The following is a 57,047-nucleotide window of genomic DNA, read 5'->3' as shown; positions in this document are numbered from 1 at the left end:
CCTGCGTTTCGTCGTCGGCAGTATGAACGCCACCCCGCAGCAGTTCCTGAGCGCGTCGGTCGAGGGCTGGGAGTGCGGCGACAGCTACAAGAACGCCGACTTCCCCGCCTCCTGTCCCACCGGCACCCAGCTCAACGTCCGCTATCAGGCGCCGAGTTGCTGGGACGGCAGCCACCTCGACGTGCCCGACCACAAGAGCCACATGGCCTACCCGGTCATCAAGGCGGGCACCAACGACTCGATCTGCCCGGCGGACCACCCGGTGGCCCTGCCGATGCTCGAGTTCAAGATGGCATTCCCGGTGGACGGCGACATGTCGACCGTCGCCCTGTCCAGCGGGCGTGGCTACTCCTTCCACTACGACTTCTTCAACGCCTGGGACGACGCCACGCAGGCTGCCCTGGTCACCCACTGCATCAACGGCGGCCTGCAATGCGACGCCCGTGGCTACGACCAGTCCCAGCCGGCGGCGGGTGCCGCGCTCAACGAGAACTACGAACTGCCGTAGGCGGCAGCGTCGGATGGGCTCGAACGGAGCCCATCCGGCGGCAAGGCGGCAAGGCGTCAGGGCGGCAGGGCGTCAAGGCGGCAAGGCGGGACTGCGGCAAGGGCCCGCGTCATCCGTCAGTTGTCGTCGTGCAGGAATTCCAGGACTCTCCGGCACTGGTCGGCCGTGCCGGCCGAGGCGTCGACCGCCAGATGCGGAACCGCCGGTGGGTCGAGGTCGATGAGTGCGAGGTACCGCTCCTCGTCGTTGAGCTTTCCACGGTCGCGGTCCGCCGAGCGCTCCCGTAGCCGTGCGAGCAGGCCGGCCGGCGCCAGGTACAGCCAGACCATGACCGGCGTCCCGCCCGCCGCGCGGAGCCGGCCGGCCGGCCGCTGCCAGGCCGCCGGGTCGCGGCGTTCCGTCGTGTAGGGGGCGACGAGGACGACCGGGCGGCCGCCCCGGAGGTTGTCCTCGGCCGCCGCGTGCAGGGTCTCGTAGCGCGCGGTCCTGGTGGCGCCGCCGAGGGCGGGACTGTCCAGGTCGTCGGTGCCGAGCAGCCCGGCGACCACCGCGGTGAGCGGGCCGGTGACGACGTCCTGGTCGAGCAGCACCGCCCCGAGAGCGCGTGCCAGGGCTGCGCCGAGGGTCGACTTCCCGGTCGCGGGCGGCCCGCACACGACGACGGCGGGCAGGCCGGTCCCGGCCGTGTGTTCGGTGCCGCCGGTGCTCACTGCGGCACCGTAACCCAGACGTGGGAAATGTTCCTGAAATCTGTCCTCTCCCTTGACGACACAACTACCCCGGCGCATAGTCCCCTTCCAGAGCGCGCCGTGACATCGATTACCCACTGGTCGTCACGCCAGGCAGAACGCCGCCAGTCATACGCCACCCACCTGCGGTAACAGTGATTTTCCGGGTCTGTGACAGGAGCCACCGTTGCTGATCGCCACGCCGAACCTGTGTCTGGACCGGACCCAGTTCCTCGCCCGGGTGGTGCCGGGTGCCGTCATGCGGGCGGCCGAGGTCGAGGTCACCGCGGGCGGCAAGGGAGTCAACATCGCCCGCGTGGTCCGGGCGTTCGGAGGGCGGGCCCTGCTCGCCGGGCTGGTGGCCGAGGAGGACCGGGGGCAGCTTCTCGGCCTGCTGGCCGCCGAGGGCGCGGAGGTCCTGGAGGTGCCCTCGCCCGGGCGGGTCCGGATGGCGATGATCATGATCGAGCGGGAGCTCGGCCGGATCACCGTGGTCAACGAACCTGGCGCGACGCTGGCACCCGGGGTCTGGGAGCGGTACGCCGCCGCGATCGGCACGCACCTGCCGGGCCGCGACGTGCTGGTCTGCTCGGGCAGCCTGCCGCCCGGGGCACCCGCCGACGGGTACGGCCGGCTGATCGAGGCGGCCCATCGCGAAGGAGTCCTCGCCCTGGTGGACACCGCCCCCGCCGCGCTGCGGGCCACGTTGGCCGCCGGGCCGGACCTCGTCGCGCCCAACCTCCAGGAGGCCGAGTCGGCGATCTCCGGTACGTCCGGAGCGGTGCTGGCCGATGCGCAGGTCAACGTCCCCGAACGGGCCGCCGAGGCGGCGCGGTCCTTGTGCCGGCTGGGCGCCCGCGCCGCGGCCGTCACCGCCGGGGCTGCCGGGATCGCCCTCGCCCACGCCGATTCCGGCGCCGTCCAGTGGATCCGTACGGTCCCGGTCGACGTCGTCAGCGCGGTGGGCGCCGGGGACTCCTTCCTGGCCGGGGTCGCGCTCAGCCTGCGGTCCGCCTCGGGTGCCGGGTCCGCCGTCGACTGGCGTGCGGCGGTGATGCGCGGGGCCGCCACCGCCACGGCGTCGTGCGAGCGACTGCGGGCCGGTGGCGTCGACCCCGCCCGGGCCGAGGCGCTGCTCGCGCGGATCGAGGCCCAGGGTCCGGCACGGGTCGTCGCCGGAGGCGGATCATGATCATGCCCCGGATCAAACTGAGCGAGGTCGCCCGGCTCGCGCGGACCAGCACCAAGACCGCGTCGCGGGTCATCAACGGCGACCCCCGGGTCTCCGCGGCGACCCGCGAGCGCGTGCAACAGGCCGTCACCGAACTCCACTACCGCCCCGACCCGCTCGCCCGCTCGCTGCGGCGCGGCACCGACGACACGATCGCCGTGGTCGTCGACGAGGTCTCCGACCCCTTCTTCACCCGGGTGATCGGCGAGATCGAACGGATGGCCCTGGACCGGGACATCACGGTCATCGTCGCCAGCACCCGCCGGCTGGCGGAGCGCGAACGGACCTTACTGGACGGCCTGGCACACCGCAGGATCGCCGGGCTGATCGTCGCGTCGGTCACCGACGACCACTCCTACCTCCGGTCGGCCCACTATCCGATCGTCTTCATCGACCGCGAGGCGATCGGCCTGGAGGCCGACGCCGTGCTGGTGGACGACCGGGCCGGTGCGCGGATGGCCGTCGAGCACCTCCTGGCGCACGGTCACCGCCGGATCGCGTACGTCGGCGACCAGCTGGACATCGCCACGGTCCGCCACCGCCTCGAAGGCTTCCAGGACGCGATGTCCGCGGCCGGAATCACGACGCCCGAGGACTACGTGGTCCACATGGAACCCCAGCTGACCCAAGGCCGCGACGCGGTGGAGAGGTTGCTGGCACTCGACGAGCAGCCCACCGCGATCTTCAGCGCGAACACCCGCTGCTCGCTGCTCACCCTGCCCACCCTGCACCGGATCGGACGCACCGACATCGCCTTCGTCTCCTTCGGCGACTTCGCGATGGCCGACGCCCTGACCCCGGCGGTCTCGGTGGTCAACCACTCGCCCGAGCTGATCGGCCGGCTGGCCGCGGACCGGCTGCTGCGCAGGCTCGCCGGTGAGGAACTCGCCACCGAGACGATCACCGCGCCGCTCGAGGTCCTGGCGCGCGGCAGCGGGGAGTTGGCGCCATGACCCTGCCTTACGCCGTGGTCGTGGGCGTCGACATCGGGACGACCGACACCAAGGCCCTGGTGAGCACCCCCGAAGGACGGCGGATCTCCCTCGCCCGCCGCCCCACCACCTGGACGACCACCGCCGACGGCCGCGTCGAGACCTCGGGCGCGGCGCTCCTGGATGACGTACTGGCCACCGTGGCGGACGCCCTGTCCGAAGCGGGCTCCGGCGTACGGGTGTTGGGCATCGGCCTGGCCGGACTCGGCGAGAGCGGCGTGGTCGTCGGCCCCCGGGGCGAGGAACTGTCGCCGGTCATCGCCTGGTTCGACGACCGTGGCGGACGCGAACTCCAGCAGCTGGACGCCGCACTGCTCGCCGACTTCCCCGCCCGTACGGGCCTTGCCCCCATCGCCCAGTGGACGCTGCCCAAGCTGCTCCACCTCCGCCGGACCGGCCGGGCCCCGCGCCCCGGCTCGCGCTGGCTGAACGTGCCGGAGTTCATCGCGTACGCCCTCTGCGGCGAGCAGATCAGCGAGCCGTCCCTGGCCTCCCGCACCGCGCTGCTCGACCAGGCGACCGGCGAGCCGTGGGACGACGCCCTGACGGCGCTGGGACTACGGCGGGACTTCCTGCCGCCGCTGCTGGCGGCCGGGGAGCCCGCCGGGCGGGTCACCTCGTGCGGGGTGCCGGAGTTGGCCGGTGCCGCCGTCACGGTGGCGGGGCACGACCACCCGGTCGCCGCGGTCGGGGCGGGCGCGGTGGGGCGGTCGGATCTGTTCGACTCCTGCGGGACCGCCGAGGTGTTGCTCCGCTCGGTGCCCGGCACCCTTGGCGACGGTGACCGGGCGCGCCTGGTGGGCCTCGGCATCGACGTCGGCCGCCACGCGCTGCCGGGCCACTCCGCGCTCATGGGCGGGATGCGGTCGGGGCTGCTGGTGCGGCGGATCCTCGACCTGGTGGGCGCCCACGATCCCGCCCGCCGGGACGCGCTCGACCGGCGCTGGGCACCGGACGCCGACCCGGCGGGCCACCTCTCGGTCCAGGGCGGCGCGGTCGAGGACAACGATGTCATCCTGCGGCTGCGGGACGGCGCGACGCCGGACGCGGCCTGGGCGGCGGCCCTCGCCCACATCGCCGACCGGACCTCCGCCCTGCTGGCGGACATGGAGAGCGTCGTGGGCGAGCACGGCCGGGCCGTCGCGGCCGGCGGCTGGACCCGGCTGCGGAGCGTCCGTACGAGCAAGGCCTCGGTCATCACACGGCTCGACTTCTGCCCCGTCGACCAGCCCGGCGCGCTCGGTGCGGCGCTGTTCGCCGCCTGCGCCGCGCTGGAGGGGGCCACCGTCGAGGCGCTGTCGCCGCTGTTCACCGTGGCGGACCCGCACCACCGATCCCGGAAGGAACAGACCACAGCATGAACCACGCGACCGATTCCCGTACTTCCCGTTCCGGACTCGCCGGCATCGCGGACGCCGCCGGTGTCTTCTGCATCGTGGCCATGGACCAGCGCAACACCCTCAAGCGGATGTTCGCCGCCGCCGACCACCCGGCCGAGACCTCCGACCTGCGGGCCGTGAAGGTGGATGTCGCGGCCGCGCTGACCCCGCTCGCCAGCGGGATCCTGCTGGACCCGGCCTATGGCGTGCCCGCCGTCACCGAAGCCCGTGCCCTGGCCGGGAGTTGCGGGCTGCTCGTCGCCGCGGAGCCCGCCGACCGTGGCGACTACCACGGCGAGCCGCGCACTCACCGCAATCCCGCCCTGGACGCCGCCTGGGTACGAGCCATGGGAGGCCACGCAGTGAAGTTCCTGGTCCAACTACGCCCCGGACGTCCACCCGGCGGGCCGGACATCGCAGCCGAGGTGCTCGACGTGGTGCGGGCCGTCGTCGCCGACTGCGCGGCCGAGGGCATCCCGTCGGTGATCGAGAACCTCATCTATCCGCTGCCCGGCGAGGAGTTGACGGACCGTCAACGCGAGGACCTGATCGTCGAGGCCGCCGCGCTGATCGCCGGGACCGGCGCCGACCTGGTCAAGCTGGAGTACCCGGGGTCGGTACGGGGCTGCCGGCGGATCGCGGAGGCGGTCCGGCAGCCGTGGGCGGTACTGTCCGCCGGAGTCGGGTTCGAGGAGTTCCAGCGGGTGCTGTGCGAGGCCTGCGAGGAGGGCGGCGCCTCGGGGTTCATCGCCGGACGCTCCATCTGGAAGGAGGCGGTGGGCCTGGACGGCCCGGCCCGCGCCGAGTTCCTCGACACGGTGGCCCGCCCCCGTCTGGAGACCTGCCTCACCGCCGTCGCCGGCCGCGCCCGTCCGTGGGCCGAGGCGGTGAGCGGACGATGACCGCTCTGCTGGAGGCCCGTGGGCTGCGCAAGGAGTACGGGCAGGTCCAGGCTCTCGCGGGCGCCGACTTCGAGGTCCGGGCCGGCGAGGTGGTCGCCCTGATCGGCGACAACGGCGCCGGCAAGAGCACGCTCGTACGCGCCCTGTCCGGCAGCGAGCCCCCGGACAGCGGGGCCATCCGCTTCAACGGCGAACCCGTCGAGATCAGCAACCCGACGGTCGCCCAGGCGCTCGGCATCGAGACGGTCTTCCAGGACCTGGCGCTCGCCCCGCATCTCGACCCCGTGCAGAACATGTTCCTGGGCCGGGAGGTGATGCGCCCGGGGGTGCTGGGCCGGCTCGGCTTCATGGACGTGGCCCGGATGCGCGAGCGCAGCCGAAAGGCGTTTGACGACCTGGGCGCGACCGTGGGCGACCTGGGCGGGCCGGTGGGTTCGATGTCCGGCGGGCAGCGCCAGGGCATCGCGGTCGCGCGTGCGGCGGCCTGGGCCAGCAAGGTCATCTTCCTGGACGAGCCGACCGCCGCACTGGGCGTCGTCCAGACCGCGCATGTCCTGGACCTCATCCGGCGGGTGAGCGCGGGCGGCATCGGGGTGGTCTTCATCAGCCACTCCATGCCCCATGTGATGGAGGTGTCGGACCGCATCCAGGTCATGCGCCGGGGCCGCCGGGTCGCGACCTTCCGTACGTCGGAAACCACCATGGAAGAACTGGTCGGGGCCATGACCGGCGCCTTCCAGCAGGAACAGGAACTGGAACAGGAACTGGAACTGGAACTGGAACAGGGACAGGGACAGGGACAGGAAAAGGAACAGGGAGAGGCGTGATCGTGGCAACGACGACCGGCGGCGGGACGAACACCGTCATCACCGACGCCTCACGCGGCCAGCGGCTGCGGCGGCTGCAGGCGCTGCAGATCCTGGTGCTCCTCGCCGTCACGATGGCGGTCTTCAGCGTCGCCCGGCCCGACACCTTTCTGACCGTCTTCAACATCCGCGGCATCGTGCAGAACACCTCCATCTACGCGGTGCTCGGGGTCGGCATGACCTTCGTCATCATCACCGGCGGCATCGACCTGTCGATCGGCAGCGTGCTGGTGTTCAGCGGTGTCGTCGCCGCCAAGACGATGGACGCGATGGGCGGCCAGGGCTGGGGCACCGCGCTGGCCGGCGCCGCGGTCGCGTGCGGCTGCGGCCTGGGCTGGGGCCTCTTCAACGGTTTCATGATCGCGAAGGCCAAGGTGCCGGCGCTGGTCGTCACCCTGGGGACGCTCAGCGCGGCGCTCGGCTTCGCGCAGATCATCACCAAGGGCCTGGACCTGCGGTCGGCACCCCAAGTGCTGGTCAGCAAGGTCGGATTCGGGAATGTGGTGTGGCAGATCCCGACGCTGTCCGTGATCGCCGCCGTCGTGGTGGTCATCGGCATCGTCCTACTCCACCGGACGCGCTTCGGCCTGTACACGTACGCGGCCGGCTCCAACGCCGAGGCCGGCCGCCGCGTCGGTCTCGATGTCGACCTGCACCTGATCAAGGTGTACGCACTGGCCGGACTTCTCGCCGGGTTCGCCGGAATCCTGAACCTGGCCTTCTTCCAGTCGACCACGATCGGTGGCCAGTCCAACACGCCGCTCAATGTGATCGCCGGTGTCGCGATCGGCGGTACCAGCCTGTTCGGCGGGGTGGGCTCGGTCTTCGGGACCGTCGTCGGGCTCTTCATCCCGATCGTGCTCCAGAACGGCTTCGTGCAGACCAACGTCCAGCCGTTCTGGCAGCAGGTGGTGGTCGGTGCCGTGCTCATCGCTGTGGTCTACGTCGATCAGAAGCGCCGCACCTCGGCACAGCGTGGGAAGTCCCCACGCTTCTCTTTCCTGAAAGGACGCACACGATGAACCGTAAGATCGTGTTCCGCGCGGCGGTCGCCTCGCTTCTGCTCACCGTGACGGCGGCATGCGGCTCGGGCTCGTCCGGCTCTTCCTCCTCCGCCTCGGGCAAGGCCTACAAGATCGCCTTCATTCAGGGGGTCTCGGGCGACGCGTTCTACATCACCATGCAGTGCGGCGTGCAGGCGGAGGCCAAGGCCGAGGGTGTCACCGTCACCACGCAGGGCCCGCAGAAGTTCGATCCGACTCTGCAGACCCCGATCCTGCAGTCGGTCATCGCGTCGAAGCCGGACGCCATCCTGATCGCACCGACCGATGTCTCCTCGATGCAGCAGCCGATCGCGCAGGCCAAGGCCAACGGCATCAAGGTCGTGCTCGTGGACACCACCGTGCAGGACCCGTCGGTGGCGGTCTCCGCGATCGCCTCGGACAACTCCGGCGGCGGCAAGGCGGCCTTCGATGCCGTCAAGAAGCTGGCACCCAAGGGCGGCAAGGTCCTCGTCGTCGGTGTCCAGCCCGGCATCAGCACCACCGACGCCCGCGACAAGGGGTTCGCCGACGCGGCGAAGGCGGACCCGGCCTTCACCTACCTCGGCGTCCAGTACTCCCAGAACGACCCGGCCAAGGCCGCGTCCATCGTCAGCGCGGCCCTGCAGAAGGACCCCGACATCGTGGGGATCTTCGCCTCCAACCTGTTCTCCGCCGAGGGCACCGCCACCGGCGTCCGGCAGGCCGGCAAGCAGAACAAGGTCAAGATCATCGGCTTCGACGCCGGGCCCGACCAGGTCAAGGCGCTCAAGGACGGCACCGTACAGGCCCTGATCGCCCAGCAGCCGGCCACCATCGGATCCGACGGCATCCAGCAGGCGGTCAAGTCCCTCAAGGGAGAGTCGACCACCGCTTCCATCAAGACCGGCTTCACCATCGTCACCAAGGACAACCTGAACTCCGCGGCGGGCAAGGCGGCGGTGTACAAGGCAGGTTGCTGAAACGGCTGCCAGGCGAGCGGGCACGCGCCGCTCGCCTGGCTCTCCTGTGAGCGGACGTCAGAGAAGCCTCCGGCGTGGGGTCAACGGGCCCGGATCAGACCTCGCAGGACCTTGCCTTCGGTGGACAGGCAGAAGTTGCCGCTGTCGAAGCGCGGTGAGTCGCCGAAGGTGAGGTACAGGTACTTGAAGTTCTCCGCGAAGCCGTACGCGGGGAAGAGGTCGCCCTGCGCCATCGGCGAGGTGGTCACGTCGTCGATGATCGTGTAGCCGTTCGCCGTCCTGGCGTGCGCCTTCATGCCCTGGAAGTACTGGTACGCGGTGGTGGCGTAGTACGGATCGCGGGTCTTCAGGTACAGGTCGAAGGACGCGTTGGCGTACTCCGGGCGGAACTGGTTGCCCTTCGAGGTCGGCTCGAAGGTGGTGTAGTCGATCTCCTCGGGCAGCACCGGGAAGGCGTCGAGGACTGCCGTCCACGATGTGTAGTACGCGGCGCCCAGCGGCAGATCGCCGCCGTACGCGAGCACCTCGGCGTAGAAGGAGGCCAGCTCGGACTGGGTGCGGCCGACCAGCTCCCCGCTCTGGTAGTGGACCTGCTTGTACCAGGTGTGGCCCTGGTAGGTCTCCGTCGCGTACGTGGTGAGCGCGCCGTTGAGCAGCTTGTACCAGGCCCGGCAGTCCCGGTCGCCGAGCAGCGCCCAGCCACCCCACAGGTACTCGTAGAACGAGTCGGTGGGCGGGTTCGGGGCCTGGTCGGTGGTGTCGGCCGGGCGGCCGGTCTCGACGTCGAGATAGGTCGCCAGCAGGTTGATCGACGACCTCGTGGCGATCGCGGACCGGTAGGCCTTCTTGGCCGCCCGGACGTACTTCGGATCCCCGGTGATCCTGGAGAGCAGCCCGAACTCCATGATGTTGGTGCCGATCTCGGCCAGCGGCGGGGTGTTGCCGCGTACGGCTCCGGTGCGCAGATTGACGTACTGGTAGGGCATCCCGGTCGGGGACTTGGTGAAGGCCGGAAGCAGCCGGTCGGTCAGGTCCACCGTGAGGGCGAGGAGCTTGGTGTTGCCGGTGGCCAGATAGCCGGCCAGGAGCCCGCCGACCACCCGGATGATCGCCTCGAAGACGTGGAAGTCGCCGTCGATGTCGAAGCTCAGGTTCTGCTCGATCCAGGCGACCCCGGCGTCGAGTTCGTCGTCCAGCTCCATCACGTACAGCGTGTCGAGGGCCTCGATGATGGACAGGCCGATCGGCGCTCCGTCGACGAAGAACTCGTTGGTTCCGCCGGAGAGCGGACGCACCTCGTCGTGGCCCCAGGCGAACTGCTTGTACCCGTTCCAGGCGTGCAGGAATTCCGCCTTGACCTCCTGCGCCGCCGCTCTGCGCGACGGGACCTTCGGTGTGCTGCTGCTGATGCCGGCGGCCGAGGCGCTCGGGGCCAGGCCGCCCAGCCCTCCGAGGAGGCTCAGCCCGCCCGCCGCGCCCAGTGTCGTCAGTACCCCTCGACGGGGGAGAACAAGACCCACAACCAGCTCCTTCGCTGCTCGGACCGACCCCGGGCCTGCCATGGCAGCCGGGCACCGGACAACGTTGTCAGAATGAAACGCTGACGGGAAGTCACGGCGGGAGCGACTTCGCGCCAAACGGACGCGACGGCAGCGGACAGCCTCGCCGTCGACGCCCCGGTCCAGCGGCTCGCCGGTGCGCCCGCCGGTGCGCCCGCCGACGGGCCCCGTCGGACCGGGCCCGGATTCCGGCTGGTGGTACGGGAATCCACCGCCCGCCGGACGCCCTGGGCACGGCGGGCGGTGGACTCGCGTCAGGGCGTGAGGTAGCAGGACTTCCGGACGCCGGGCAGCGGATCGGTGCCGAAGGCCGCCGTCGTGCAAGGCGCGCCGCCGGTGAACGACTTGTAGACATAGCGACCCCGGGCGCCGTACGCGACGGTCTGCACTCCGGTGAAGGCGCAGGTGTCGGCCTCGACGGCGCAGGTGGTGCCGTAGCCGACGGGGCCGCCCGAGACGGTGTAACAGGCCTTCGACTCGCCGGGAATCGGGTCACCGAAGGTGGCGTCGGTGCACGCCATGTCACCGGTGGCCGTGACGGTGGTGAACGCGCCGAAGGCGCCGTACGCGACCGGCTGTCCGGCGGCGGCGGAACAGGTGCCGTTCTGGGCCGCGCACTGCGTCCAACCGCCGGCCGGACCACCCGAGGGCGGCAGGTAGCAGGACTTGGCCACACCGTCGACGGGATCGCCGAAGTGGGTGTTGGTGCAGTCCACAGACCCGTTGGTGACCTGGTAGGAGAAGGAGCCGTTGGCTCCGTACGCCACGTTTCGGTTGTAGCCGGGGACGGAGCAGGCCGCGTTCTCGGCGGCGCAGACGGTGTAGCCGGGCGGGCCGCCCGCTTCGGCCACGTAGCAGGACTTGACGAGGTTTGCGGCAGGGTCGCCGCCGAAGGAGGCGTTGGTGCAGGCGGTGCTGCCCGTCACTGTCTTGTACGTGTACGACCCGGCCCCGTACGCCACGACCCGGGTACCGCTGAAGCCGCACGACCCGCCCTCACCGGCGCACCGGGTGAAGCCGGCCCGCAGCGCACTGGTGCCCGGTGGGGTCGGCGGTGTGGGGTTGCCGAGGCCGGTGGCGGTCACGCTGTAGCTGCCCGGGGCGACACCGGTGAGGTAGACGTAGGTGCCGTCCTGGCTCGCGCCGCTGATGCCGGGGGCGGCGGTGAAGGCTCCGTTGCTCCAGACCACGCTTCCGTTCACCGACACCGAGATGTTGCCGGCGCCGAACGTGGGGACGCCGATCCGCCCCGAGGTGCCGGACGGGCTGGTGAGCTGCGCGGCGTAGGTGCCGGCGGCCGGATCGCGGGACCACGACGCGTTGATGGCGCCCTGGGGCATGGTGATGCGTCCTTCGGCGTGGGTCAGGTCGCCGGGGTGCGGGACGAAGCGAAAGGCGCCGGTCGCCGACTCGGGCGCGGTGCCCAGGACGTCGAAAGTCAGCGTGGAGGTGGGCGCGGTGGACCAGCCGTGGGCCAGGCTCATGAACGAACCGCCGTAGGCGAGGCCGCCGTCGGCCTTGAGACCCTCCCAGAAGGTGCTCCTGGTGCCGATGTCGCTGTCCAGCATGTGACCCCAGGTGCGGCGGATCTGCGCCAGGGCGTTGTCGTCGTCATTGGCGGTGAAGCGGGCGTTCAGCTCCATCCCGCCTGCGAAGGGCGACACATTGCCGCCCCACTCGGGCGTGGTCGGGCCGTAGGCGCCCCAGTTCTTCCCGAGCCCCGCGATGATGCTCTGCGACTTCGCCGTGGAGTCGGTCAGCCCGTACCAGACGGCGAGCGAGTTGCCGTCCTGCGGGTGCAGGGCGCTGGTGGGGTTGTCCCGGTACATCCCCGCCGACGCGTCCCACAGCCGGGAGTTCGCGGCGGTCTTCAGAGCGGCCGCCCTGCTGGTCCAGCTCGCGGCGAGCGCGCTGTCGCCCTCGACGGCCGCCAGGGTGGCCCCGGAGGTGAGCGTGGCGTACAGCAGTGCGTTGGCCGAGATGTTCTCGCCGCCCTGGCCGACGCGCGCCCAGTCCTGCGTCCGGGTCACGTTGAGCAGGTTGTTGCCGTCGATCTTGTTGATGATGAAGGTCATCCCGCGCTTGTAGTTGGCCCACTCGGAGTCGAGCCAGGCCCGGTCGGCCGAGTAGGTGTAGTAGGTGGCCGTGCCCAGCAGCGTCCACGTGTGGTAGGTGTCCGACCCCGTGAGGTTGAACGGCGGGCCCGACCAGGGGATTTCGCCCGCCGACGACTGCGCGTCGTACATCGTGGTGAGCGCGTTGCGGGTCGGGACGAGGTCGTTGGTGGAGGCGTACTGGGTGGGGACGGCGATGCCGAGGTCGCCGGGCCACACGGTGCGGTCGCGCTTGGCCCCGTCCACCAGGACGCTGTCGCCCACGGCGACGGTGGCGCTGTTGTCCCACTCCGAAGCCGGCGGCGGCCACGCGCGGCCCTGGTTGGAGGCGATCGTGTCGAGCTGCACGGTGTACGCGCCGGCGTACCAGATGCGGTTCAGCAGGTCGTCGCTGGAGTAGAAGTAGTTGGCGTAGTCGGCGGGGTCGGACTTCCCGGGAGCCGCGGTGAAGTCGATGCTGACGCCCTTGAGGTCCACCCAGCCCGAGGTGTTCAGGAAGACCGTCAGGTAGCGGAAGCCGCCGCGGAGTCTGGCCGTGGGCATCGTGTAGGTGCCGTTGGCGGGTGCCGCGCCGTAGATGGCCCCGTCCGCGTTGCCGCCGCTGCTCGCGTCGCTCGTATTGCCCACGTACAGGGACGACTCACTGAAGGCCAGGCCGACCTGCTGGCTGTTGTCGCTGGCGCTGCCGAAGGACAACGTTGCCAGGCCGCCGACCTCCTTGCCGAAGTCGAGGGTGACGGCGGACTGTGAGCCGGAGATCCGCGTCGACTGTCCGCTCAGGACGTTCTGCGGGTTCGCGACGCTGCCTGACGTGGCGTACACGGCGGTCGGCCGGACCGTCCGGGAGGTCGGCGAGTAGTTCAGGGCGTCAAGTGCCGCTGAGGGTACGGCGGCCACGGCCGCCGAGGCCACCACGGCCGAACCCGTGGTCGTGGCGCCCGCAGGTGGGGCGAGGCCTGCCATGACCAGGGCGGACAGGACCACGAGGATACGGACGGCGGTGCGCCATGACGTGGCCGATCGGTCCTGCGTGGGGTGGCGACGGCGCATCGTGACCTCCGGGGACGTTGAAGACGACTACGGTATGAATCGATTCAAATTCACTGCGGCGAGAAGTCCGTGACCGGTTGGGCAAGGGGGGTGTGCGAGGCGGCTCGCCGAAGTTCCACCGATGATGAGGGTCGGGTGTCGGGGTGTCAACCCATCGCGAGCGTCTCGAGTCGACCTCGATGAGAGCGCTCTCATGTCATTGACAGGGCCTTGCCAAGGCGGTTCACTTCCCCGAGGAAAGGTGTGGACCAGTAGGCGAATCCTGGCCGACCAGCCTTGCCGTCGATTGGCCGACGCCGCACGCAAGTTGACCCCCCATTGCATGATCGAGCCTGGTGAAGGCGGTGACAACGTTGTCCAATCCACGTGCGACAGTTGCACGCTCAGGGAAGCCCCCCACGACACCGTGGATCCCTCGGATGGTCAGGCTTCTCCTGACGGCCGTCATCGCGGCGTCGGCGCTCGTCCCCTTGGCGACGCCCGCCGCCGCGGCCACCGCGGTGTGCGTCCTGTCCTGCGACACGCGCGATCCCTCGCTCGCCCAGCAGGAGAGCTTCCCGGTTCCGAACAAGGTCATCAACGGCCGCCGCCTCGAACTGCACGTGTCCGACGCCGACGACATGGCGTGGGCCGGCATCGACAACGGGGTGACCGGCGACTCGGTCTGGCTGGACCGCTCCTGGGACGGCGGCGCCACCTGGGAAGGGCTGCTGGGCAAGGCGAGCATCCCGGGCACATGGACCGGGACCAGGACGCTGATGTACAACATCACGGATCCCCGGAACCACCGGCGTGGCCTGGTCCGCGCCTGCGGCGACGCCAACGCGGTCGGCTGCACGGCGTGGGTCTACCCGACCGTGTGCGACACGCTCTGCGACGGCACCGACCCCGGACAGGCGGCCGGTGACGACCAGCCGGTGTCCGCCACCACCCTCTACGGCCGCAGCATCCGACTGCACGTCGACCAGAAGAACTCCATGGCCTGGGCCGGTATCGACAGCGGCGGCGCCGGCGACGAGATCTGGCTGGACCGCTCCTGGGACGGCGGGACGAGCTGGCCGGACGGAAGCTCGCTCGGCCGTACGAGCGTGCCCTCCGGTGCGACCACGACCCGTACGACGATGTTCGCCACCCGCGACCCGCGCGGTCTCCTCTACGGTGGCGCGGTCCGTGCCTGCGGCCGGGAAGCCTCGCACCAGGAGGGCAGCTGCACCGCATGGGTCCGGCCGGCGCCCACCAGGGCGCGCGCGGCGGCGGACGCGCTGATGGCCTCGTACGACCCGTACAACGGCTGGTGGCCGAGCAGTTGGTGGAACTCCGCCGCGACCCTCACCTCGCTGATCGACTTCGCCAGGACCACCGGCACCCATGACTACGACTGGGTCATCGCGCGCACCTTCGACCAGAACCGCGGCACCTTCGCCGCAGGCGTACGCAGCTCGGACGCGATCGAGGGCGACTTCATCAGCCGGGCCATCGATGACGCGGGCTGGTGGGCCGTGGCCTGGCTGGACGCGTACGACTACACCCACGACGCGCGCTATCTGAACGAGTCGGTCACCATCACCACCTACGTCAACCAGTACTGGGACACCAGCACATGCGGCGGCGGGGTGTGGTGGGACCGCGAGCGCACCTACAAGAACGCCGTGACCAACGGGCTGTACCTGTGGCTGACCGCGTCCCTGCATCAGCGCATCGCCGGCGACACCGTCTGGCTCCAGCGGGCGACGACGGCCGCGTCCTGGTTCAGGTCCAGCGGGATGATCAACTCCGCGGGCCTGGTGAACGACGGACTGACCTCGGCCTGCGGCAACAACGGCAGCACCGTCTGGAGCTACAACCAGGGGCTGGCCATCGGCGGCCTCACCGAACTGTGGAGGACGACGGGGGACAGCTCGCTGCTGACCACCGCACGCACCCTCGCCGACGCCGCGATGGCCCGCCCGGAGCTGACCACCGGCGGAGTGCTCACCGAGTCCTGCGACGTCGGCTCGGCGAGCTGCGACGACAACCAGAAGCAGTTCAAGGGCATCTTCATGCGGCACTTCGCCGACCTCGCGCAGGCCACCGGATCCGCCACCTACCAGCAGTACGTCCAGAAGCAGTCGGACTCCCTCTGGGCGCACGACCGGACCTCCCTCAACGCCCTCGGCGAGCGCTGGGCCGGCACCACCCCCAACCAGACCGACTGGCGCACCCAGGCGAGCGCCCTCGGCGCCCTCACCGCAGCCGGGTGACCCAGGGCCTGTCCGGCGGATCGGGGTCGGGTCCACCCTGATCCGCCGGACAGGCCCCAGCCGGGCCCTAGCCGACCTTCTCGAGGTCGAGGAGCTGCCGCTTGCGCTCCAGTCCGCCGGCGTAGCCGGTCAGTGAGCCGTTGGCACCCAGCACCCGGTGGCACGGGCGGACCACCAGCAGCGGGTTGGCGCCGATCGCGGTGCCCACGGCCCGGGAGGCCGTACGCGGGATGCCGACGAGGTCCGCGACCTGGGCGTACGACAGGGTGGTGCCGTACTCGATGGTCTCCAGGGCGCTCCACACCCGCTGCTGGAAGGCGGTGCCGCCGGCGGTGTATTCGATGGCGAACCGGGTCAGCGTGCCGTCGAAGTACGACGTCAGCTGCCGGATGATCTCGGCGAAGGCCTGCGGGTCGTGCCGCCGGCCGTCCCCGACGACGGCGACGCCGCCTTTCTGGCCGGGCACGGACAGGGAGGTGAGGGCGGTGCCGCCGTTGGCGGTCGCCGACTCCTCGCCCACCAGCAGCAGCTCGCCCAGCGGGCTGTCGAACGTCGCGTAGATGGTCATGGATCTTCCTCTTGAAGGCTGTTTCTGGCTACGCGTACGAGTCTGCCGCTTGCGCAGCACACCGTCCGGCGGGATTCGGACGTCGCGTTCGCCGGTCCTCCAGGGTCAGCCGCGCGCGGGGACGGGCCGGAAGGGAGCGCCGTGACCTGGGATGATGAGGCTGGGCCGCAGGGCGAGGAGCTGTTGCCTGGAAGCCGTCAGGGCATCGCCGTCGCTGGCGAGGGGGTCCTCGACGGGGCCCTCTTCGCTCCACCAGAGGTGGGTGGCGGCGACCAGACCGTCCTGGGTCTCGGCGAGGGTGGTGATGTCCTCGGCGGTGTGGCCGGGCGTCCGCATGAGGCGAACGGACGGCGAGAGGGCGAAGCCGTCGGCGTCCCGGTCCTCCCAGACGTCGTCGCGGTAGATGGCCCAGTGGTCGTGAAACCGCGCACGCTGGAACAGGGCGGCGTTGAGGGTGTGGTCGGGGTGATGGTGGGAGAAGACCACGTCCGTCACGTCGTCCGGCTCGATCCCCAGGCCCTTGAGCGGATCGAGGATAAGTCCACGATCGGCGACCATGCCGGGATCGACGACGGCGATCATGTCGCCCTCGCGGATCAGCGTGACCGTGCCGGCGACCCGGTCATCGGCGTATCCGACGGTGAGAATGTGAACAGTGGCGGTCACGGTCATCCTTCCGAAATGCACAAGGTCGCGTCAGAGTGCCTGAAAGACGCGGTGAGAACAAGATCGGACCCGCGGGGCGGTGCGCAGGGCGGCGTCAGGACGCCTTGATCCACTCCTGGATGAGCCGGACCGTGCGGTCCGGGCGTTCCTCGTGCAGGTAGTGGCCGGTGGCGGGCCAGTGCTCGACGCGCGAGCCAGGGGCGTGGAGCGCGCCGCGCTCCCAGTCGGCGTAGGCCTCGGCGGTCCACACGGTGAGTGCGGGCTGTGTCCGGCGGCGCAGGTACTGCTCGGCGGCCGGGCGCAGGCCCACCGCGCCGGGGTCGAGGTACATGCCGGCGTAGGACTGCGCGATGACGTGGCCGGGGGTACCGAGCATGGTGCGCACGTGCGCGGTGCGCAGGCCGGTGGGCGCGATGTCCGAGAAAGCGCCCGCCACGAAAGGCGCCGCGGCCTCGGCCCCGTGTTTCTGGTAGGCAGTCAGATTCCGGCGCATGTCGGGGAGTTCGGATTCCGGGGCGCCATGGGCGGGGTCCAGGGCGATGACCGACCGTACGGCCGCCGGGTGGTGGACGGCGAGGAGATTGACCACCTGGCCGCCCATGGAGTGGCCGACGGCGGTGACCGGGCCGGCCCCGAGGCGGTCGATGAGGGCGGCGAGGTCGTGGGCCATCGCCGCCGGGGTGTTGTCCCCATCGGGGACCGGTGATCGGCCGTGGCCGCGCAGGTCGGGGACGAGCACGCGGTGCCGGCCGGCCAGGGTTTCGGCGTGCCGGGACCACTCGCGGCCGTCCCCGCCCCACCCGTGCACCAGGAGCACGGGCGGCGCGTCGGCGGGACCGAGGTCGGAACGGAACAGGTCGAGGGCCGTCACGCCATCACGCCGCTACGGCTCGGAGTGCTCGAAGTAGGCGTCCAGGGCGGCGTCGAGTTCTTCCGTCCACACCTTGAGGTCGCTCCTGGCCGGCGCCTCGACCTCGGCCTCGAACCAGCGGTTGGTGCCCGTGTAGACCGTGACGGTGAACCGGCGGCCGAACCGGGGCGTGTCGACCTCGACCGCGCCGATCTCCTCCCAGTCGAACTCCGCCTCCTGGTCGTCCAGCGTGAACCGGACGCCGGTCCGGTCCGCGGTGATGGACCCGCGGCGGTCGGAGACCCTGAAGACCGGGCCGCCGTCTTCTTCCGCGGCCTCCTCGGCCTCCTCGGCCTCGTCGGCTTCTTCGTCCACGTCGGCTTCCCCGGCCGCCTCCGCGGAGTCGGCCGCGTCGTCGTCGGCGTCCTCCGGGGCGTCCTGGACGACGGCGTCGTCCGGCGGCTGCTCGGCCGCCTTCTCCTCGGCTGTGTCGTCCGCCTCGGCAGGGCTCGGGGACGTCAGGCCGGGGATGTACGCCGGATCGGTGCCGGCGGCGGGCACGGGCGGGATGAACGGACCTATGCGCTGTTCCACGGCGGGCAGTATTGCGGATGAACCTGTGCCGGGAACAGGCGGCCCCATCCGCCACGCCCGCCGGGTAGGCTCCGGCGGGCGTGCCAGGCGGTCAGCCGTCGCCGTCCTGGGCGGCCTCCCCCTGGTGCCGGAGGTGACGGCCCGTCGGTTGTACGGCAGGGACGGACCGGGTGAACTGCGGGCGAATTCTGGCTTTTCCTATGGTCAGAGGACCCTTCGCGGCCGGCCGGCCTCCCTAGGATGATCTGCGCGCCTTTCGTCCGTCCGTACGACCCTTCTTGGAGGCCCGGCGTGCCCGAGCCCCGGCCCGTCCCGGTATCCACGCCGCCCCATGCGGCCGTGCGGCGGCGCCGTGCGCTGCTCGTGGGCGGTGCGCTCGGGGCGGTCCTGGCGGTCGTCGCCGGGGCGCTGGCGGTCGGCAGCTGGACGCGGAGCGGGCCACGGCGGGCGGCCGCGTCGGCCTCCGACGGTCTGCGGCACACCTCCGTCGAGGTCTCGCCCGGGGGGTGCGGGCGCGGCTGGACCAGCCCGCAGCCCGGCAAGCAGGTCTTCGACGTGCGCAACACCTCCGGCGGGGCTGCGGAGGTGTATCTGACCGATGCCAGGACCGGAGCGGTCTATGCCGAGGTGGAAGGCCTAGGCGCGGGGACCGTCCGGCAGATGCCGGTGACCCTCGGCGATGGCTCGTACGCCTTCAAGTGCCTGCCCGACGACGCGGACGCGGTCACCGGCCCCACCGTCCGCATCACCGGCTGCACCGCAGGCAGCGGCCCCGCCGCCGTGCCGGTGACCCAGCAGGACCTGATCCCGCCGACGCTGGCCTACCAGAAGTGGATCCAGGCCCGCATGGCCGACCTGGTCAGCCGCACCGACGCCCTGCGCGCAGCCGTGGACCGCGGTGACCTCGGCGCCGCCCGGGCCGCCTGGCTGCCCGCGCACCTGGTGTACGAGCGCATGGGCGCCGCCTACGGGACCTTCGGTGACGCCGACAGCGCGATCAACGGCACCACCGCCGGGCTGAGCGGCGGCGTCCACGACGCGGGCTTCACCGGCTTCCACCGCGTCGAGTACGGCCTGTGGCACGGCGAGTCGGCGCGCGGGCTGCGCGGTCCGGCGGACCGCCTCGACAAGGCCGTACGGTCGCTGCGCGACAGCTGGCCGCAGCAGCGGATGGATCCGGCCGACCTGGGCCTGCGGGCGCACGAGATCCTGGAGAACACCGTGCAGTTCGAGCTCACCGGCCGCACCGACTACGGCAGCGGCACCAACCTGGCGACCGCCCGCGCCAACCTCGACGGCACCGAGACGCTGCTCGGCTACCTCCGCCCCCTGCTGAAGACCCGGGACACCGGCCTGCCCGGGCTCGACTCCTGGCTGGACCGCACCCGGCGCACCCTCGACGCCTGCGAGCACGGCGGCCGCTGGACGCCGCTGTCCGCCCTGGACCGTACGCGGCGCGAGAAGGTCGACTCCGACGTGGGCGAGGTCGTCGAGCGCCTCGCCGACGTCGCCGTGCTGACCGACGTACGGAGGACGGCGTGAACGGCCTCAACGGCCCGAACGGCCTCAACGGCCCGAACGGCCTCAACGGCCTCAACGGCCCGAACGGCCTCAACGGCCCGACCGGGGTGGGCCGTCGGGGTTTCCTGGCGAGCGCGGCAGCGGTGGCGGGCACCGGCCTGGTGGCCGCCGACCGCAGCTCCTCGGCCGCCGCGCCGGCCTCCGGGACGACGGGCGTGCCCTTCCACGGCCGGCACCAGGCCGGGATCCTCACCCCGGCGCAGCGCGCCACGGCCTTCGTGTCCTTCGACGTGACCGCCGACGGCCGCCGCGAACTGGCCGACCTGCTGCGCACCATCACCGACCGGGCCCGCTTCCTCACCGCCGGCGGCACTCCGGACCCGGCCGGCATCACCGCCCCGCCCACCGACTCCGGCACCCTCGGCCCGCAACTCCCGGCCGACGGGCTGACGGTCACCGTCGGCGCCGGCGCCTCGCTGTTCGACGACCACCGCTACGGCCTGGCCGAGCGCAGGCCGCGCAGGCTCACCGTCATGCCGTCGTTCCCCGACGACGACCTCGACCCGGCCTGGTGCCACGGCGACCTCAGCGTGCAGTTCTGCGCCGCCGGTACGGACACGGTGCTGCACGCCCTGCGCGACGTCGCCCGGCACACCCGGGGCGGTATGCAGGTGCGCTGGCGGATGGACGGCTTCGTCAGCACTCCGCGCCCCACCGGAACGCCCCGCAACCACCTGGGCTTCAAGGACGGCATCGCCAACCCCGACAGGACCGACGCCCGCGAGATGGACCGCCTCGTGTGGGTCGGGAAGGCCAACGCCGAGCCCGCCTGGGCCACCGGCGGCAGCTACCAAGTGTTGCGGGCCATCCGCATGCTGGTGGAGTTCTGGGACCGCGTCTCGCTCCCCGAGCAGGAGCGGATGTTCGGCCGGGCCCGGGACACCGGCGCGCCGCTGGACGGGCGGCACGAGACCGACTCACCCCAGTACGCCCAGGACCCGCTGGGCGAGGTGATCCCGCTGGACAGCCACATCCGGAAGGCCAACCCGCGCACCGCCGCAACGGCCGACCAGCGGATCCTGCGCCGCGCGTACAACTACGACCGGGGCATGGACTCCAACGGCAACCTCGACATGGGCCTGCTCTTCTGCTGCTACCAGCAGGACCTGGCCCGGCAGTTCGAGACCGTACAGAAGCGGCTCGCCGGAGAACCGCTGGTCGACTACGTCAAGCCCTTCGGCGGCGGCTACTTCTTCGCGCTGCCCGGGGCGCGGGACAGCGCCGACTGGCTCGGCCGATCACTCATGGCCTGACGCGCTCGGGTCAAGAACGAGCCAAGAGATCCATGGGAAGTTTCTGACCGTGTGTTCACCCGTGCTCCATCGGGGGAATCCCGGCAGGCTGTTCCCGAGACCGAGGATCCGGCCGTAAACGCGGAATTCAGCACCCCCGTGGGAAGGCGAGACAGCATGATCGGCACAGGAAGGTCCTCGGGCGCGCGGCGCCGGGGAATCCGCTTCGCCGCGCTTCTGGGGACGGCCGCACTGGTGGCGGCCGGCGGAGCCGCACCCGCGTCGGCCGTGGCCGCACAGAGCGCCGGCTCCGGCAGCACGCACACCTCGACCCCGATCAAGCACGTGGTCGTCATCTACGACGAGAACGTCTCGTTCGACCACTACTTCGCCACCTACCCGCAGGCCGCCAACACCGACGGGACCACCTTCAAGGCCGCCAAGCAGACCCCCAAGGCCGACAACCTGCTCAACGCCGGGCTGCTGACGAAGAACCCGAACCTCTACCTGCCCAAGCGGCTCAGCAGCTCCCAGGCCATGACCTGCGACCAGAACCACTCCTACGGTCCCGAGCAGTACGCGGCCGACAACGGCAAGGCCGACAAGTACGTCGAGAACACCGAGGTCAGCACCTGTAGCGGCGGCCTCTTCGGCGAGCCCGGCCTGGGCATGGACTACTACGACGGCAACACGGTCACCGGACTGTGGAACTACGCCCAGCACTACGCGCTCAACGACACGTCGTACAGCTCGGTGTTCGGCCCCTCCACCCCGGGCGCCCTCAACCTGATCTCGGGGCAGACCCACGGCGTGATCTCCGTCGACCCCGCCTCCGGCACGGAGAACCCCCAGCAGACGTCCACCCCGGACCCGAACGCCGTCGTCTCCCCGGACGCCAAGGGCGTCGGCACGGTGATCAACGACCCGGACCCGGCCTTCGACGACTGCTCGGACAAGGACCACACCAGTACCAGCGCGCTCGCCGCGTTGCAGGGCAAGAACATCGGCGACCTGCTCAACGCGAAGAACGTCTCCTGGGGCTGGTTCCAGGGCGGCTTCCGGCCCAGCACCGCCTGGGACGGCAAGCAGGGCGACTACGCCAAGTGCGCCGGCGCCACCCACACCAACCTCGGCGGCGCGGCGGTGGAGGACTACAGCCCGCACCACTCGCCGTTCGAGTACTACAAGTCGACGTCCAACCCGCACCACCTCGCGCCCACCAGCGTCAACGAGATCGGCCACAACGGCCGGGCCAACCACAACTACGACCTGACCGACTTCGACGCCGCCGTCCAGGCGAACAAGCTCCCCGCGGTGAGCTTCCTGAAGGCGTCCGAGTACCAGGACGGCCACGCGGGCTACTCCGACCCGACCGACGAGCAGCACTTCCTGGTCAACGAGATCAACCAGCTGCAGAAGTCCCCGGAGTGGAAGAGCACCGCCGTCGTCGTCGCCTACGACGACTCCGACGGCTGGTACGACCACGCCACCTCGCCCGTCCTGAACGGCTCGACGAACTCCACCCTCGGCTCCAACGGCAAGGCCATCGACAGCCCCGCCTGCCAGGGCGGCCCGGCCGCCGCCGGCGGCTACGCCGACCGCTGCGGCCCCGGCACCCGGCAGCCGCTGCTGGTCATCTCGCCGTACAGCAAGGTCAACAAGGTCGACCACACCCCGACCGAGCAGGCCTCGATCACCAAGTTCATCGAGGACAACTGGGGCACCGGCCGGATCGGTGACGAGTCGTTCGACAAGCGGGCCGGCACGCTGGGCGGCATGTTCGACTTCAGGCACCCGAACAACAAGCAGGTGCTGCTGAAGCAGGACGGCTCGGTGGAGTCCGTGAAGAAGATCCCGCACCAGACCACCGCCGCCGGATCCGCCGGCCTGGCCACGGACAACCTGACCACCCAGCCGCTCGCCGACACCGGCACCTCCTCCCCGGCCCTGCCGATCGGCATCGGGGTCGGCGTCCTCGCGGCAGGCGGAGCGGCCTCCGTCTACGCCCTCCGCCGGCGCAGGTCGAACGCCGGGGGCACCTCCGCGGCGTAGCGAGCCTCTGACCCGCCGTCCGCTGTCCACGCTGACGGCATGAGTGGCGACGTGTGGGACGTCGGCGCGGCTGCGGCGACGTGATCTACGGCAGCAGCGGCAACGACCTGATGTACGGAGGCGCCGGGACCGACAAGCTCTCGGGAGGACCCGGCAACGACCGCGTGTACCAGTAGGAGCCGCGCACCGAAGGCCCCGGACACCGCCCTTGTGGCGAGGTGTCCGGGGCCGAGGTGTGGGCGGGGTCGGTCAGCCGATCGAGGCGCCGTACGCGTCGAGCGCCGCCTGCACCGGCTGGAAGAAGGTCTCGCCGCCGCTGCTGCAGTCGCCGCTGCCGCCCGATGTCAGGCCGAGGGCCGTGTCACCGGAGAAGAGGGCGCCGCCGCTGTCGCCCGGCTCGGCGCACACATCGGTCTGGATCAGGCCGGAGACGGACCCCTCCGAATAGTTGACGGTGGCGTTCAGTGCCGTGACGGTGCCGTCGTGGACCTGGGTGGTGCTGCCGCTGCGCTGGACCGTCTGGCCGACGGTGGGCGTGCCGGCCTGGCTGATGGCCTGGGTGGAGCCGTTGTAGAGGTCGACCGCGCTGGGGTGGTCCACGCTGGTGTCGGTGTACTTGACCAGCGAGTAGTCGTGGCCGGGGAAGGTCGCGGCCTCGGTGTGGCCGATCTCGGAGCCGCCCTGCGTGTCGGACCAGCTCGTGATGTCGACGCCGCAGTGGCCGGCGGTGAGGAAGTACGGCTCGCCGCCCTTGACGACGTTGAAGCCGAGCGAGCAGCGGGCGTTGCTGCCCCAGATGGCGTCGCCGCCGGCGATGAACGGCTTGAACTCCCCGGCCGACTTCTTGATGGTGGCCGTGCCGTCCCCGAGCGCGCCGACGGCCTTGGTGAGCTTGTCGAGCTTCGCGCCGGTCACGGTGCGGTCGGCGGTGACCACGACCTTGTCGGTGCGCGGGTCGATCGCCCAGGCGGTGCCGGGAATGCTCGCCTGCTCGGTCAACGTCCCGGTGGCTGCCCGCAGTTCGGCGGTGCTGTTCTGTACGGTCTTCGGTACGGCGCCGGCCGCGCGGACACTGTCGGCGGCCGCGGAGTCGACGACGTTGACGACGAGGCGGTCGGTCTTCGCGTCGTAGTACGAACCCGCCGTGCCGTCCGCGCCCAGCCGCGACGTGAGGTCGGACGCCAGCGTGACGGCGGCGCCGGGGGTGAGCGTCTTGGGGGTCGTCACGGAGGGCTGCGCCGCGTTGGCGTTCGGCAGCAGGATCGCGCCGGCCGCCAGGACGGCGGCGCCGGCTCCGGCCAGTGAGACGTAGCGCTTGGGTATGCGTCGGTGCTTCACAACAGGACTCCTGTGGGGGGAGTTGGGACCGCACATCGGCGGCGGACCCGGAGGAAGTCGCCCTTCAGGCCGTGAACACCGAAGAAAGTCGTGTGCACGCCAAGCGACACCGGAGAGTATTCCGAGCCCGCTCAAGCCCGTTCAAGGCCTGACCCCCCGGTCTGCACAGCAGTCTCACAGGATGTCCGCGACCCGCCCGGACAGATGTCGCTGAGATGACCCGATAGTTTCGCATGTGTATCAGGAGCCTTGCCGCTCTTTCCGTGCCGGAACAAGCTCTGGCCACCGACGTGCCCGGAGCGCACCCCCACAGAAGGAGACGCACCGCTATGAGCCGCGACAACTGCAACCGCAACAGCGATCACCACCGCGACCACGCACACCGAATATCCCGCCGCGGCCTTCTGCGCACAGCGGGAGGCATCGCCTTCGCCGGGGCCGCGGGCGGACTGACCGCCGCGTTGAACGGCGGCAGCGCGAACGCCGCTCCCGCGACCTTCGCCCATCCCGGCATGCTGCACAACTCCGGGGACCTCAACCGTGCCAAGGTCCGGGTCGCCGCCGGCAACAACCCGTGGCTGTCCGGCTGGAACCGGCTCACCGCCAACGGGCACTCCGCCGCCACCTGGGTGGCCAACCCCCAGGCGACCATCATCCGAGGCGGCACCGGCGAGAACTACGGCACCCTCTACAACGACATCCACGCCGCCTACCAGAACGCGCTGCGCTGGAAGATCGCCGGTACCACCGCCAACGGCGACGCCGCGCGGAACATCCTGAACGCCTGGTCGGCCAAGCTCACCACGGTCACCGGCAACGCCGACCGGTTCCTGGCCGCCGGGATCTACGGCTACCAGTTCGCCAACGCGGCCGAGCTGATGCGCGGCTACAGCGGGTTCGACCTCGACCGGTTCAAGACGATGATGCTCAACGTCTTCTACCCGCTCAACAACGACTTCCTGCTCCACCACAACGGCGCCTGCATCACCAACTACTGGGCCAACTGGGACCTGTGCAACATGAACTCCATCCTGGCCATCGGCATCCTCTGCGACGACGCCGCCAAGTACGACCAGGCCGTGAACTACTTCAAGAACGGAGCCGGCAACGGCTCCATCGCGCACGCAGTCCCCTTCCTGTACGACAGCCAGGGCCTCGCCCAGTGGCAGGAGTCGGGCCGCGACCAGGGCCACACCATGATGGGCATGGGCCAGATGGGCGCGTTCTGTGAGATGGCCTGGTCCCAGGGCGACGACCTGTACGGCTACGACAACAACCGCTTCATGAAGGCCGCGCAGTACGTCGCCAAGTACAACCTCGGCCAGGACGTGCCCTTCACCACGTACACCTGGGGTACCGGCCAGAGCTGCGCCTACCAGGAACACACGGCGATCTCCTCGTCCTCGCGGGGGCAGGTGCGGCCGGTGTGGGACATCCTCCACTACCACTACACCCGGCGCCGCTATCTGTCCGTCCCGTACATCACCGCCATGGCCGAGAGCGTCCGCCCCGAGGGCGGTGGCGGAGACTACGGAACGACCAGCGGCGGCTTCGACCAGCTCGGCTTCGGCACCGTCATGTACGCCAAGTGAGCCCGGCGCGGCCTCAGCTCAGGGAGCGGTAGAAGTCCACGTGGCGCCGGGCCGCCTCGGCCCAGGTGTGGCGGGCGGCGAGTTCACGGCCGGCCGCCCGCCGGGCGGGGTCCTCAACCCTGAGGGCACGGCCGAGTTCGGCGGCGAGGCCGTGCGGGGTCGCGGCGAAGCGGGCGGCGGCGCCGAAGACCTCGCGCAGGACGGGCAGGTCCCGTACGACGAGGGGGACCCCGGCGGCGAGGGCTTCCATGGCGGCGAGGCCGAAGCCCTCCTTCAGCGACGGGAAGGCGAAGGCACCGGCGGCGCCCACGAGCGCGGGCAGGTCGTCGTCGGGCACCGCGCCCAGCACCACCGGCTCGACGCCGAGTTCCGCCGCCCGTGCCTCCCACCGGGCGCGGTAGTCGCGGTAGTCGAAGAGGGTCTCGCCGCCCGCGATGACCAGCCGCACGTCACCCGGGTGCCGGTCGAGCAGCAGGGCGTACGCCTCCAGCAGGTCCAGGGAGCCCTTGCGGGGCTCGATCCCGCCGACCGTGAGGACGTACGTCCCGAGCCGGTCCCGCCGGCGGGCGCGGGCGGCCGGGTCCGTCGTCGCGAAGCGTTCGTACGCCACGCCGTTGGGGATCACCTCGGCCTTCAGCCCCCAGCCGTCGGCGAGTTCGCCCGCGACCGAGCGCGAGACGCAGATGTGGGCGTACGGCTCGACGATCGCCCGCTCGTGGCAGGCGGCCAGCTCCGGGGTGGTGAAGTGGTCGAGGTGGTGGACGGTGCGGACGCAGCGGCCCACGGCGTTGGCACTGATGCAGTCCTGGGCGTGCACGACGTCGTACGAGGAGGCGGCCGGGGCGAAGGCTCCGCGCAGGGTGGCGATGGAGCGCAGGATGCGTTCCCCCACGCTCTCGTCGGGCGGCCCGTCAGGGAAGGTCACGATCCGCAGCCGTACGGCGGGACTTACGGGCCGGAAGAAGCCGCTGTCGCCGCCCCGGCCGAGCGACCAGACCGTCACGTCCTGGCCGGCGGCGGCCAGTGCCTCGGCCAGGGCGAGGGTGTGGACGACGCCGCCGCGCGGCTTGGTCGAGTAGCTGAGCAGGGCGATCTTCACGACGTGGTCTCCCGGTAGGCGGCGGGCCGGCGTTCGCCGAGGTGGCGCAGGATGCGGCGGGCGCGGTCGACCTCGGCCGGCACGTCGAGCTCGGCGACGGCGAGGCCGGCCTTGGCCCAGGTGCGGGCGAGGATGTCACCGCCGGGGCCGACGACCTTGGCCTGGCCGAGGAAGCGCATGCCGCCCATGGCACCGGTCTGGTTGGAGGAGGCCAGGACGACCTGGTTCTCCGCCGCCCGCGCCTGGTCGTACAGGTCGAAGAGCTTGGCCTGGCGGTCCTGGGCCATCCGCGGGGCGCGGTTGGTGATACTGGTCGGCCAGGCGGACAGGCAGGCCAGGATCTCGGCGCCGTCCAGGGCGAGGCTGCGGGCGGACTCCGGGAAGGTCTTGTCGTAGTCGATGAGCATGCCGATCCGGCCGACCGGGGTGTCGAAGGCGTCGAAGCGGTCGCCGGGGGCGTACGCGGCGACCTCCCCGGCCGGGAGGTGCACTTTGCGGTGGCGGCCGAGGACCCCGTCGCCGCTGACGCAGACGGCCGCGTTGTAGCGGTCGGGGTCCGCGCCGTCGGTGGCGGCCTCGCAGTAGCCGACGCAGACGACCATCTCGGCGGCGAGGCGGGCGATCTGGAGGATCAGCGGGTCGTCCGGCTTGAGCGCGGGCGGCAGCGCCTCGGGGTCCGGGTGACGCAGGTCGGCCAGGTAGCCGCCGAGGGCGGCGTCGGGCAGGACGAGCAGCCCCGCGCCCTCCTTGCGGGCGTCGTCGATCAGTTTGCCGATCCTCGCCAGGCAGAAGTCCAGGTCGCGGCCGAAGTGGGCGGCCACGGCCGCGATCCGGATGGTGCTCATGCCTTGACTGCTCCTGTGTACAGGCCTGTGGTCAGGTCGTAGGTCTCGGGGCGCCGGTCGCGCAGGTGCCCCATGGAGCGACGGGCGGTCTCCAGGGCCTGGGCGACGTCGAGTTCGGCGACGGCGATGCCGGCCGTCACCCCGGTGTCGGCGAGGATCTCGCCACCGGGGTCGACGACCTTGGCGCTGCCCACGAAGCGTAGCGACCCGAAAGTGCCCGCCTGGTTCGCGGACACCCACACCATCTGATTCTCCAGCGCGCGAGCCCGGTCGAACAGGTCGAAGCGGCGCTTCCAGCGGTCGTTGACGAGATCGGCGGCAGGGCTGGTCCTGGCGCCCGGCCACGCGGAGACACAGACCCCGATCTGCGCCCCGTCCAGCGCGAGCGCGCGGGCGGACTCCGGGAAGGCCTTGTCGTAACAGATCATCATGCCGATCCGCCCGACCGGGGTGTCGAAGGCGTGGAACTGGTCGCCGGAGGCGTAGCTCGCGTCCTCGCTCAACGGCTGGTGGACCTTGCGGTGATTGCCCAGGACGCCATCGCCGGTCACGCACACCACGCTGTTGTAGCGGGAGTCGCCGTCCGCTTCGCAGTAGCCCGCGACCACCGTCATCCCGCCCGCAAGCGCCGCGAGGCGGGCGATCTCGGGGCCGTCGAGGGCGAGCGGAGGAGGGCCCGCGTCGAGCTCGGTGTCGTCGTCGAGGCTGAGCAGGTAGCCGCCGAGGCAGGCCTCCGGCAGCGCGAGCAACTGCACGCCCTGCTCGGCGGCCTCCTTGATCAGCCGCTCCACGACGGCGAAGTCCTCCTCGAGGTCGCGGCCGAACTCGGCGGCCACAGCGGCCATACGAAGCGTGCTCATGCGGTCCCCATTCCGGTCACCGTGCCGGCGACCGCTTCCGTGATCTCTCCGTCGGGCCAGCGCAGCCCCACGCCCTGCCCTGCGGTCAGCTCCCCGCACTCGGCGCCGGTCGCCGGCCCGGCGGCCAGTGGCGACGCGCCCGGTTCGTCGGCGGTGAGCATGGCGAAGCCGGGGAAGCACGTGAGCCAGTCACCGACTGCCGCCCCCTCCGGCCGCGGCACGGCGGCCACGTCGAGTACGGCGCCGCAGCCGCCGGCCTCCGCGAGCATGCCGAGGGTGCCGACCATCCCCGCCATCGACACGTCCTTGGCGGCGGCCGGGCGTGCGGCGGCGACCGCGCCCAGCATCGTACGCAGCTCGTCCGTACGGCGATGAGTGGTCGAATCCCACTGGCGACCCCGGTATCCGGCCCGCCAGCCGCCGCCGAGGTCGGCGGTGACGCGTACGGCATGCCCGGGACGCCCGCCGCCGCCCGGTACGGGGTCGGGCGTACGGCCCAGGGCGGTCACCGACAGCGCGGCCGGCACCCCGAACTGGGTGTGGCCGCCCAGCACGGGGACGCCGTAGGCCTCGGCGGCTCGCTTCAGCCCCGACAGCACCCGGGCGGCATGCGAGGCGTCCCGCGCGCCGAGCGCGTCCAGCAGCCCGATCGGCGAAGCGCCCATCGCCGCAAGGTCGTTGACGTTGACCAGCACCGAGCACCAGCCCGCCCACTCCGGGTCCCGTTCGACCATGGACGGCACGATGGCGTCGCAGGCGGCAACCACGTCGGTGCCCGGCACCGGCGCGCCGTCGTCGCCCACGAAGCCGGTGCCGCCGGGGCTCAGCCCGGCCAACAGCGGCCCCAGCGCGGCCTTCGTGGCCGAGGCCTGCGCGGCGATCCGGCCGATCGGCCACCGCATCAGCACATGCGGCGCCCCGGCCACCGTGATCTCCCGGACCCGCCGCCAGCCCAGCCGCGTGAACAGCGGCTCGCCCCGCACCTGGACCGTCGCGTCGAACCGCAGCGCGCCCTCCGCCTCCGCCCGCGCACAGGCCGCCCGCACCAGCGCCGCCCCGACCCCGCCCAGCCGCCGCGCGGCCGGTGCGACCGCGAGCCGTCCCCCGGCCCACCACCCGATGTCGGGCCCGTCCTCGACCGGCCCCAGCCGCACGCCCCCCGCGACCGCGCCGTCCCGGTCGCGAGCGACGAGTACCAGCGTGCGCGGGTCGTCGTCCCGGTCATCGAGGTCGTGCCCCTCGAAAAGCCCCTGCTCGTGCACGAAGATGTCCTGCCGCAGCCGCCGGTAGGCGCTCAACGCCTCCGCGCTGGTTGCCTGTTCGATCCGGAAGCCGGGCTGCCGGGCGAGGGTGCTGCGGTCGCCGAGCAGCAGCAGGATGTCATCGGTCACCGCCTGGCCGGGGTGACGGCCGACCAGGTCGAGGAGGGGCTCATCGGAGCCCGTCCGGCGATTGAGGACACGCCCTGAGGGCGTCCGGGGGACGGGGGGCGTTCCCCCGGTGTCGTTGCGCACGCCGCTCACCCGCCCGCCGTGCGCAGCACACTGCACGCCCCGCACGCCGCGCAACCGGCCTTCTGGTCGGCGCCGTGCATGCCCGCCGCGCGCAGCTTCGCGGCGACGCCCTCCGTCACGTACCGGAGGTACTCCGCGGTGGGGGCGCCGATTCCGTCCCGGGCGGCGAGGGTGCCGCGCATGGGGCGGAAGGGGACGACGAAGGGGTACACGCCGCGGGCGATCAGCTTCCCCGCTCCTTCGATCAGCTCGTCCGGGTCCTCGCCGAGGCCGGCCAGCAGGTACGTGGAGACGCGGTTGGGGCCGAAGACGCGGACGGCCTCGTCCCAGGCCGCCTCGTACTCGGACATCGGGACGGTGGACTTGCCGGGCATCCAGCGCCGCCGCACCTCGTCGTCGAGGGCCTCGACGTGGATGCCGATCGCGGTGGCTCCGGCATCGTGCAGCTCGCGGATCCACGCCAGGTCGCCGGGCGGTTCGCACTGCACCTGGACGGGCAGTCCGGGCACCGCCGCCAGCACCGCGCGCACCGACCGTGCGAGCGTGCGGGCGCCCCGGTCGGGGCCGGTGGTGGTGCCCGTGGTCATGACCATCTGCCGGACGCCGTCGAGCCGTACGGCGGCCTCGGCGACCTCGGCGAGCTGGGCGGGGGTCTTCGCGGCGACCGTCGCGCCGGAGCGCAGCGACTCCTCGATGGTGCAGAAGCGGCAGCGGTCGGCCTCGGCGTAGCGGATGCAGGTCTGTACGACGGTGGTGGCGAGGACGTCGGCGCCGTGCAGCCGGGCGATCTCCTCGTAGCGGATGCCGTCGGCCGTCGTCAGGTCGTAGAACGCCGGGCGCTGTACGGGGGAGAAGGTCAGCCCGGTGTCTTTGAATGTCCCAGCCTCCTCGCCGAGCCAGACCTTGCCGTCGCGTACGGAGTAGGGACTGTCGGGGTTGCGGGGAAGCGCGGCGTTGGCACCGTCGACGAGGACGTGGCCGTCGTCGCTGGGCCCCGCGCCGTCCGGCCGCCGTACGGGCGAGTCCGTCCGCAGGCCGTGGAGGGCGAGTTCGGCGCGGGTCATGATCCGCACGTCCACCGCCGTACTCGTCGAGTGGGTGCCAACGCTCACGTCGTCCCCCTTACAGCTGGTAGGTGGAGTTGATGATGGCGCCCTTGCGGGCGTAGTGGATCAGCGCGTCCTGCACGTCCAGCGGGTGGGTGGGGATCACGCCCTCGATCAGGTCCTCCTCGCGGGCGCCGTGCAGGGACAGGCCGAAGCGGCAGCAGAAGACCTTGCCGCCCTCGGAGATGAAGGTCTTGAGCTGGTTGTTGATGTTGTGCTCGCCGGGGAACGCGGAGTTGCCGGTGGTCGGGAAGCCGCGGGTGGCCAGGCAGTTGAGGGAGCCGGGGCCGTAGAAGTAGATGGCGGTCTCGAAGCCCTTGCGCAGCGCGCGGGTGGCCTGGAGGACGGCGACGAAACTGACGGACGACTCGTGGGCGATGCCGTGGACGAGGGTGAAGTAGGTCTCGCCGTTCTCGGCCTGGTAGTCGGGGAAGACCTTGGTGGAGCCGTAGATGCTCGTGCCCTCGGGCAGCGACGGGTGGGGGATCTCGGTCAGCGACTTCTGCTCGACGTCGGTCAGCTCGATGGTGGTGTCGGACATGGGCTGTCTCCTTGGACGAGGTGTACGAGTGGGACGGGGGCGGTTGGGGGAGATCAGGTCAGTCGTAGAGCGCGGCGAAGGTGTCCCGGAAGACGAGTTCGCCGAGTTCGCCGCCGCCGGCCGCGGCGGTCAGCCGGGCGTGCTCGCCCGCGAAGTCGCCCCACGGCTGGTCGCTGGCGAAGAGCACGCGGTCGTGGCCGATACCGCGGCGCTCGATCTCCCGGGCCAGCCAGCGCGGTGCGAAGCCGATGGCCCAGGAGAGGTCGGTGTAGACGCGCTTGCCGCCTTCGATCCAGTCGAAGAACCGGGAGCCGGCAAGCTTGATGTGGCCGCTCATCCCACCGCCGAAGTGCACGAGATGAACGGGGACCTGGTCGGCGTACCACTCCACCAGGTGGCCGACCTCGTCGATGTCGGAGGCGGCCCCGGGGGAGGTGTGGACATGGACCACCAGCCCGAGGCGCCGGGCCTCGCCGAAGATCCGGTCCAGCTGGGGCCGGCAGGCCGGGTCGGTGGGGCGGCCGCCCAGCAGGAAGCTGAGCTTGAGCGCCCGTACGCCCTCCTCGCCGGCCAGCGCGAGGGCGCGGGCGGTGCGGTCCTCGTCCTCGGGGCGCGGGGAGACCCACAGCCCGGCGCGGATCCGGTCGTCGCTCTGGGCGGCCTCGACGGCCAGCTCGTTGAAGGAGAAGGCGATGTCGGGGTCCGGGACGCCGTAGTTGGGGATCACCAGGGCCCGTTCGGTGCCCTCCGCGTCGAGGTCGGCGACGAGCTGCTTGACGGTGGCGCGGGCGGTGGTGTCGGGCTGGACGGGCGGCCCGCCGTAGAAGGGGTAGGCGGGCAGTACGCCGATATGGCGGTGGGCGTCGAAGACCATGCCGTACGTGTCCCCTTCAGCCGATCGGGAGGGCGGCTGTGAGTTCGGTGGGAGCACCGGTCAGGGCGCCGCAGACGTCGGCCAGGCGGCGTGAGGCGTCGATGTGGCCGGCGAGGAACTCCGCGTCCCGGCCCACCGCTTCGAAGCGGCCCGACCCCCAGGAGTACTGCCAGGGCAGGCCCAGGAAGTACAGGCCGGGACAGCTGCTGGCGCCGCGCCAGTGCATCGGGTAGCCGCGGCCGTTGAAGGCGGGTATCTCGATCCACCGGTGGTCGCGGGTGAAGCCGGTCGACCAGACGACGGAGCTGATCCCGGCGGCTGCCAGGTCGAGGCTGCCCGGCTGCCCGTCCGGCTCCCACACCGGTACGTACCGTGCCTCGTCGGGAGCCGTGATGCCGTGCGCGGTGATGTGCGCGTCGATGGCGTCCTTGATGCCCTCGGCGACCATGTCGGCCCGGTCGAGGTTGACCTTCAGGTCGTCGGCGAACTCCAGCTCCGGGCCGTCGATGCCGGTCAGCCGCCCGTACAGCCGCATCCCGTCCCGGGCGAAGGCCCGCAGGTCGATGTCGCGGCCGCCGTCGCGCCCGGTCACGTAGTGGTTGACCCGCATACGCACCGCGCCGGCGTCGTCGAACTCGTCGATGCCCTTGGCGTAGTGCCCCATCTCGTCCAGCCAGGCCACGCAGTCCCGGCCCCGGTAGAAGCGGGCCACGCGCGGTGCGCTGCCGACGGCCAGGTGCACCTGACGACCCGCCAGGTGCAGGTCCTCGGCGATCTGGCAGCCGGACTGGCCGGTGCCGACCACCAGGACGCCGCCCTCGGGGAGCTGGTCCGCGTTGCGGTAGCGGGAGGAGTGGAGCTGTTCGATGCCTGCGGGCAGCCGCTCGGCCATCCGGGGGATGGACGGCGTGTGGTACGGGCCGGTGGCGATCACCACCTGGCCGGCGGTGAAGTCGCCCTGGGTGGTGCTCAGTTCGAAGGTCCCGTCGGCGGCCCGGCGCAGCCCCGTGACGGAGACGCCCTCCACCAGCGGCGGCCGGAAGAAGGCCACGTAGTCCTCGAGGTACCGCACGATCTCGTCGCGGACCATGAAGCCGTCCGGATCGGAGCCCTGGTAGGGGAAACCGGGCAGCTTGCACTGCCAGTTGGGGGTGACCAGGCAGAAGCTGTCCCAGCGGCGCTCCCGCCACTCGTTCCCGACCCGGTTCGCCTCGATCACGATGTGCTCGACACCGCGCTCGCGCAGCCAGTAGCTGACCGACAGCCCCGCCTGCCCGCCCCCGACGACCGCCACCGGATAGTGGGCCCCCGCCGGCCCTGCCGGGCTCATCGCTCGCTCCCGTCGGCATACCGCAGCGCTTCGACGGTCACGGTGGCCCCGGGCCGGCCGGCGTACCCGGCGGCGGTGCGCTCGATCTCCGCGAGCTGGTCCGACGCACCGGTGCAGGAGAACCCGTACTTCTCCCGGACCCGCTCACTCGCGATGCCGAGCGACCGGCGGCTGCGCTCCAGGAAGTCCGCGACGTCGTACGCGGCACCGGGGGTGAAGTAGTCCGCGACCACGGTGGAGGGTGAATAGCACCGCAGGCTCTCACCGTCCGGCCAGCGCACATGGAAATAGAGCTCAGGCATGAAGTCCTCCAGGCGAGGCGCCGAGGTTGACACCTCGGCGCTGCTTGTGAGTACTACTTCAGCCAGCGGGAATTACCGATCGACGTCATCCGGAATAAAGCGACGTTACCGAATCCTCTCAGCGCGGGACTTCGTTGTTCCACATGCGGAAGACGGTGCAGCGGCCGTCGTCGGCGAAGGTGACGACCCAGAGGTTGGCGAAGGTCCCGTACTCCTGGTAGACGCCGGTCCCCTCGATGGCGGCGGTGTCGCCGTTGATGGTCAGGATCGACCACTCGAAGGTCCAGCCGCCGGTCTGCATGTGCTCGCGTCCCAGCCAGCCCTCGATGATCTCCTTCCGGCCGATCCATGAGGTCTCGTAGGGCCACTCGTGGTATTCGGCGCCGGAGGTGAACAGAGCCTGGATGTCCCCGGGGTCGTTGGTGCGCCAGGCGTGCTCGTACCGCTTGATCCACTGTTCGACGTCGGCGCTGGCGGGCATGGGGTTCTCCTCGGTGAGCTGCGGGGCGGCAGGCGCTTCCTTCTGCCCAGCATGCCGTCGGGCCGCCGAAGGGGGCAGGACGTGTCTTCCTGGGTGCGGCACACCCAGGAAGGGCGTGCGGACGCGGGCTTGCCCGGCCGAGGGGTCTGTGACTCACTGGAGGGGGCCGGAGAGCTAGGAGCGGGCGCATGGGAATGATCGGCGCCGTCGGCGTGGTGTTGCACCCGCGCAGGGACTGCTCCACCACGATCCAGACGATCACCGACTGGACCCGGGACCGGGGGGCCCAGGTACTCGGCCTGGCCGGTGAGGTGACACGCATCCACCCCGCGGCGGTGGCCGTCGAGCCGCACGAGCTCTCCCGGCGGGCGGATCTGATCCTGAGCCTGGGCGGTGACGGCACGATGCTGCGGGCGATGCGGCTCGCCTCCGGCGGCCGGGCTCCCGTCCTGGGGGTCAACGTGGGGAAGCTGGGGTTCCTCGCCGAGGTCGACATCCCGGACGTGCCCGAAGCGTTGTCGGCCATCGACGGGCACCGCTTCACCCTCGAGCGCCGGTCCGGGGTCCGCGCCACCATCGGGGGGCGGGATGAGCTGGCCCTCAACGACATCGTGCTGGTCCGCAGCCCCGGACAGCTGTCGGCCGCCGTGGGGCTGCGGGTCGAGGGACACCCCTTCGTGAGCTACGCCGCCGACGCGGTGATCGTGGCCACCCCCACCGGATCGACCGCCTACAGCTTCTCCGCCGGCGGCCCGATCGTCTCGCCCAGCGCGGAAGGGCTGCTGGTCACCCCCGTCGCGCCGCACTCGGCGTTCAACCGCTCCCTGTTCCTGTCCAGCGGCGAGAAACTCGCCCTCGAAGTGCTTCCCAGCAGCGGTGAGCTGGCGGTCGAAGCCGACGGCCGGCTGGTGGGCCGGGCGTGCCCGGGCGAGATCATCGAGATCACCATGGTCCCCGACGCGGCCACGGTGGTGCGCCTCGGGCGCACCACCTTCTACCAGCGCACCCAGCGCAAACTCCGGATCACGGGATCGGCGGAGGCCGAGTAGGGCGCGGACGCCCGCCCCCAGGGTCAGGTTTCAGGCAGCCACTGCTGGGAGCCGGGTCGGCGACTACCGTGGAGACGCACGCGTGTGCGGTCTGTCGATTCGAGCGTGTGCGGAGGAAACCGGTGGGCGAGGACAGCGTCAGGGACGGTGAGCGTCTGCCTCGGCTGAGGCTGGATGAGCTGCTGGACGAATTGCAGGTCCGGGTCAACGCGGTACGCGGTACCCGGGACCGGGTGCACAGCCTGCTGGAAGCGGTGCTCTCGGTCGGTCGGGAGCTGGATCTGGCGCAGGTGCTGCAGCGGATCGTCGAGGCGGCCGTGGTGCTGGTGGACGCCGAGTACGGTGCGCTCGGGGTGATCGATGAGGAGCAGGCGCAGCGGCTGTCGCAGTTCCTGCCGGTGGGGATGACGCAGGAGCAGATCAAGGCCATCGGGTCGCTGCCGTCGGGACACGGGATCCTCGGCGAGCTGATCCGGCACCCGGAGCCGTTGCGGCTGGAGGAGATCGCGGAACATTCGGCGTCGTACGGCTTCCCGGCGAACCACCCGCCGATGCACTCCTTCCTCGGAGTGCCCATCCGGGTGCGCGACCAGGTGTTCGGCAACATCTATCTGACCGAGAAGCGTGGCAGCAAGGAATTCGACGGCGAGGACGAGAGCGTGCTGTCCACCCTGGCCGTTGCGGCCGGGGTGGCCATCGAGAACGCCCGGCTGTACGAGGAGTCACAGCTGCGCCGACGCTGGCTGGAGGCGAACGCGGCGATCACCAGCAGTCTGCTGTCGGGGGTCGACGGGACGCGCGTGCTGGAGCTCATCGTGGACCACGCCCGCGGGATCCTCGCCGCGGATCTGGGAGTACTGGCAGTGCCGGTCGACGGGTCGGACGATCTTCAGGTGGCCCTGGCCACGGGCATCGATGCCGAGTCGCACCGCGGGCTGGTGCTGCCTCGCGAGGGCTCGTTCGTGGGCGCGGCCATGCTGGCCTCGGAGACGATCACCAGCGCCGAGGTGGCGAAGGACCCGCGGGCCACCGCCGGGCCGCCGCGTTGGCAGGGATTCGGCCCGGCAGTCGCGGTGCCGATGGTCACCGGCGGCGGGGTCCGGGGTGTGCTGCTGCTGGCCAGGCTCGAGGGGGCGGCGGCCTTCACACAGGCGGAGGTGGCACCGCTGCTGGGCTTCGCGGGGCAGGCGGCGGTCGCGATGGAGCTGGCCGACCGGCGGCGGGACGCGGAGCAGATCGCCCTGTACGAGGACCGGGACCGGATCGCCCGGGACCTGCACGATCTGGCGATCCAGCGGCTCTTCGCCACCGGGATGACGTTGCAGAGCGCGGTGCGCTTCGTGCAGCACCCCGAGGCCAGCGAGCGGCTGCTGCGGGCAGTGGACGACCTGGACGAAACCATCAAGATCATCCGTTCCACCATCTTCGGGCTGCGCTCCCACGAGAACGGCCCCGCGGTTCAGGGGCTACGGGTGCGGACCGTCAGGGTGATCGAGGGGGCTGTGCCCACGCTGGGGTTCACCCCGTCGCTGCGCATGGAAGGGCTGGTCGACACGGACGTACCGGGCTCTGTCAGGGAACATGTGGTCGCGGTCCTCGGAGAGGCGCTGGCCAATGTCGCGCGGCATGCGCAGGCCGCTGCCGCCGACGTCTCACTTGTCGTCGGCTCCGGCGAGCTGACGCTGACCGTGGCGGACAACGGCGTCGGCATCCGCGACGGCGGCGTCCGCAGCGGACTGCGCAACCTTGCCGAGCGGGCCGAGCAGCTCGGCGGTGAACTGACGCTCGACGCACCCTCCGGCGGTGGCACCCGCCTGGTGTGGCGTGTGCCGCTGCCCGCCGAGTGAGCCGACCGGGTTGCGGGGCCGGGCCGGGAGGGCCCTGATCTCAGCGCGAGTGGCGTTCGGCCGAGGCCTGCGGGGCGGCCTGGGTGGCCTGGGTGGCCAGGACGGCGGCCTGGATGCGGCGCTCGACGCCGAGTTTGGCCAGCAGGCGGGAGATGTGATTCTTGACCGTCTTCTCGGAGAGATAGAGCCGTTGGCCGATCTGCCGGTTGGTCAGCCCCTCGCCGATCAGGCCGAGGATCTCGCGTTCGCGCGGGGTGAGCGAGGCCAGCACCGCGTCCTGCGGCTCCTGCACGGCGTCGTCGCCGCGCAGGCTGCTCATCAGCCGGGTGGTGGTGGCCGGGTCGAGCATCGACTGCCCGGAGGCCACGGTGCGTACGGCGGCGATCAGGTCGGAGCCCTTGATCTGCTTCAGGACGTAGCCCGCAGCGCCGGCCATGATCGCGTCCAGCAGCGCATCGTCGTCATCGAAGGAAGTGAGCATCAAGCAGGCCAGCTCCGGCATGCGCGAGCGCAGCTCGCGGCAGACCGTGATCCCGTCCCCGTCCGGCAGCCGTACGTCCAGAATCGCGACGTCCGGCCGCAGCGCCGGGCCCCGGACAAGGGCGTGGTCGATCGTCCCGGCCTCGCCCACGACCTCGATGTCGGGCTCGGCGTCGAGCAGGTCGTGCAGCCCGCGCCGGACGACCTCGTGATCATCGAGCAGGAACACCCGGATCGGTGTCCGCGGGGAGAATTCCCGTGCCTCGGTCATGTCCGTCCCTCGCGCTGTCGTTACCCGTCCCCTGAAACGATCGTGGACCGTACGGCCGGTGCCGCACCAGGGCCGAACGGTCCCCTGCTCATGCTCCGCCGACGTCCGCGTGTCCCGGCGGGGACCTGGCCGGCCTCACCGCACAGGGCCGCTGCCCTGCGGTCCGTACAGGTCGAGCAGACGGGTGCGGGCGCCCTGCAAGCGGTGCGCGACGATCTCGGCGACCCGGCGGGAGACGGCCCGCCCGAAGACCGGATCGGCCTCGCACAGGGCCCGCACCACGGTGGCGTCGAACTCCAGCGCCCGTACGGGACTCTGGGCTTCGGCGCCCAGATGCCAGGCGTACGGCGGGAAGAGCCACGACCAGCCGAGCAGATCGCCGGGGCCGAGGGTCTCGACGACCGCCGCCCGGCGGCCGGGGACATGCAGGTCGAGGGCGACCGATCCGGTGCGGATGATCCAGAAGCGGTCGGCCTTGTGGCCCTCTTCGAAGATGCGGGTGCCTGCGGGGAAGGGCACGTCGCGGGCGAGTTCCATCAGCCGCTCGCGGCCCTCGGGGGGCAGCACGCCCAGCAGGTTTGTCGTGGTGGTGGTCATCAGACGGCCCTCCGGGCGAGGTATGCCGATTCGGCAGCGACAGGAGTTGTCCCCACCATCGTGGGTCGACACCCGTCTTCGGAGCATGGGCCGAGCGGTCCTGATTGCCCGCCTGCTCGGCCCCCCTCGTGCGGCCGTCGCGATACGGACACCGTTGAGAACGGCGGCCGAGCAGGAGGACCGAAGGGCCCGCAGTGACACCCATGCGGCCCTATCGCGGCGGAGGCGGCCGAGCCGAGGCTGTCGGGTGACATCCACGACGCTTCGCTTCGGAGGAAGCCATGCGCGACTTCCCGACATCGGCTCCGGCCACACTCGACGACGCGGAACTGGGGGCGCTGGACGCCCACTGGCGGGCCGCCAACTACCTGGCGGTCGGTCAGATCTATCTGATGGGCAATCCGCTGCTGTCCCGGCCGCTGCGCCCGGAGGACGTCAAGCCGCGGCTGCTCGGCCACTGGGGCACCTCGCCGGGGCTGAACCTGGTCCACACCCACCTCAACCGAGTGATCAAGGCCCGCGGCCAGGACGCTCTGTGCATCTGGGGCCCAGGGCACGGCGGACCGGCCGTGCTCGCCAACTCCTGGCTGGAGGGCACGTATTCCGAGACGTATCCGGATGTCAGCCGGGACTCGGAGGGCATGGCCCGGCTGTTCCGGCAGTTCTCCTTCCCCGGTGGGGTGCCCAGCCATGTGGCCCCGGAGACGCCCGGCTCGATCCACGAGGGCGGGGAGCTGGGCTATTCCCTGTCCCATGCCTACGGTGCCGCCCTGGACAATCCCGGCCTGCTGGTCGCCTGCGTGATCGGCGACGGGGAGGCGGAGACCGGGCCGCTCGCCGCGTCCTGGCATTCCAACAAGTTCCTGGACCCGGTGAACGACGGTGCCGTGCTGCCGATCCTGCACCTGAACGGCTACAAGATCGCCAACCCGGCCGTGCTCGCCCGGCTGGCCGAGGGCGAGCTGGACGAGCTCATGCGCGGCTACGGCCACGAGCCGATCCACGTCACCGGCGACGATCCCATGACCGTCCACCGGGCCATGGCGCACGCGATGGACACCGCACTGGACCGCATCGCCGTGATCCAGCGTGCGGCCCGCGAGGAGGGCGCCACGCAGCGCCCGCGCTGGCCGGTGATCCTGCTGCGTACGCCCAAGGGCTGGACCGGGCCCGCCGAGGTCGACGGCGTACCCGTCGAAGGCACCTGGCGCGCCCACCAGGTACCCCTCGCCGGGGTACGGGACAACCCCGAACACCTGCGGCAGTTGGAGGCGTGGCTGCGGTCCTACCGGCCGGAGGAACTCTTCGACGACCACGGCCGCCCGAGCGACCAGGTCCTCGCGTACGTTCCCGAAGGCGACCGCCGGCTGGGCGCGAGCCCGCACGCCAACGGCGGCCTGCTGCTGCACGACCTGCCGATCCCGCCGCTGGAGCGGTTCGCGGTCCCGGTCGACAAGCCCGGCGCGACCCTCCACGAACCCACCCACGTCCTGGGCGACCTGCTGGCCACGCTCATGGAGAACACCTCGGCCCGCCGCGACTTCCGCCTCGTCGGGCCGGACGAGACCGCCTCCAACCGCCTGCAGTCCGTCTACCGCGCCACCGGCAAGGCCTGGCAGGGCGGGACCCTGGACGTCGACGAGCACCTGGACCGGCACGGCCGGGTGATGGAGATCCTGTCCGAACACACCTGCCAGGGCTGGCTGGAGGGCTACCTCCTCACCGGCCGGCACGGCCTCTTCTCCTGCTACGAAGCCTTCGTGCACATCGTCGACTCCATGGTCAACCAGCACATCAAGTGGCTGCGCACCACCCGCAGGCTGCCCTGGCGCAGCCCCGTCGCCTCCCTCAACTACCTGCTCACCTCACACGTCTGGCGGCAGGACAACAACGGCTTCTCCCACCAGGACCCCGGCTTCATCGACCACGTCCTCAACAAGGCACCCGAGGTCGTACGGGTCTACCTGCCGCCGGACGCCAACACCCTTCTCGCGGTCGCCGACCACGTGCTGCGCAGCCGCGACTACGTCAACGTCGTCGTCGCCGGCAAACAGCCCTGTTTCGACTGGCTCGACCTGGACGCCGCCCGCGCCCACTGCGCCCGCGGCGCAGGCATCTGGGACTGGGCCGGTACCGAGGACGGCGTCCACGAGCCCGATGTCGTCCTCGCCTGCGCGGGCGACGTTCCCACCCTGGAGGTCCTCGCCGCCGCGCAGCTGATCCGCAGCCATCTGCCCGACCTGGCCGTGCGGGTCGTGAACGTCGTGGACCTGGCCCGGCTGCTCCCGACGCAGGAGCACCCGCACGGCATGCCCGACCCGGAGTTCGACGCCCTGTTCACCCGCGACAAGCCGGTCATCTTCGCCTACCACGGCTACCCGTGGCTGATCCACCGCCTGGCCTACCGCCGCGCCGGCCACGCCAACCTGCACGTACGCGGCTACAAGGAGATCGGCACCACGACCACGCCCTTCGACATGGTGGTCCGCAACGACCTCGACCGCTACCGCCTCCTCATGGACGTCATCGACCGGGTCCCGGGCATGGCCGTGCGCGCCGCACCCGTACGCCAGGCGATGGAGGACACCCGCCTGCGCCACCACGCCTGGATCCGCGAACACGGCACCGACCTGCCCGAGGTCGCCGACTGGACCTGGACCGGCTGAACCGCCCCTGAAAACAGGGACGTTCAGCCCCCGGCCCGGACCCGAGAGCCCCTCCGCTCCCGCCCGCAGCGGCCCGTTCGTCGACTACCACGTCCACGGCGTCCCCGGCCCCGCACGGGGACCCGCCCGGGCGCATTGCGCCGTGCGCGCCGTGCGCGCCCCAGGCACGGGGCGGCTTGCGCGGATCCGGCGCCCGGACGCGGACGAGCCGGAGACCGAACCCACGCGGTCTGACCTCCCGCGCGGAACGAACCATCATGTCCTGCCCCTCCGTTGGTCCTGTCCCGCCAGTGTCGGAGCCGGTACGAGGCCGCCACAGGGGCCGGTCGGCCCCGTGCAGGGACCTGCGGCCCCTGCTGTGCTGCCCTCCCCGCCGCGAGGCTGGGAGAGAACCAGATCCCGCCGTTTCCGACCTGGAGGTACGCACCATGTCCCACACCGTCACCGTCGGACTGGACGGCTCACGCGAGAGCGTGGCCGCCGCGCTGTGGGCGGCCCAGGAGGCACAGCGCCGCGCGCTGCCGCTACGACTCGTACACGTCTGGGAGTGGGAGCCCACCACCCAGGCTCCGCTCATGGGCCCCGGAACGCAGCGCCACTGGGCCGAGCGAATTCCCCGCGAGACCGCCTACGACCTCCGGATTCGTTTCCCGGAACTGGAGATCACCACCGAGCAGATCGTCGGCCAGCCCGCCGCCGTGCTGCCGGTCGCCGCTGAGGAGGCCGAGCTGCTGGTTCTGGGCTCCCGGGGGCTGAGCGGGGTCGCCGGCTTTCTGGTCGGATCCGTCGCCCAGGCCACGGTGGCCACGGCCGAGCGGCCGGTGGTGCTCGTACGGGCGGGTGAGATCGCGGAGGACGAGCACCGGCTGGACACCGACGGGCTGCCGTCGGCGGCCACCCCGTACCGCGATGTGGTCCTCGGCCTCGACACTTCCCGGCCCAGCGAAGCGCTGATCGAGTTCGCCTTCGACGCGGCCGCCCGGCGCGGCGCGGTACTGCGCGCGATCCACGGCTGGAGCCTGCCGCCCGTCTATGGCTACAATCCCGGCGCGATGGACCCCATGCTCAACGAGGACCTGGCGGCGAACGAGGCCTCGACGCTCACCGAGACGCTGCGCGCCTGGCGGGAGAAGTTCCCCGGCGTCGAGGTCATCGAGCAGTCCACGGTCGGCCAGGCCGCCCAGCATCTGATCGAGGCAGCATCTGACGCCTGCCTGGTGGTTGTCGGCCGCCGTACCCGCCATTCGGCGATCGGTACGCACGTCGGCCCCGTCACCCACGCGGTGCTGCACCACTCGCCCGCGCCCGTCGCGGTCGTCCCGCACGACTGATTCACCCGAGGAGATCCCTGCGAGGTCGCCGTCAGCGCCGCCTGTGGCGGCCTGCGGCGCGGCGTCGCCGAGGTCTTCGACCTCCACGCCGCCGGCCGAACCTGTGTCATCTCTGAGTCCCGGCCGGATCGTGCCGACGGGTCCTCCCGCGCCAGGGCAGAGCCGAGCCGATGCCGGGCATGTCCCGGCCGGGGAGCACGGTGTTCCAGTACGGCCACCGGGAAGCCGGATTGGCGAGGTGGTTGAGACGGGACGTCTCGACGAAGCACCTCGCGTGCCCGTCGAAGGAGCCGTCCAGTGACCGGCCGGCCAGGAACCGGCGGATGTTGTTCACCAGGACGTCGCCCTCGAGGTGGACTGCCGATCCGTCCGTGGAGACCGGTGTCCCTGTGGCGTCGCCGATGGCGAAGACGTTGGGCCGAGCCGTCGACTGGAAGGTGCGCGTGTCGACGGTGACGTAGCCTCGGGCATCGCCCAGTCCCGCGGAGCGGCCAACTGTCCCTCCCCGCATACCCGTTCGGGCACTCTTGGCGACGCTGACTGGCGTCAGCTCACGAGGATCCGCCGTCCCGTGACGCGCTCCGGTTCGATGCGGACCCACAGCTCACGTTCGCCGCCCACCCATGGCCCGGTGTGGGCCGTCTCGGCGAACTTCCGGACGGCCTCTGGGTCGGTGACGTGGTCGGCGTGACCCACCACGAGCACGCTCCAGCCCTGACTCAGCGCCTCGTCGATGTGGTCCACCTCGAACGCCGTCTCGGTGCCGGCGGCGAGCGCGGGGGTTGCGCCGAGGGACGTACGGAAGGCGATGGCGCGGTCGGCGACGGTGTAGTTGACCGGGGCGATGGCGGGGCCGTCCGGCGTGGACACCGTGACGCGTCCCACCCCGTGCGTGGACAGGTGGGCCCAGCACTCGTCGGGCCCCAGCTCCGCCAGTTCGGGACGGCGGGCGGCTCGCCCGGTGCCTGGCGGCAGGTCGGTGTCGCCGCCGTGCAGCCGGCTGACGGAGGTCTCGAGCGCGTCGGCCAGCCGCAGAAGGAAGCCCGGGTCCGGCACGGCGGTCGGCTGTTCCTCCACGTACTGCAGGTACCCCGTTGCGGTGCCCGCGCGGGCGGACACCTGCTCCCGGGTGAGGCCCAGTTGCGCGCGCCGCAGGGCGATTCGCCGTCCGATGTCTCCGACAGCCTTCATCTGCTCGGTCATAGCCGGTCACGTCCTTTCACGTGTCCACCTCAGAGGCGGCCCAGCCGGTACTTCCAGCCTGGCCCGGCGCCCGGCGGGGCGCATGGGCCGGTCGGACCCCTACCTGGGTCAGGCGGCCCGCGCCGTGAGCAGGCCGTAGCGTGGACACTCAGGAATCCCGCTCCGCGAAGGAGGCGGCCATGGCAGCCGGCAAGAAGCGCACTAAGGACGGCCGCGCGCAACCGGCGCGGCTGCCTCGGCAGGCGTACGAGAGTGAACTCCTACGCCTGCAGGTGGAGCTCGTCAAACTCCAGGAGTGGGTGCGGGCGGAAGGCGTCCGGCTGGTCGTCATTTTCGAGGGACGCGACGCGGCGGGCAAAGGCAGCACCATCAAGCGCGTCACCGAGCACCTCAACCCCCGCGTGGCCCGGATCGCCGCGCTGCCCGCCCCGACCGAGCGTGAGCGTACGCAGTGGTACTTCCAGCGCTACGCCGAGCAGCTGCCGGCCGCCGGCGAGATCGTGCTGTTCGACCGCAGCTGGTACAACCGGGCGGGCGTCGAGCACGTCATGGGCTTCTGCACCAAAGAGGAGTACGTGCGCTTCCTGCACCAGTGCCCGGTCTTCGAGCGGCTGCTCGTCGAGGAAGGGATCCTGCTGCGCAAGTACTGGTTCTCCGTGAGCGATGCCGTTCAGGAGCAGCGGTTCCGGGGCCGGCTGGAGGACCCGACCCGCCGCTGGAAGCTGTCACCGATGGACCTGGAATCGGTCACCCGCTGGGAGGCGTACTCCCGGGCGAAGGACGAGATGTTCGTGCACACCGACATCCCCGAGACGCCCTGGTACGTCGTCGAGAGCGACGACAAGCGCAGCGCGCGGATCAACATGATCGCCCACCTCCTGTCCACCGTCCCGTACCACGAGGTCCAGCGGCCGCCGCTCGACTTGCCCCCGCGCCCGCCGTCCACCGGCTACGAGCGCCCGCCCCGCGACCTCCAGACGTACGTCCCGGACCACGCCGCCACCTTGGGCAGGCCGGACACCAGTACGCCGGGCACCTAGTCCCTTTCGTTTCCGGGCGCAGGGCGGCCTGGAGCGGAAGCATTTTGGGGACCGTTCGGCCCATGCTGCGCAGGTGCGCATCGAGCGATGCTGGAATGCACGGCACGGCCGTCGGGTCCGCGGTCCGCGAACGATCGGTGGAGCGCGGATCCGAGGCGCTCGGAACGCGTGGCGCAATCTGCCGTGCCGGCGCATTCCCGGGACCTCGGGCACGAACGACGCGGTCCTCATCCTGAGGAGCAGCACATGCAACTTCTGATCACTCTTCTGGTCATCCTCGCCGTCGTGGCTCTGGTGGCTCTCGCCATGGCCGTGAAGGTCGTGAAGCAGTACGAGCAAGGAGTGCTGTTCCGGTTCGGCCGGCTCGTCGGGGCACGGCCCGCTGGGCTGCGGTTCATCGTCCCCATCGTCGACGTACTGCACCGGGTGTCGCTGCGAATCGTGACGATGCCGATCCAGTCCCAGGGGATCATCACCCGGGACAACGTCAGTGTGGACGTGTCCGCGGTGGCGTACTTCCGGGTCGTCGACGCGGTGAAGTCGGTCATAGCGATCGAGAACGTCCACGCAGCGATCAATCAGATCGCTCAGACCACCCTGCGCAAGGTCGTCGGCCGGCACACACTCGACGAGACGCTGTCGGAGACGGACCGCATCAACCTCGACATCCGCGAGATCCTCGATGTGGCGACCGTCGAATGGGGCGTCGAGGTCACCCTGGTCGAGCTCAAGGACATCCAACTGCCCGACAGCATGAAGCGGGCGATGGCCCGCCAGGCCGAGGCGGAGCGGGAGAAGCGAGCCAAGATCATCAACGCCGAAGGGGAATCGCTCGCGGCAGCAGCGCTCGGCGACGCCTCGGACACGATGATGGCCCACCCGCTGGCCCTCCAACTCCGCAATCTGCAGAGCCTGGTGGAGATCGGCGTCGACAAGAACACCACTGTCGTCTTCCCCGCCCCTCTGATGAGCACCATCGGCGAACTCGGGTCCTTCCTCGCCCGGGAGACGGCCGCAGCCGCATCCACCGCCCCGCCCGTCGAGATCACCAAAGCGATCCCCGCCCCTGTGCCGAACGGGGTGGCCGAGCCCGTGTGATCAACGCTCCTCGGCTTCTTCGCCGATGGCCACCGGGGTCCGCCCCGGTGGCCATCGGCACGACGGTGCAGTCGACGAGAACCTCGGCGAAAGTCGCCACCTGCTGCCGACGTAACTCCGACTCAGGAGACTAGTGCCGTGACCGGCAATGTTTGCCCGTCAAGGAGCGTCGTCCGGTGCGTGCGATCGCAAGGCGGCCGGAAGTCCTTGATGGGGGTGCCCCCTGCTCGAGCGAAGCCGAGAGCTTGGGGGAGGAGCTACCAGGGCTTTTGGCCAACGCCGCGAGCGTGCGTGCTGGGCGGCGCGACAGGGCAAAGCTTGCCGGGAGGGGCACTAGGAGGACCGCGACGGCTGCCAGGAGGACTGTGCGTTGCTGAGGGCGGTCGCGACGTCCTGCTTGCCCTCGATCACCAGGGCGATCTGGTCGACCAGGGTTTGCAGGTTCTGCGGAGCGTAGGCGTCCTTGGGCCAGAGGACGTGCGGCCCGTCCAGGCCGGCCCGGACCAGGTCGACGGCCGTCGGGGTGGCGGCGGCGTAGGCGGAGGAGTGCAGCACGCTCTTGCGGTTGGGGTCGATGGCGCTGACCGGTGCCGTCACCTGGACGAGCATCTCGTCGATGCTCGTCGCCCACTTGGTGAAAGCCAGCGCCGCGGACCGGTGCTTCGAGGCGGTGGAGACACCGAGCCCGTAGCCCGAGTCCAGAGGCGTACGGCGCAATCTGTTGCCCCCGCTGAGTGGCAGGGCCACCGCCCCCCACTTGCCGACGATCTTCGACAGAGCGGGAGTGGCGGCGCGGAGCGCCATGCCCGTCCAGGTCTCGATCAGCGCGACCTGACCGCCGAGGAAAGCGGCGTTGGCGGCGTCGAAGCCCATCTGCAGTGGTGTGGGCAACGCGTACGGATTGATGTCCACCAGGTGCTGGACGGCGGCCACCGCGGCGTCGCTCTTGAGGGTCGGCCTGCCGGCGGCGTCGACGATGCTGCCTCCGTAGCCGACGAGCCGGTTGATGAAGGCGCAGCCAAGGACCAGCGGGTCCGGCTGCCCCTGCACGACCGCACCGTAGTAATCCCCGGAGCCGGCCTTGGTTATTTTCCTGGCGGCGGCGTCGTATTCGTCCCAGGTCGTCGGTGGCTGCAGACCGGATTTTTCGAAGAGTTCGGTGTTGTAATACACGAGTTGTTGGTCGCCGTCATACGGCAGGCCGTAGCGCCGACCCTTGTAGAGGGTGTACGCGTCATAGATGGACGGCAGGAAATCGCGGGTGTCCAGGTCCTTCTGCGTGGCTGTCCAATCGGTCATGTCGACCAGGGCCCCGGCTTCCACCAGTGAACCCAGTCCGTAGTAGAAGTAGTCGAAGAGGTCGTACTCGCCGGTACCGCTCTGCGCGTCCTGGATCTGATCGCTCGTCAACTGGTCGTAGGCGACGGCTGTCGCCTCCAGGGTCCCGCCGGTCTTCTGCTGCCAGGCGGGTGCCAGGACATTGGTGTACACGGGGAGGTGCGGGGTGTTGACCAGTACCTTGAGCGTGACGCCTTCGAGATCCGCCTCACTGTCGGCCGCGGCCGTACCGGCTGTCATGTCGTCGGCGTAGGCGGGCAGGGCAGGTCCGAAAGCCGCCAGCCCGGCGAGGGCGGCGGCGCCGTGCAGCAGGTTCCGGCGCGTCCACACCGGAGCTGGGGAGGGATCGCCGTTGTCGGGGAAGGACATGCTCTTCCTCACTGGGTCGGGACCGCTGGGGGAGAGCGGTCAATGTGAGCCGGGAATGGCCCACGTGATGAGGGCAATCGAGAACATCCCCCTCTCCTCCACTCCGTCATGGGAATTCCCACAGGTCGGTGGTGCTTCATACCGACAATCACTGATCGAATGCTCCCCGCGCCTGTAAAGGGGAGTCAACGGCCAACTCCATGTTCTCAGCGAATTGAAAGGGACCCACAGCGGATCCACATGGTTGTGCGGCCCTGCAATGCGCGCGAAGATATGACGTTTCGTCAGGTCTGCGATGAATTCGCCGTGCGGTCATGGGCTGCCGCCCGCCGGCACGTGACGGAGGCCGTCGAGACCCCGCCGTCAGCGCGTCAGCGCGTCAGCGCGTCAGCGCGTCAGCGCGGCCCGCACCTTGGCCGTGCGCACGGCGGCGGTCAGGGCATCGATGTCGTACGCACCCATGTGGCGGCGGCCGTTGATGAAGAAGCTGGGGGTCCCCGAGACGCCGCTGAGGTCCGCCGACTCGACGTCCTCCGCGACCCGGGCGGCCCCCGGGCGCTGGTGCAGGCACTGGCGGAAGCGTTCCATGTCGAGGTTGAGCTGCTCGGCGTAACGCAGCAGGTCGCGGACCTCCAGGGCGTCCTGGTTGTCGAAGAGCAGGTCGTGCATCTCCCAGAAGGCACCCTGCTGGCCCGCGGCCTCCGCCGCCTCGGCGGCCAGCTGGGCGTGGGGGTGGACATCGGGCAGCGGCAGGTGCCGCCAGACGTACCGTACGTCGCCGTGGCCAGCCAGCAGTTCGCGGACGACCGACTCGGCCTGGCCGCAGTAGGGGCACTCGAAGTCGCCGTACTCGACGACGGTCACCAGCGCCTCCTTGGGCCCGCGAAGGTGGTCGCGGTCCGGGTCGACCGGGGCGGCGAGGTCGATGATGGTCTCGGCGGTGCCCACCAGGGCTCGCGCGCGGCTGCGTGGCGGGAGGGCCCCGATGACCAGCGCGATGCCCCAGGTGGCGGCGAAGGAGCAGATCACCGCGCTGAGGATGCCGATCTTCGCCTCGTCGAGCCGGTCGCCCTGGAAGGCGAGGGTGGCGATCAGCAGGGACACGGTGAAGCCGACCCCGGCGATCGTGCCACCGCCCGCCACGGCCCCCCAGCCGACCTGCGGGGCCAGCCGGCCGCGGCTGAGGCGGGTGGTCAGCCACGTGGTGCCGAAGATGCCGAGCGGCTTGCCCAGCACGTACGCGAACAGGATGCCGAGCGTCACCGGGGAGGTGAAGGCGCGGCCCAGCAGATCGCCGTTTATCGCGATGCCCGCGTTCGCGAGGGCGAACAGCGGCACGATCACATAGCTGGTCCAGGGGTGGTACAGCTGCTGCAGCCGCTCGTTGGGCGACACCGCCGACGCGAGCCCCTGGCGCACCGACCGCTCCAGCTCGGGCGTCGGCTGTTCGCGGAAGGCCCGGAACAGGCCGCTCGCCCGTTCCAGGTCGATCCGCGCCGCCGGGTACGCGTACGTCAGCAGCCCCAGCGCCAGGCCGACCACCACCGGGTCCACACCGGACTTCAGCAGGGCCACCCAGACCGCCGCCCCGAGCACCCCGAACACCGGACCGGAGCGCATCCCGGCCGCGCGGACCAGCAGGATCACGCCGAAGATCCCGAGCGCCACGAGCAGCGGGGGCAGGGTGACGTGCTCGCTGTAGGCGACCGCGATCACCCCGAGCGCGACCAGGTCGTCCACGACGGCGATGGTGAGGATGAAGGTGTGCAGCCGGCTGGGGAACCGCGAACCGAGCAGTGCGAGCATGCCGAGAGCGAAGGCGGTGTCCGTCGACATCGCGGCGCCCCAGCCGTGCGCCGAGGAGCGGCCGGCGTTGATGGTGAGAAAGACCGCGATCGGTACGAGCATGCCGCTGACGCCCGCGATCAACGGCAGCGTCACCCGCCGCCGTTCACGCAGCTCGCCCATGTCGAACTCGCGGCGTGCCTCCAGCCCGACGACGAAGAAGAACAACGTCATCAGCCCGCTGTTCACCCATTCGCGCAGCGTCAGCGACACCCCCCGGCCCCCGACCAGGACCGAGAGCCGCGTCTGCCAGAAGTCCTCGTACGACCCGTGCCCGATGTTGGCCCACGCGAGGGCGGCGAGCGTCCCGGCCAGCAACACCGTCGCACTGCCGGTCTCTGTCCTCAGGAAGACGCGCAAAGGCGTCCGGCCCTCGCCACTGCTGGAAGTCCGCCCGAAGAACGACGAGGAAGCCGAAGAATCCGTCACGAGGGCATTGTGCCTCGCCGGAGCGGCGTTACGGGTCCGGCGGCGACCTGGGCACGCAGTCGGGGCAGGTGCCGGTGAGCTCCACGGTGTGCTGGACGTCGGCGAAGCCCGAGGAGGCGGAGATCCCGGCGGCCCAGGACTCCACGAGGGCGGAGTCGACGGGCAGGCCGGTCCCGCAGACACGGCAGAGCAGGTAGTGCCGGTGCTGCGGGCTGGGGCGGTAGCGGAACAGCCGCTCGCCGCCGGGGTCACGTACGACATCGGCGCGGCCGGCCTCGGCGAGGGCGGTGAGCGTGCGGTACACGGTGCTCAGCCCGACCTGCTCGCCCGCGGCCTGCAGCCGCAGGTGCAGGGCCTGGGCGCTGAGGAACTCGGCGCTGCCGATCAGCGCGCCCAGCACAGTGCTGCGCTGCGGCGTCCGGCGGCCGATCAGCTCGACGTCGGCGGGCAGCGGAGTCGCCTGGTCCTCCCTCATGTCGTCAGACCCGCCACGGTCGCGGTACGCCTCCGGATCCCCGGGAGGAAGGTCGCGGCGTAGAAAGTGGTGGCGGCCGCGATGATGCCGAAGCTCGGCGGCATGCTGGGCACCGCGTAGCTGAGACCGAGCCCGACCCACATCGCGGCCACGGCGAGCGCGGCGGACAGGGCCAGGGCCCGGAAGGGCCGGTCGGTGAGCCGCTGGGCGGCCCCCGCCGGAGCGGCGAGCAGCCCGAGCAGCAGCAGCGCCCCGACGGCCTGCGTCGCCTCGGCCGCGCAGGCGCCCATCAGCGCGAGGAAGGCGAACCCGAGCAGGCGTACGGGGACTCCACGGGCGGCCGCCACCGCCTCGTCGACGGAGGCGAACAGCAGCGGCCGCGCGATGGTGAGGACGGCGGCGCAGATGCCGGCCGCCACCAGCGCCGCGGTCAGGGCCTGCGCGGCGGACATGCCGAAGATCGAGCCGAAGAGCACGTTGACCCCGGCGCCGCCGTTGCCCGCGCTGCGCGACGTCGTATAGAGGGTCAGGAAGAAGACACCCAGGCCCAGGATCCACGAGAAGACACTGCCGATCGCCACATCGTCGGCCCGGCCCCGCTTGCCGAGGGTGCCGAGCAGCAGGGCGACGACGATGGTGGCGGCGAACAGACCGATGCGGAGGTCGTAGCCGAGGGCCAGCGCCGCCAGCGCCCCGGTGAAGGCGACGTGGCTGAGCGCGTCACCGGTGAAGACCTGCGCGCGCAGCACCAGGAAGTAGCCCGTCAGGCCCGCCGCGGCGGCGATCGCGGTGCCGGCGAGCAGCGCGTGCTGGAAGAACGGGTGCCCGAGGGCGGCAGTCCATCCGGACGCGGCCAGGATCGTCATGGCGCGCTCCTCACCGGTACGAGCCGGGGGAGCCCCTGCCCGGCCGCGCGGCCGAGGCGGGCCAGGACGTAGGCCGCGAAGGCCAGTGTGGTCACGTAGAACCCGATGGGATAGGGCGAGTAGTAGGCGGCGATCAGGCCCAGCCAGGTGACCGCCAGTGCGATGAGCACGGACAGCGCGAGGCTCAGGGAGGGCCGCGCGGTGAGCGTCTGCGCGGTGGCGGCGGGCATCACCAGCAGGGCGAACACCAGCAGGGTGCCGGTGATCTGGCTCGCCTCGGCGGCCGCCGCACCCAGCAGGACGAGGAACACCGTGGACAGCAGGCGTACGGGGACTCCGCGCCCGGCCGCGACATCGGGGTCGACGGAGGTGAACAGCAACGGGCGCCCGATCACGGCGAGCGTCGCGAGGACGGCGGCCGCGACGGCGGCCAGCACCCACACCTGGGCGGTCGTGATGCCCAGGAAGCTGCCGAACAGCAGCGAGGTGACGCCGCCGAGCAACCCCTTGTACAGAGCGGTGAACAGGAAGCCGCAGGCCAGCAGGAACGCCTGGACGGTGCCGGTCAGCGCCGACTCCTGCCCGCCGGAGGACCGTCCGGCGCGGGGGATGACGGCGATGACCAGGGCGGCGGCCAGGCAGAAGGCGAAGTACCCGTACGTGGCGCTGACGCCGATCAACGTGGCGCCGGCCGCGCCGGGGAAGCCGACGACCGCCAGGGTGTGCCCGGCGAAGCTCTGCCGCCGCAGCACCATGAACCAGCCCATGACCCCGGCCGCCACGGCGACGACCGTGCCGGCCCGGAAGGCGTTGACCATGAAGGGGAACGCCCACATCTGCCGCAGATCGGCCACCGGGTTCCACGACCAGGCCGGGTAGGCGTCGGCCAGCATCATCATGGCCTCACCTCCCCGGCTCCCGGCGCCGCGTGCCGGTCGGAGTGGATGGCGGGCGCTTCCGGCTGTCCAACGACCACGAGCCTGCCGTCGGAGGTACGCAGCACCTCTATCGGCGTGCCGTACAGCCGCGACAGCGTCTCGGAGGTGATGACCTCCTCCGGGGTGCCCGCCACCGCCCCGCCCTCGGCGAGATACACCACCCGGTCCAGGCGGGAGAGGATCGGGTTCACATCGTGCGCGACCATGACCACGGTCACCCCCTCCTCCCGGCAGATCCGGCCGACCAGCGCGGCCACGGCGGCCTGGTTGGGCAGGTCGAGGCTGTCCAGCGGCTCGTCCAGCAGCAGCAACTCCGGGCGCCGCACGAGAGCCTGGGCGATCAGCAGCCGCTGCTGCTCCCCGCCGGAGCACTGTCCTATCGGGCGGTGCGCGTACGAGGACGCCCCGACCAGCTCGATCACCTCGGCTATCCGGCGCGCCGCGGCCTGGCGACGTGCGCCGAACCGCCCCGGCAGCGGCACTCCCCAGCGGTCGCCGTCCCAGCCGAGCCGCACGATGTCGGTGCCGCGCATGCGCAGGGAGGCGTCGAAGCTGCGGCGCTGGGGCAGATATCCGACCCGCTGCCCGGCCTGCCCGGGCTGCTCGCCGAGGACCCGCACCTGGCCGCCGGCGGTCGGCAGCACGCCGAGCAGGACCTTCACCAGGGTGGACTTGCCCACCCCGTTCGGCCCGAGTACGGCGACGAACTCGCCCGCGCCGACGTCAAGTTCGACCCCCGACCACAGGGTGCGGCCGCCGATCCGCACCGCCGCGCCGCGCATCGACACCACGGTGCCGGCGGCGGACCCGGCGGGTACCGGGGGCTGCGTGGGGTCGGGCTGCTGCGCGGCCTCGCGGACCCGGGCTATCGGCTTCACGGTCACTTCCCGGTGGCCTTGGCCAGGGCCTGCTCGATGCCCTGGAGCTGACGGACCTGCCAGGCCTGGAAGCTCGCACCGGCCGGGGTGAGCGTCTCGGTGACGGTGGCCACCGGGATGCCCTTCGCCTTGGCGGCCTTCACCTGGGCCTGTACGTCAGGGGTGGCGTTCTGGCTGTTGTAGACGTAGATCTTGATTTTCTTGTCGGTGATCTGCTGGTCGATGGCCGCCTTGTCCTTGGCGGTGGGATCGGTGCCCTCGCTGATCGCGCCGAGGAAGGAGTCCGGGGTGAGCATCTTCAGGCCCAGCCCGTCGGCCAGCGGGGTCACGATCGACTCGGAGGCACCGATGGGGGTACCCGCGTACTTCGTCTTGATGCCCGATATCAGCTGGTTGTACGGGGCCAGGGTCTTGGTCTCGAAGGTGTTCTTCAGCGTGTCGAAGTCGGCGGCGTCGGCCGGGTCGATCTTCTTGTAGTCCGCCGTGATCTTCTCGATGACCTGGTGGACATTGTCCGGGGAGTACCAGCGGTGCGGGTTGCCGCCGGGCTTGATGCCCACCACGTCGCCGACGTTCAGTCCGGTACGGCCGTCGGCCGGGTTGGCGGCGAGCAGCTTGTCGGCCCAGGCGTCGTAGCCGATCCCGTTGACGATCGTGTACTGGGCGCCCGCCACGGTGCGGGCGTCGGCCGCGGTGGGCTCGTAGTCGTGCGGGTCCGCGTCGGGGTTGCTGATGATGCTGGTGACCTTCACGTGGTTGCCGCCCAGCTGCGAGGCGATGCTGCCCCAGAAGTTCTCCGCCGCGACCACCTGGATGGTCTTCCCGCTCCCGGACCCGGACGAGGCGCTGCTCCCGGTGGAGGAGGACGTGGAACAGGCGGTGGCGGTCAACGCGGCCGCCGCCGCGGCCCCGCAGAGGGCGAGGTGGGTCGGCCGGCGTGCGGCGCGACGGGATGCGGCGGCAGCGCTCATGGTTCGGGGTCTCCTCAGTCAGGACCGGACCGCGGCAGCGGTCATCAGGTCGCTTCCGGACACCTCCCACGCTAGATGGGAATGACTTTCAAAACCATAGGCCAGAGCATCGATATGAAAATCATTGCCATGCCTTGACCCTAAGCGACATGGGAACCGTTCTCATGTCGGCGGGGTCAGCAGGGCCTGCAGGGGCGGCGAGCAGCGGTCGGCCAGGTCCTCGACGTCGGCCGAACGTACGGCCTCGGTTCGGGCTATGCCGTACATGACGCCGATGCCCACCAGCATCCCGACGGCGAGTTCGGCGCGCAGTGCGGCGTCGGGTCCGGTGAGACGCCGGGTGAGGCGGTCGACGACCTGGGTCCTGAAGTTGGCGCGCAGCGTGTCCCCGTGGCCGCTGTGCAGGGGGGCGAAGACGATACGCAGGACCGGATCGCCGCGTCCCTCGGCCTGGCGGGTGAGCACCAGGGTGACCATGTGGCGGCCCAGCTCCTCCAGCGGGGCGTCGAGCAGGGCTTCCGCGTCCTCGTCGAAGGACAGGAGGTGGGCGAAGAGTCCCTCCTTGTTGCCGAAGTACTTCACGATCAGCGGCGCGCTGACCCCGGCCCGCTCGGCGACCGCCTTGAGGGTGATGTCCGCGTAGGCATGCCGTACGAAGAGGTGGCGGGCGGCGCGCACGATTGCGGCCTTCGACGCCTCGGCGTCCCGGCGCCGGGTGCCCGGCTCGGGGTCGGCGGTGCTCCGGCCGCTCACGCTTCCTCCATGGCCGCCTCGGCGACCGCCTCGGCGCGCTGTTGCTTCGGGATGCCGGCCGTGCCGCGCTGACCGGGGATGACCAGTGCCAGCGCGCAGGCCAGCAGCGCGACCGTACCAGCCATGCCGAAGGCCAGCAGGTACCCGTGCAGGGTGGCCAGCCGGACCGTGCCGATCGCCGCGGTGTGGTGGATGAGTACGGCGGTGACGGCGGCGCTGCAGGTGGCCTGGCCGACGGTGCGCATCAGCACGTTCACCCCGTTCGCGGAGGCGGTCTGGGAGGCGGGGACGGCCTGCAGGATGAGCGTGGGCAGGGCGGAGTAGGCCAGCGCGGTGCCCGAGGCGACCACCGCCGCGCCGAGGACGATCAGCCAGAGGTCCTTGCTGTCGGCGATGCGCACGGCGTAGCCCGCCGCGATGACGGCGGCACCCGCGGCGAGCGCGATCTTCGGCCCGCGCGCGGCGGAGATCCGCGCCGACACGGGGGAGAGGACGAGCATGATCAGGCCGGTCGGCAGCATGCACAGGCCGGTCTCGAAGACCGACAGCGCGAGGCCGTAGCCGGTCGCCTTGGGCGCCTGCAGCAACTGGGCGGTGATCAGGGAGTTCGCGTAGAAGGAGAAGCCGGTGAGCAGGGCCGCCAGATGCGGCAGCGCCACCCGCGGCTTCCGGGCCAGCCGCAGGTCCACCAGGGGGTCGCGGGTGCGCAGTTGGTGCCCCCACCAGGCGGTGAGCACGATCACGGTGGCACCGAGGAGCCCCAGGACGGTCGGGCTGGTCCAGCCCCAGTCGCTGCCCTGCGAGATCGCGAGCAGCAGGCAGATCAGGCCGGCGCTCAGCCCGGCCGCACCCGCGAAGTCGAAGCGGCCCTGGGTGCGTACGGGCGACTCCCGTACCGCCCACCATGCCGCGGCCAGGCCGAGTGCCCCCAGAGCGGTCGTGACCCAGAACATGACGTGCCAGTTCGCGAACTCCACGATCAGTGCGGCGAGCGGCAGCCCGAGGGCCGCGCCGATGCCGACGGTGGAGCTCATCAGCGCGACCGCCGATCCGGTCCTGGCCGGCGGCAGCTCGTCCCTCAGGATGCTGATCGACAGCGGTACGACCGCGGCGGCCGCCCCTTGCAGCGCCCGGGCCGCGATGAGCAGCCGGATGTCGGACGTCACCGCGCACACCATCGAGCCGGCCGTCATCAGCGCCAGCGCCAGCAGCAGCACCCGCCGCTTGCCGTACATGTCCCCGGCCCGGCCGAGGACGGGCGTGAACACCGCCCCCGCCAGCAGCGTCGCGGTGACCATCCAGGCCACGGCGCCCGCCGAGGCCCCGGTCAGCCGCGGCAGATCCGGGAGCAGCGGCACGGCCACCGTCTGCATGAGCGCCATGAGAATCCCGCCGAAGGCGAGGACCGGAACGGTGAGCCGTTCCCTGAGGCCCGGTATGGCGGGTTCCGGCGCAAGGGTCATCAGTGGACTCCCGGGGGTGGCGGGGGGGGGGGGGGGTGTTATAAACAAAAATTGTTTATAAAATAAAAAACCCCAAAGAAAAAAAAAAAAAAAAAACCACCCACCAAAAACAAAAAAAAGATAGGGCGGAGAGGGGGGGATAAG

The 57,047-nt window shown here is 71.1% G+C and carries 51 protein-coding genes (1 of these 51 only partly in view); 20 read left to right on the top strand and 31 right to left on the bottom strand.

Going from position 1 to position 57,047, the window contains the following annotated elements; translation table 11 throughout:
• Positions 1-508, top strand: partial view of a DUF1996 domain-containing protein gene (locus ACFXJ5_RS13125; RefSeq protein WP_384630438.1) — the 3' portion only. 503 nt of this gene lie to the left of the window's left edge; the window shows 508 of its 1,011 coding nt (coding positions 504-1,011); the start codon falls outside the window, past its left edge; its stop codon occupies positions 506-508.
• Between the two features lie 116 nt (positions 509-624).
• On the opposite strand, the gene ACFXJ5_RS13120 is transcribed toward ACFXJ5_RS13125, so the two are convergent.
• On the bottom strand, positions 625-1,218 hold the full coding sequence (locus ACFXJ5_RS13120; protein WP_384630437.1) for an AAA family ATPase: 594 nt from the start codon (positions 1,216-1,218) through the stop codon (positions 625-627).
• Between the two features lie 205 nt (positions 1,219-1,423).
• Between ACFXJ5_RS13120 and ACFXJ5_RS13115 the strand changes: the two genes are divergently transcribed.
• Genes ACFXJ5_RS13115 through ACFXJ5_RS13085 form a run of 7 tightly spaced genes read left to right on the top strand, consistent with a single transcriptional unit; the run spans position 1,424 to position 8,608 of the window.
• Complete coding sequence (locus ACFXJ5_RS13115) at positions 1,424-2,428, top strand: 1-phosphofructokinase family hexose kinase (RefSeq protein WP_384630436.1); 1,005 nt, start codon at positions 1,424-1,426, stop codon at positions 2,426-2,428.
• A gap of 2 nt (positions 2,429-2,430) precedes the next feature.
• On the top strand, positions 2,431-3,420 hold the full coding sequence (locus ACFXJ5_RS13110; protein ID WP_384630435.1) for a LacI family DNA-binding transcriptional regulator: 990 nt from the start codon (positions 2,431-2,433) through the stop codon (positions 3,418-3,420).
• Positions 3,417-4,820 (top strand): L-fuculokinase, encoded by a 1,404-nt coding sequence (locus ACFXJ5_RS13105; RefSeq protein WP_384630434.1) that lies wholly within the window; start codon positions 3,417-3,419, stop codon positions 4,818-4,820. Before ACFXJ5_RS13110 ends, ACFXJ5_RS13105 begins: the two co-directional genes overlap by 4 nt.
• On the top strand, positions 4,817-5,740 hold the full coding sequence (locus ACFXJ5_RS13100) for a hypothetical protein (protein ID WP_384630433.1): 924 nt from the start codon (positions 4,817-4,819) through the stop codon (positions 5,738-5,740). The genes ACFXJ5_RS13105 and ACFXJ5_RS13100 overlap by 4 nt, the downstream gene beginning before the upstream one ends.
• Positions 5,737-6,567 (top strand): ATP-binding cassette domain-containing protein, encoded by an 831-nt coding sequence (locus ACFXJ5_RS13095; RefSeq protein ID WP_384630432.1) that lies wholly within the window; start codon positions 5,737-5,739, stop codon positions 6,565-6,567. Before ACFXJ5_RS13100 ends, ACFXJ5_RS13095 begins: the two co-directional genes overlap by 4 nt.
• A 2-nt stretch (positions 6,568-6,569) precedes the next feature.
• The gene (locus tag ACFXJ5_RS13090) at positions 6,570-7,628 is read left to right on the top strand and encodes an ABC transporter permease (protein WP_384630431.1); all 1,059 of its coding nucleotides are present in this window, start codon (positions 6,570-6,572) and stop codon (positions 7,626-7,628) included.
• Positions 7,625-8,608, top strand: a complete 984-nt coding sequence (locus tag ACFXJ5_RS13085) for an ABC transporter substrate-binding protein (RefSeq protein WP_384630430.1) — start codon at positions 7,625-7,627, stop codon at positions 8,606-8,608. Before ACFXJ5_RS13090 ends, ACFXJ5_RS13085 begins: the two co-directional genes overlap by 4 nt.
• 80 nt (positions 8,609-8,688) lie before the next feature.
• On the opposite strand, the gene ACFXJ5_RS13080 is transcribed toward ACFXJ5_RS13085, so the two are convergent.
• Together ACFXJ5_RS13080 and ACFXJ5_RS13075 are read right to left on the bottom strand one after the other, a co-directional pair.
• Positions 8,689-10,128, bottom strand: a complete 1,440-nt coding sequence (locus ACFXJ5_RS13080) for a glycoside hydrolase family 47 protein (RefSeq protein ID WP_384630429.1) — start codon at positions 10,126-10,128, stop codon at positions 8,689-8,691.
• Between the two features lie 293 nt (positions 10,129-10,421).
• Positions 10,422-13,331 carry an alpha-L-rhamnosidase-related protein gene (locus ACFXJ5_RS13075; protein WP_384630428.1) on the bottom strand — a complete coding sequence of 970 codons (2,910 nt, stop codon included), beginning with the start codon at positions 13,329-13,331 and terminating at the stop codon, positions 10,422-10,424.
• 419 nt (positions 13,332-13,750) lie between these two features.
• Between ACFXJ5_RS13075 and ACFXJ5_RS13070 the strand changes: the two genes are divergently transcribed.
• Positions 13,751-15,571, top strand: a complete 1,821-nt coding sequence (locus ACFXJ5_RS13070; protein ID WP_384630427.1) for a glycoside hydrolase family 76 protein — start codon at positions 13,751-13,753, stop codon at positions 15,569-15,571.
• Positions 15,572-15,638: 67 nt separating this feature from the next.
• Here ACFXJ5_RS13070 and ACFXJ5_RS13065 read toward each other — a convergent pair whose 3' ends face one another.
• The 4 genes from ACFXJ5_RS13065 to ACFXJ5_RS13050 form a co-directional block, all read right to left on the bottom strand.
• On the bottom strand, positions 15,639-16,139 hold the full coding sequence (locus tag ACFXJ5_RS13065; RefSeq protein ID WP_384630426.1) for a methylated-DNA--[protein]-cysteine S-methyltransferase: 501 nt from the start codon (positions 16,137-16,139) through the stop codon (positions 15,639-15,641).
• A 105-nt stretch (positions 16,140-16,244) separates the two neighbouring features.
• Positions 16,245-16,805 carry an MBL fold metallo-hydrolase gene (locus ACFXJ5_RS13060; RefSeq protein ID WP_384630425.1) on the bottom strand — a complete coding sequence of 187 codons (561 nt, stop codon included), beginning with the start codon at positions 16,803-16,805 and terminating at the stop codon, positions 16,245-16,247.
• A gap of 94 nt (positions 16,806-16,899) precedes the next feature.
• Entirely contained in the window at positions 16,900-17,676 is a 777-nt protein-coding gene (locus ACFXJ5_RS13055; protein WP_384630424.1) for an alpha/beta fold hydrolase, read from the bottom strand.
• A gap of 12 nt (positions 17,677-17,688) precedes the next feature.
• On the bottom strand, positions 17,689-18,249 hold the full coding sequence (locus ACFXJ5_RS13050) for a hypothetical protein (RefSeq protein WP_384630423.1): 561 nt from the start codon (positions 18,247-18,249) through the stop codon (positions 17,689-17,691).
• A gap of 240 nt (positions 18,250-18,489) precedes the next feature.
• Here ACFXJ5_RS13050 and ACFXJ5_RS13045 point away from each other — a divergent pair, with 240 nt between their 5' ends.
• From ACFXJ5_RS13045 to ACFXJ5_RS13030, 4 genes are all read left to right on the top strand, one after another.
• Complete coding sequence (locus ACFXJ5_RS13045; protein WP_384630422.1) at positions 18,490-19,791, top strand: EfeM/EfeO family lipoprotein; 1,302 nt, start codon at positions 18,490-18,492, stop codon at positions 19,789-19,791.
• Positions 19,792-19,877: 86 nt separating this feature from the next.
• A complete protein-coding gene (efeB, locus tag ACFXJ5_RS13040) occupies positions 19,878-21,083 on the top strand; it encodes an iron uptake transporter deferrochelatase/peroxidase subunit (RefSeq protein ID WP_384630554.1) in 1,206 nt (401 codons plus the stop codon).
• A 156-nt stretch (positions 21,084-21,239) separates the two neighbouring features.
• Positions 21,240-23,114, top strand: coding sequence for a phospholipase C (locus ACFXJ5_RS13035; protein ID WP_384630421.1), 1,875 nt, complete (start codon positions 21,240-21,242; stop codon positions 23,112-23,114).
• Between the two features lie 53 nt (positions 23,115-23,167).
• Positions 23,168-23,290, top strand: a complete 123-nt coding sequence (locus ACFXJ5_RS13030) for a hypothetical protein (RefSeq protein ID WP_384630420.1) — start codon at positions 23,168-23,170, stop codon at positions 23,288-23,290.
• A gap of 73 nt (positions 23,291-23,363) precedes the next feature.
• On the opposite strand, the gene ACFXJ5_RS13025 is transcribed toward ACFXJ5_RS13030, so the two are convergent.
• On the bottom strand, positions 23,364-24,452 hold the full coding sequence (locus tag ACFXJ5_RS13025) for a S1 family peptidase (RefSeq protein ID WP_384630419.1): 1,089 nt from the start codon (positions 24,450-24,452) through the stop codon (positions 23,364-23,366).
• A gap of 329 nt (positions 24,453-24,781) precedes the next feature.
• On the opposite strand from ACFXJ5_RS13025, the gene ACFXJ5_RS13020 reads away from it, so the two are divergent.
• Complete coding sequence (locus ACFXJ5_RS13020; RefSeq protein WP_384630418.1) at positions 24,782-26,044, top strand: alginate lyase family protein; 1,263 nt, start codon at positions 24,782-24,784, stop codon at positions 26,042-26,044.
• Positions 26,045-26,057: 13 nt separating this feature from the next.
• Here ACFXJ5_RS13020 and ACFXJ5_RS13015 read toward each other — a convergent pair whose 3' ends face one another.
• The 10 genes from ACFXJ5_RS13015 to ACFXJ5_RS12970 form a co-directional block, all read right to left on the bottom strand.
• Positions 26,058-27,143, bottom strand: coding sequence for an MSMEG_0565 family glycosyltransferase (locus ACFXJ5_RS13015; RefSeq protein WP_384630417.1), 1,086 nt, complete (start codon positions 27,141-27,143; stop codon positions 26,058-26,060).
• A complete protein-coding gene (locus ACFXJ5_RS13010) occupies positions 27,140-27,988 on the bottom strand; it encodes a carbon-nitrogen hydrolase family protein (protein WP_384630416.1) in 849 nt (282 codons plus the stop codon). Before ACFXJ5_RS13010 ends, ACFXJ5_RS13015 begins: the two co-directional genes overlap by 4 nt.
• The gene (locus tag ACFXJ5_RS13005) at positions 27,985-28,848 is read right to left on the bottom strand and encodes a carbon-nitrogen hydrolase family protein (RefSeq protein ID WP_384630415.1); all 864 of its coding nucleotides are present in this window, start codon (positions 28,846-28,848) and stop codon (positions 27,985-27,987) included. Before ACFXJ5_RS13005 ends, ACFXJ5_RS13010 begins: the two co-directional genes overlap by 4 nt.
• Positions 28,845-30,239 carry an MSMEG_0567/sll0787 family protein gene (locus tag ACFXJ5_RS13000; protein WP_384630414.1) on the bottom strand — a complete coding sequence of 465 codons (1,395 nt, stop codon included), beginning with the start codon at positions 30,237-30,239 and terminating at the stop codon, positions 28,845-28,847. The genes ACFXJ5_RS13005 and ACFXJ5_RS13000 overlap by 4 nt, the downstream gene beginning before the upstream one ends.
• 128 nt (positions 30,240-30,367) lie before the next feature.
• Positions 30,368-31,474 (bottom strand): MSMEG_0568 family radical SAM protein, encoded by a 1,107-nt coding sequence (locus ACFXJ5_RS12995; protein WP_384630413.1) that lies wholly within the window; start codon positions 31,472-31,474, stop codon positions 30,368-30,370.
• A 10-nt stretch (positions 31,475-31,484) separates the two neighbouring features.
• Entirely contained in the window at positions 31,485-32,009 is a 525-nt protein-coding gene (locus tag ACFXJ5_RS12990; RefSeq protein WP_384630412.1) for an MSMEG_0572/Sll0783 family nitrogen starvation response protein, read from the bottom strand.
• Between the two features lie 58 nt (positions 32,010-32,067).
• A complete protein-coding gene (locus ACFXJ5_RS12985; protein ID WP_384630411.1) occupies positions 32,068-32,883 on the bottom strand; it encodes an amidohydrolase family protein in 816 nt (271 codons plus the stop codon).
• A 16-nt stretch (positions 32,884-32,899) separates the two neighbouring features.
• Positions 32,900-34,213 (bottom strand): MSMEG_0569 family flavin-dependent oxidoreductase, encoded by a 1,314-nt coding sequence (locus tag ACFXJ5_RS12980; RefSeq protein ID WP_384630410.1) that lies wholly within the window; start codon positions 34,211-34,213, stop codon positions 32,900-32,902.
• A complete protein-coding gene (locus ACFXJ5_RS12975) occupies positions 34,210-34,515 on the bottom strand; it encodes an MSMEG_0570 family nitrogen starvation response protein (protein ID WP_384630409.1) in 306 nt (101 codons plus the stop codon). Before ACFXJ5_RS12975 ends, ACFXJ5_RS12980 begins: the two co-directional genes overlap by 4 nt.
• 118 nt (positions 34,516-34,633) lie before the next feature.
• Positions 34,634-34,996, bottom strand: coding sequence for a nuclear transport factor 2 family protein (locus ACFXJ5_RS12970; RefSeq protein ID WP_384630408.1), 363 nt, complete (start codon positions 34,994-34,996; stop codon positions 34,634-34,636).
• A 188-nt stretch (positions 34,997-35,184) separates the two neighbouring features.
• On the opposite strand from ACFXJ5_RS12970, the gene ACFXJ5_RS12965 reads away from it, so the two are divergent.
• Together ACFXJ5_RS12965 and ACFXJ5_RS12960 are read left to right on the top strand one after the other, a co-directional pair.
• Positions 35,185-36,045 carry an NAD(+)/NADH kinase gene (locus ACFXJ5_RS12965; RefSeq protein WP_384630407.1) on the top strand — a complete coding sequence of 287 codons (861 nt, stop codon included), beginning with the start codon at positions 35,185-35,187 and terminating at the stop codon, positions 36,043-36,045.
• Positions 36,046-36,167: 122 nt separating this feature from the next.
• Positions 36,168-37,892, top strand: a complete 1,725-nt coding sequence (locus tag ACFXJ5_RS12960) for a GAF domain-containing protein (protein ID WP_384630406.1) — start codon at positions 36,168-36,170, stop codon at positions 37,890-37,892.
• A gap of 40 nt (positions 37,893-37,932) precedes the next feature.
• Here the strand turns inward: ACFXJ5_RS12960 and ACFXJ5_RS12955 are convergent, their stop codons facing one another.
• Positions 37,933-38,643 carry a response regulator gene (locus ACFXJ5_RS12955; protein ID WP_384630405.1) on the bottom strand — a complete coding sequence of 237 codons (711 nt, stop codon included), beginning with the start codon at positions 38,641-38,643 and terminating at the stop codon, positions 37,933-37,935.
• A 135-nt stretch (positions 38,644-38,778) separates the two neighbouring features.
• On the bottom strand, positions 38,779-39,240 hold the full coding sequence (locus ACFXJ5_RS12950) for a Crp/Fnr family transcriptional regulator (protein ID WP_384630404.1): 462 nt from the start codon (positions 39,238-39,240) through the stop codon (positions 38,779-38,781).
• Between the two features lie 281 nt (positions 39,241-39,521).
• On the opposite strand from ACFXJ5_RS12950, the gene ACFXJ5_RS12945 reads away from it, so the two are divergent.
• Positions 39,522-41,906 (top strand): phosphoketolase, encoded by a 2,385-nt coding sequence (locus tag ACFXJ5_RS12945; protein WP_384630403.1) that lies wholly within the window; start codon positions 39,522-39,524, stop codon positions 41,904-41,906.
• 428 nt (positions 41,907-42,334) lie between these two features.
• The gene (locus ACFXJ5_RS12940) at positions 42,335-43,237 is read left to right on the top strand and encodes a universal stress protein (protein ID WP_384630402.1); all 903 of its coding nucleotides are present in this window, start codon (positions 42,335-42,337) and stop codon (positions 43,235-43,237) included.
• A 106-nt stretch (positions 43,238-43,343) separates the two neighbouring features.
• Here the strand turns inward: ACFXJ5_RS12940 and ACFXJ5_RS12935 are convergent, their stop codons facing one another.
• Positions 43,344-43,748 (bottom strand): hypothetical protein, encoded by a 405-nt coding sequence (locus ACFXJ5_RS12935; protein WP_384630401.1) that lies wholly within the window; start codon positions 43,746-43,748, stop codon positions 43,344-43,346.
• A 35-nt stretch (positions 43,749-43,783) separates the two neighbouring features.
• Positions 43,784-44,440 (bottom strand): helix-turn-helix domain-containing protein, encoded by a 657-nt coding sequence (locus ACFXJ5_RS12930; RefSeq protein ID WP_384630400.1) that lies wholly within the window; start codon positions 44,438-44,440, stop codon positions 43,784-43,786.
• 179 nt (positions 44,441-44,619) lie between these two features.
• On the opposite strand from ACFXJ5_RS12930, the gene ppk2 reads away from it, so the two are divergent.
• Together ppk2 and ACFXJ5_RS12920 are read left to right on the top strand one after the other, a co-directional pair.
• Entirely contained in the window at positions 44,620-45,480 is an 861-nt protein-coding gene (ppk2, locus tag ACFXJ5_RS12925; protein ID WP_384630399.1) for a polyphosphate kinase 2, read from the top strand.
• 246 nt (positions 45,481-45,726) lie between these two features.
• On the top strand, positions 45,727-46,578 hold the full coding sequence (locus ACFXJ5_RS12920; RefSeq protein WP_384630398.1) for a slipin family protein: 852 nt from the start codon (positions 45,727-45,729) through the stop codon (positions 46,576-46,578).
• A gap of 333 nt (positions 46,579-46,911) precedes the next feature.
• Here the strand turns inward: ACFXJ5_RS12920 and ACFXJ5_RS12915 are convergent, their stop codons facing one another.
• From ACFXJ5_RS12915 to ACFXJ5_RS12875, 9 genes are all read right to left on the bottom strand, one after another.
• Positions 46,912-48,285, bottom strand: coding sequence for an ABC transporter substrate-binding protein (locus ACFXJ5_RS12915; RefSeq protein ID WP_384630397.1), 1,374 nt, complete (start codon positions 48,283-48,285; stop codon positions 46,912-46,914).
• A gap of 387 nt (positions 48,286-48,672) precedes the next feature.
• A complete protein-coding gene (nhaA, locus tag ACFXJ5_RS12910) occupies positions 48,673-50,559 on the bottom strand; it encodes a Na+/H+ antiporter NhaA (protein ID WP_384630396.1) in 1,887 nt (628 codons plus the stop codon).
• A gap of 28 nt (positions 50,560-50,587) precedes the next feature.
• A complete protein-coding gene (locus ACFXJ5_RS12905; RefSeq protein ID WP_384630395.1) occupies positions 50,588-51,034 on the bottom strand; it encodes a Fur family transcriptional regulator in 447 nt (148 codons plus the stop codon).
• Positions 51,031-51,900, bottom strand: coding sequence for a metal ABC transporter permease (locus ACFXJ5_RS12900; protein WP_384630394.1), 870 nt, complete (start codon positions 51,898-51,900; stop codon positions 51,031-51,033). The genes ACFXJ5_RS12905 and ACFXJ5_RS12900 overlap by 4 nt, the downstream gene beginning before the upstream one ends.
• The gene (locus ACFXJ5_RS12895; protein ID WP_384630393.1) at positions 51,897-52,799 is read right to left on the bottom strand and encodes a metal ABC transporter permease; all 903 of its coding nucleotides are present in this window, start codon (positions 52,797-52,799) and stop codon (positions 51,897-51,899) included. Before ACFXJ5_RS12895 ends, ACFXJ5_RS12900 begins: the two co-directional genes overlap by 4 nt.
• A complete protein-coding gene (locus ACFXJ5_RS12890) occupies positions 52,796-53,716 on the bottom strand; it encodes a metal ABC transporter ATP-binding protein (RefSeq protein WP_384630392.1) in 921 nt (306 codons plus the stop codon). The genes ACFXJ5_RS12895 and ACFXJ5_RS12890 overlap by 4 nt, the downstream gene beginning before the upstream one ends.
• Positions 53,717-53,718: 2 nt before the next feature.
• A complete protein-coding gene (locus ACFXJ5_RS12885) occupies positions 53,719-54,687 on the bottom strand; it encodes a metal ABC transporter solute-binding protein, Zn/Mn family (RefSeq protein WP_384630391.1) in 969 nt (322 codons plus the stop codon).
• Positions 54,688-54,849: 162 nt separating this feature from the next.
• Positions 54,850-55,440 (bottom strand): TetR/AcrR family transcriptional regulator, encoded by a 591-nt coding sequence (locus ACFXJ5_RS12880; protein ID WP_384630390.1) that lies wholly within the window; start codon positions 55,438-55,440, stop codon positions 54,850-54,852.
• Complete coding sequence (locus tag ACFXJ5_RS12875; RefSeq protein WP_384630389.1) at positions 55,437-56,903, bottom strand: MFS transporter; 1,467 nt, start codon at positions 56,901-56,903, stop codon at positions 55,437-55,439. The genes ACFXJ5_RS12880 and ACFXJ5_RS12875 overlap by 4 nt, the downstream gene beginning before the upstream one ends.
• Positions 56,904-57,047 lie beyond the last annotated feature (144 nt).

Source organism: Streptomyces sp. NPDC059373 (assembly GCF_042751495.1).
Lineage (GTDB): Bacteria > Actinomycetota > Actinomycetes > Streptomycetales > Streptomycetaceae > Actinacidiphila.
This window is presented reverse-complemented; position numbering and strand designations above follow the sequence as displayed.

Bases quoted from the DNA above. Each gene is read 5' to 3' on its own strand.
- ACFXJ5_RS13110 (WP_384630435.1), top strand. From the start codon at position 2,431: ATGCCCCGGATCAAACTGAGCGAGGTCGCCCGGCTCGCGCGGACCAGC.
- ACFXJ5_RS13105 (WP_384630434.1), top strand. From the start codon at position 3,417: ATGACCCTGCCTTACGCCGTGGTCGTGGGCGTCGACATCGGGACGACC.
- ACFXJ5_RS13100 (WP_384630433.1), top strand. From the start codon at position 4,817: ATGAACCACGCGACCGATTCCCGTACTTCCCGTTCCGGACTCGCCGGC.
- ACFXJ5_RS13095 (WP_384630432.1), top strand. From the start codon at position 5,737: ATGACCGCTCTGCTGGAGGCCCGTGGGCTGCGCAAGGAGTACGGGCAG.
- ACFXJ5_RS13085 (WP_384630430.1), top strand. From the start codon at position 7,625: ATGAACCGTAAGATCGTGTTCCGCGCGGCGGTCGCCTCGCTTCTGCTC.
- ACFXJ5_RS13075 (WP_384630428.1), bottom strand. From the start codon at position 13,331: ATGCGCCGTCGCCACCCCACGCAGGACCGATCGGCCACGTCATGGCGC.
- ACFXJ5_RS13070 (WP_384630427.1), top strand. From the start codon at position 13,751: ATGGTCAGGCTTCTCCTGACGGCCGTCATCGCGGCGTCGGCGCTCGTC.
- ACFXJ5_RS13065 (WP_384630426.1), bottom strand. From the start codon at position 16,139: ATGACCATCTACGCGACGTTCGACAGCCCGCTGGGCGAGCTGCTGCTG.
- ACFXJ5_RS13045 (WP_384630422.1), top strand. From the start codon at position 18,490: ATGATCTGCGCGCCTTTCGTCCGTCCGTACGACCCTTCTTGGAGGCCC.
- ACFXJ5_RS13035 (WP_384630421.1), top strand. From the start codon at position 21,240: ATGATCGGCACAGGAAGGTCCTCGGGCGCGCGGCGCCGGGGAATCCGC.
- ACFXJ5_RS13020 (WP_384630418.1), top strand. From the start codon at position 24,782: ATGAGCCGCGACAACTGCAACCGCAACAGCGATCACCACCGCGACCAC.
- ACFXJ5_RS13010 (WP_384630416.1), bottom strand. From the start codon at position 27,988: ATGAGCACCATCCGGATCGCGGCCGTGGCCGCCCACTTCGGCCGCGAC.
- ACFXJ5_RS13005 (WP_384630415.1), bottom strand. From the start codon at position 28,848: ATGAGCACGCTTCGTATGGCCGCTGTGGCCGCCGAGTTCGGCCGCGAC.
- ACFXJ5_RS12990 (WP_384630412.1), bottom strand. From the start codon at position 32,009: ATGTCCGACACCACCATCGAGCTGACCGACGTCGAGCAGAAGTCGCTG.
- ACFXJ5_RS12985 (WP_384630411.1), bottom strand. From the start codon at position 32,883: ATGGTCTTCGACGCCCACCGCCATATCGGCGTACTGCCCGCCTACCCC.
- ACFXJ5_RS12980 (WP_384630410.1), bottom strand. From the start codon at position 34,213: ATGAGCCCGGCAGGGCCGGCGGGGGCCCACTATCCGGTGGCGGTCGTC.
- ACFXJ5_RS12975 (WP_384630409.1), bottom strand. From the start codon at position 34,515: ATGCCTGAGCTCTATTTCCATGTGCGCTGGCCGGACGGTGAGAGCCTG.
- ACFXJ5_RS12970 (WP_384630408.1), bottom strand. From the start codon at position 34,996: ATGCCCGCCAGCGCCGACGTCGAACAGTGGATCAAGCGGTACGAGCAC.
- ACFXJ5_RS12965 (WP_384630407.1), top strand. From the start codon at position 35,185: ATGGGAATGATCGGCGCCGTCGGCGTGGTGTTGCACCCGCGCAGGGAC.
- ACFXJ5_RS12955 (WP_384630405.1), bottom strand. From the start codon at position 38,643: ATGACCGAGGCACGGGAATTCTCCCCGCGGACACCGATCCGGGTGTTC.
- ACFXJ5_RS12950 (WP_384630404.1), bottom strand. From the start codon at position 39,240: ATGACCACCACCACGACAAACCTGCTGGGCGTGCTGCCCCCCGAGGGC.
- ACFXJ5_RS12945 (WP_384630403.1), top strand. From the start codon at position 39,522: ATGCGCGACTTCCCGACATCGGCTCCGGCCACACTCGACGACGCGGAA.
- ACFXJ5_RS12940 (WP_384630402.1), top strand. From the start codon at position 42,335: ATGTCCCACACCGTCACCGTCGGACTGGACGGCTCACGCGAGAGCGTG.
- ACFXJ5_RS12935 (WP_384630401.1), bottom strand. From the start codon at position 43,748: ATGCGGGGAGGGACAGTTGGCCGCTCCGCGGGACTGGGCGATGCCCGA.
- ACFXJ5_RS12930 (WP_384630400.1), bottom strand. From the start codon at position 44,440: ATGACCGAGCAGATGAAGGCTGTCGGAGACATCGGACGGCGAATCGCC.
- ppk2 (WP_384630399.1), top strand. From the start codon at position 44,620: ATGGCAGCCGGCAAGAAGCGCACTAAGGACGGCCGCGCGCAACCGGCG.
- ACFXJ5_RS12920 (WP_384630398.1), top strand. From the start codon at position 45,727: ATGCAACTTCTGATCACTCTTCTGGTCATCCTCGCCGTCGTGGCTCTG.
- ACFXJ5_RS12915 (WP_384630397.1), bottom strand. From the start codon at position 48,285: ATGTCCTTCCCCGACAACGGCGATCCCTCCCCAGCTCCGGTGTGGACG.
- ACFXJ5_RS12905 (WP_384630395.1), bottom strand. From the start codon at position 51,034: ATGAGGGAGGACCAGGCGACTCCGCTGCCCGCCGACGTCGAGCTGATC.
- ACFXJ5_RS12900 (WP_384630394.1), bottom strand. From the start codon at position 51,900: ATGACGATCCTGGCCGCGTCCGGATGGACTGCCGCCCTCGGGCACCCG.
- ACFXJ5_RS12895 (WP_384630393.1), bottom strand. From the start codon at position 52,799: ATGATGATGCTGGCCGACGCCTACCCGGCCTGGTCGTGGAACCCGGTG.
- ACFXJ5_RS12885 (WP_384630391.1), bottom strand. From the start codon at position 54,687: ATGAGCGCTGCCGCCGCATCCCGTCGCGCCGCACGCCGGCCGACCCAC.
- ACFXJ5_RS12875 (WP_384630389.1), bottom strand. From the start codon at position 56,903: ATGACCCTTGCGCCGGAACCCGCCATACCGGGCCTCAGGGAACGGCTC.